Origin of the sequence: Mycobacterium sp. E2989 (assembly GCF_001667595.1) — a bacterium.
In the GTDB taxonomy this organism is placed as follows: Bacteria; Actinomycetota; Actinomycetes; order Mycobacteriales; family Mycobacteriaceae; genus Mycobacterium.
Window position 1 is genome coordinate 1 of the sequence record NZ_LZJX01000026.1, and the last position, 43,808, is coordinate 43,808.

The 43,808-nt window shown below is 68.8% G+C and carries 40 protein-coding genes, 3 pseudogenes and 1 riboswitch; of the genes and pseudogenes, 21 read left to right on the forward strand and 22 right to left on the reverse strand.

The window, feature by feature from the left end:
* Positions 1-83: 83 nt before the first annotated feature.
* Positions 84-224 (forward strand): annotated as a pseudogene (locus tag A5680_RS26195) (CoA transferase); the annotation flags it as partial.
* A 51-nt stretch (positions 225-275) separates the two neighbouring features.
* Here the strand turns inward: A5680_RS26195 and A5680_RS06245 are convergent.
* Positions 276-917 (reverse strand): annotated as a pseudogene (locus A5680_RS06245) (CaiB/BaiF CoA transferase family protein); the annotation flags it as partial.
* 88 nt (positions 918-1,005) lie between these two features.
* On the opposite strand from A5680_RS06245, the gene A5680_RS06250 reads away from it, so the two are divergent.
* Positions 1,006-1,815 carry an enoyl-CoA hydratase gene (locus tag A5680_RS06250; RefSeq protein WP_055398870.1) on the forward strand — a complete coding sequence of 270 codons (810 nt, stop codon included), beginning with the start codon at positions 1,006-1,008 and terminating at the stop codon, positions 1,813-1,815.
* 85 nt (positions 1,816-1,900) lie between these two features.
* Positions 1,901-3,244: a DUF2867 domain-containing protein gene (locus A5680_RS06255; RefSeq protein WP_067817355.1), complete on the forward strand. Its 1,344-nt coding sequence runs from the start codon at positions 1,901-1,903 to the stop codon at positions 3,242-3,244.
* On the opposite strand, the gene A5680_RS06260 is transcribed toward A5680_RS06255, so the two are convergent.
* The gene (locus A5680_RS06260; RefSeq protein ID WP_055398874.1) at positions 3,241-3,963 is read right to left on the reverse strand and encodes a CPBP family intramembrane glutamic endopeptidase; all 723 of its coding nucleotides are present in this window, start codon (positions 3,961-3,963) and stop codon (positions 3,241-3,243) included. The genes A5680_RS06255 and A5680_RS06260 overlap by 4 nt on opposite strands.
* The gene (locus tag A5680_RS06265) at positions 3,960-5,105 is read right to left on the reverse strand and encodes an NAD(P)H-binding protein (RefSeq protein WP_055398876.1); all 1,146 of its coding nucleotides are present in this window, start codon (positions 5,103-5,105) and stop codon (positions 3,960-3,962) included. The genes A5680_RS06260 and A5680_RS06265 overlap by 4 nt, the downstream gene beginning before the upstream one ends.
* A 179-nt stretch (positions 5,106-5,284) precedes the next feature.
* Between A5680_RS06265 and A5680_RS06270 the strand changes: the two genes are divergently transcribed.
* The gene (locus A5680_RS06270) at positions 5,285-5,785 is read left to right on the forward strand and encodes an isoprenylcysteine carboxyl methyltransferase family protein (RefSeq protein ID WP_055398878.1); all 501 of its coding nucleotides are present in this window, start codon (positions 5,285-5,287) and stop codon (positions 5,783-5,785) included.
* Complete coding sequence (locus A5680_RS06275) at positions 5,782-6,798, forward strand: NAD(P)/FAD-dependent oxidoreductase (protein ID WP_067817358.1); 1,017 nt, start codon at positions 5,782-5,784, stop codon at positions 6,796-6,798. Before A5680_RS06270 ends, A5680_RS06275 begins: the two co-directional genes overlap by 4 nt.
* Before the next feature lie 5 nt (positions 6,799-6,803).
* Here the strand turns inward: A5680_RS06275 and A5680_RS06280 are convergent, their stop codons facing one another.
* Both A5680_RS06280 and A5680_RS06285 read right to left on the reverse strand, forming a co-directional pair.
* On the reverse strand, positions 6,804-7,550 hold the full coding sequence (locus tag A5680_RS06280; protein ID WP_055398957.1) for a crotonase/enoyl-CoA hydratase family protein: 747 nt from the start codon (positions 7,548-7,550) through the stop codon (positions 6,804-6,806).
* Between the two features lie 47 nt (positions 7,551-7,597).
* A complete protein-coding gene (locus A5680_RS06285) occupies positions 7,598-8,746 on the reverse strand; it encodes a thiolase family protein (RefSeq protein ID WP_055398882.1) in 1,149 nt (382 codons plus the stop codon).
* A 196-nt stretch (positions 8,747-8,942) separates the two neighbouring features.
* On the opposite strand from A5680_RS06285, the gene A5680_RS06290 reads away from it, so the two are divergent.
* On the forward strand, positions 8,943-9,233 hold the full coding sequence (locus tag A5680_RS06290; protein ID WP_067817361.1) for a hypothetical protein: 291 nt from the start codon (positions 8,943-8,945) through the stop codon (positions 9,231-9,233).
* A gap of 80 nt (positions 9,234-9,313) precedes the next feature.
* Here A5680_RS06290 and A5680_RS06295 read toward each other — a convergent pair whose 3' ends face one another.
* The 7 genes from A5680_RS06295 to A5680_RS06325 form a co-directional block, all read right to left on the reverse strand.
* Positions 9,314-10,798, reverse strand: a complete 1,485-nt coding sequence (locus A5680_RS06295; protein WP_055398887.1) for an aldehyde dehydrogenase family protein — start codon at positions 10,796-10,798, stop codon at positions 9,314-9,316.
* A 90-nt stretch (positions 10,799-10,888) separates the two neighbouring features.
* On the reverse strand, positions 10,889-12,103 hold the full coding sequence (locus tag A5680_RS06300; protein ID WP_055398889.1) for a cytochrome P450: 1,215 nt from the start codon (positions 12,101-12,103) through the stop codon (positions 10,889-10,891).
* A gap of 10 nt (positions 12,104-12,113) precedes the next feature.
* Positions 12,114-13,106 (reverse strand): SDR family oxidoreductase, encoded by a 993-nt coding sequence (locus A5680_RS06305; protein WP_055398891.1) that lies wholly within the window; start codon positions 13,104-13,106, stop codon positions 12,114-12,116.
* Positions 13,099-14,235: a spirocyclase AveC family protein gene (locus tag A5680_RS06310; RefSeq protein WP_067817364.1), complete on the reverse strand. Its 1,137-nt coding sequence runs from the start codon at positions 14,233-14,235 to the stop codon at positions 13,099-13,101. Before A5680_RS06310 ends, A5680_RS06305 begins: the two co-directional genes overlap by 8 nt.
* On the reverse strand, positions 14,235-15,353 hold the full coding sequence (locus tag A5680_RS06315; protein WP_055398895.1) for an ABC transporter substrate-binding protein: 1,119 nt from the start codon (positions 15,351-15,353) through the stop codon (positions 14,235-14,237). Before A5680_RS06315 ends, A5680_RS06310 begins: the two co-directional genes overlap by 1 nt.
* A gap of 90 nt (positions 15,354-15,443) precedes the next feature.
* Positions 15,444-16,286, reverse strand: a complete 843-nt coding sequence (locus A5680_RS06320) for a CbbQ/NirQ/NorQ/GpvN family protein (RefSeq protein ID WP_067817367.1) — start codon at positions 16,284-16,286, stop codon at positions 15,444-15,446.
* A 98-nt stretch (positions 16,287-16,384) separates the two neighbouring features.
* Positions 16,385-18,034 carry a nitric oxide reductase activation protein NorD gene (locus A5680_RS06325; protein ID WP_082970279.1) on the reverse strand — a complete coding sequence of 550 codons (1,650 nt, stop codon included), beginning with the start codon at positions 18,032-18,034 and terminating at the stop codon, positions 16,385-16,387.
* Positions 18,035-18,166: 132 nt separating this feature from the next.
* On the opposite strand from A5680_RS06325, the pseudogene A5680_RS25615 reads away from it, so the two are divergent.
* The 8 genes and pseudogenes from A5680_RS25615 to metE all read left to right on the forward strand — a co-directional run.
* Positions 18,167-18,283: pseudogene (locus A5680_RS25615) on the forward strand (short-chain dehydrogenase); the annotation flags it as partial.
* Between the two features lie 86 nt (positions 18,284-18,369).
* Positions 18,370-19,515: an acyl-CoA dehydrogenase family protein gene (locus tag A5680_RS06335; RefSeq protein WP_055398904.1), complete on the forward strand. Its 1,146-nt coding sequence runs from the start codon at positions 18,370-18,372 to the stop codon at positions 19,513-19,515.
* Positions 19,512-20,612, forward strand: a complete 1,101-nt coding sequence (locus A5680_RS06340) for an acyl-CoA dehydrogenase family protein (RefSeq protein ID WP_067817371.1) — start codon at positions 19,512-19,514, stop codon at positions 20,610-20,612. Before A5680_RS06335 ends, A5680_RS06340 begins: the two co-directional genes overlap by 4 nt.
* Positions 20,612-21,259, forward strand: coding sequence for a nitroreductase family protein (locus A5680_RS06345; RefSeq protein ID WP_055398909.1), 648 nt, complete (start codon positions 20,612-20,614; stop codon positions 21,257-21,259). Before A5680_RS06340 ends, A5680_RS06345 begins: the two co-directional genes overlap by 1 nt.
* A 138-nt stretch (positions 21,260-21,397) precedes the next feature.
* On the forward strand, positions 21,398-22,678 hold the full coding sequence (locus A5680_RS06350; protein ID WP_055398911.1) for a TetR/AcrR family transcriptional regulator: 1,281 nt from the start codon (positions 21,398-21,400) through the stop codon (positions 22,676-22,678).
* A 77-nt stretch (positions 22,679-22,755) separates the two neighbouring features.
* Positions 22,756-23,598 carry an SDR family oxidoreductase gene (locus tag A5680_RS06355; protein ID WP_055398959.1) on the forward strand — a complete coding sequence of 281 codons (843 nt, stop codon included), beginning with the start codon at positions 22,756-22,758 and terminating at the stop codon, positions 23,596-23,598.
* Between the two features lie 38 nt (positions 23,599-23,636).
* Positions 23,637-24,278, forward strand: coding sequence for an SDR family oxidoreductase (locus A5680_RS06360; protein WP_055398913.1), 642 nt, complete (start codon positions 23,637-23,639; stop codon positions 24,276-24,278).
* Between the two features lie 51 nt (positions 24,279-24,329).
* Positions 24,330-24,523, forward strand: a riboswitch (cobalamin riboswitch).
* Between the two features lie 137 nt (positions 24,524-24,660).
* Positions 24,661-26,931, forward strand: a complete 2,271-nt coding sequence (metE, locus tag A5680_RS06365; protein WP_055398961.1) for a 5-methyltetrahydropteroyltriglutamate--homocysteine S-methyltransferase — start codon at positions 24,661-24,663, stop codon at positions 26,929-26,931.
* 39 nt (positions 26,932-26,970) lie between these two features.
* Here metE and A5680_RS06370 read toward each other — a convergent pair whose 3' ends face one another.
* Positions 26,971-28,719 carry a DUF3556 domain-containing protein gene (locus tag A5680_RS06370; RefSeq protein ID WP_067817374.1) on the reverse strand — a complete coding sequence of 583 codons (1,749 nt, stop codon included), beginning with the start codon at positions 28,717-28,719 and terminating at the stop codon, positions 26,971-26,973.
* 125 nt (positions 28,720-28,844) lie between these two features.
* Here A5680_RS06370 and A5680_RS06375 point away from each other — a divergent pair, with 125 nt between their 5' ends.
* Entirely contained in the window at positions 28,845-29,063 is a 219-nt protein-coding gene (locus tag A5680_RS06375) for a hypothetical protein (RefSeq protein WP_055398917.1), read from the forward strand.
* 116 nt (positions 29,064-29,179) lie between these two features.
* Here the strand turns inward: A5680_RS06375 and prpD are convergent, their stop codons facing one another.
* The gene (prpD, locus tag A5680_RS06380) at positions 29,180-30,679 is read right to left on the reverse strand and encodes a 2-methylcitrate dehydratase PrpD (RefSeq protein ID WP_082970280.1); all 1,500 of its coding nucleotides are present in this window, start codon (positions 30,677-30,679) and stop codon (positions 29,180-29,182) included.
* 117 nt (positions 30,680-30,796) lie between these two features.
* Here prpD and A5680_RS06385 point away from each other — a divergent pair, with 117 nt between their 5' ends.
* Positions 30,797-32,161, forward strand: coding sequence for a flavin monoamine oxidase family protein (locus tag A5680_RS06385; RefSeq protein WP_369827616.1), 1,365 nt, complete (start codon positions 30,797-30,799; stop codon positions 32,159-32,161).
* A 7-nt stretch (positions 32,162-32,168) separates the two neighbouring features.
* On the opposite strand, the gene A5680_RS06390 is transcribed toward A5680_RS06385, so the two are convergent.
* Positions 32,169-32,678: a DoxX family protein gene (locus A5680_RS06390; RefSeq protein ID WP_055398923.1), complete on the reverse strand. Its 510-nt coding sequence runs from the start codon at positions 32,676-32,678 to the stop codon at positions 32,169-32,171.
* 191 nt (positions 32,679-32,869) lie between these two features.
* On the opposite strand from A5680_RS06390, the gene A5680_RS06395 reads away from it, so the two are divergent.
* Together A5680_RS06395 and A5680_RS06400 are read left to right on the forward strand one after the other, a co-directional pair.
* On the forward strand, positions 32,870-34,441 hold the full coding sequence (locus A5680_RS06395; protein ID WP_067817382.1) for a pyruvate, phosphate dikinase: 1,572 nt from the start codon (positions 32,870-32,872) through the stop codon (positions 34,439-34,441).
* On the forward strand, positions 34,438-35,052 hold the full coding sequence (locus A5680_RS06400) for a winged helix DNA-binding protein (RefSeq protein ID WP_067817385.1): 615 nt from the start codon (positions 34,438-34,440) through the stop codon (positions 35,050-35,052). The genes A5680_RS06395 and A5680_RS06400 overlap by 4 nt, the downstream gene beginning before the upstream one ends.
* A 2-nt stretch (positions 35,053-35,054) precedes the next feature.
* On the opposite strand, the gene A5680_RS06405 is transcribed toward A5680_RS06400, so the two are convergent.
* The 3 genes from A5680_RS06405 to A5680_RS06415 all read right to left on the reverse strand — a co-directional run bounded on the left by A5680_RS06405 (position 35,055) and on the right by A5680_RS06415 (position 37,787).
* Positions 35,055-36,296, reverse strand: a complete 1,242-nt coding sequence (locus A5680_RS06405; protein ID WP_067817388.1) for a WS/DGAT domain-containing protein — start codon at positions 36,294-36,296, stop codon at positions 35,055-35,057.
* Entirely contained in the window at positions 36,297-37,202 is a 906-nt protein-coding gene (locus tag A5680_RS06410; protein WP_067817392.1) for an alpha/beta fold hydrolase, read from the reverse strand. It lies immediately after the preceding gene.
* 111 nt (positions 37,203-37,313) lie between these two features.
* Complete coding sequence (locus A5680_RS06415) at positions 37,314-37,787, reverse strand: VOC family protein (RefSeq protein ID WP_067817395.1); 474 nt, start codon at positions 37,785-37,787, stop codon at positions 37,314-37,316.
* 111 nt (positions 37,788-37,898) lie between these two features.
* Between A5680_RS06415 and A5680_RS06420 the strand changes: the two genes are divergently transcribed.
* On the forward strand, positions 37,899-38,762 hold the full coding sequence (locus tag A5680_RS06420; RefSeq protein ID WP_055405588.1) for an alpha/beta fold hydrolase: 864 nt from the start codon (positions 37,899-37,901) through the stop codon (positions 38,760-38,762).
* On the opposite strand, the gene gnd is transcribed toward A5680_RS06420, so the two are convergent.
* Together gnd and A5680_RS06430 are read right to left on the reverse strand one after the other, a co-directional pair.
* Positions 38,759-39,781 (reverse strand): phosphogluconate dehydrogenase (NAD(+)-dependent, decarboxylating), encoded by a 1,023-nt coding sequence (gnd, locus tag A5680_RS06425; RefSeq protein WP_067817397.1) that lies wholly within the window; start codon positions 39,779-39,781, stop codon positions 38,759-38,761. The two genes, A5680_RS06420 and gnd, sit on opposite strands and share 4 nt — an antisense overlap.
* A 15-nt stretch (positions 39,782-39,796) precedes the next feature.
* Positions 39,797-41,203: a glucose-6-phosphate dehydrogenase gene (locus A5680_RS06430; protein WP_067817400.1), complete on the reverse strand. Its 1,407-nt coding sequence runs from the start codon at positions 41,201-41,203 to the stop codon at positions 39,797-39,799.
* A 126-nt stretch (positions 41,204-41,329) separates the two neighbouring features.
* On the opposite strand from A5680_RS06430, the gene A5680_RS06435 reads away from it, so the two are divergent.
* A complete protein-coding gene (locus A5680_RS06435) occupies positions 41,330-42,154 on the forward strand; it encodes an adenylate/guanylate cyclase domain-containing protein (RefSeq protein WP_067817403.1) in 825 nt (274 codons plus the stop codon).
* Here the strand turns inward: A5680_RS06435 and A5680_RS06440 are convergent.
* Entirely contained in the window at positions 42,106-42,315 is a 210-nt protein-coding gene (locus A5680_RS06440) for a hypothetical protein (protein WP_055405643.1), read from the reverse strand. The genes A5680_RS06435 and A5680_RS06440 overlap by 49 nt on opposite strands.
* 70 nt (positions 42,316-42,385) lie before the next feature.
* Here A5680_RS06440 and A5680_RS06445 point away from each other — a divergent pair, with 70 nt between their 5' ends.
* On the forward strand, positions 42,386-43,078 hold the full coding sequence (locus tag A5680_RS06445) for a guanylate cyclase (RefSeq protein WP_067817407.1): 693 nt from the start codon (positions 42,386-42,388) through the stop codon (positions 43,076-43,078).
* Here A5680_RS06445 and A5680_RS06450 read toward each other — a convergent pair.
* Positions 43,075-43,398 carry a putative quinol monooxygenase gene (locus A5680_RS06450; RefSeq protein WP_067817412.1) on the reverse strand — a complete coding sequence of 108 codons (324 nt, stop codon included), beginning with the start codon at positions 43,396-43,398 and terminating at the stop codon, positions 43,075-43,077. The two genes, A5680_RS06445 and A5680_RS06450, sit on opposite strands and share 4 nt — an antisense overlap.
* Between the last annotated feature and the right edge of the window lie 410 nt (positions 43,399-43,808).

A 43,808-nucleotide genomic window follows, 5' to 3' on the forward strand; every position in this document is an offset into this window, starting at 1 on the left:
TGGTCGACGGCTCCAGCGTGCTGATCCAGATGATGTGGGCCATGCGGGGGCTGGGCATGTGGACCGACGTGCGCGGCACCAACATGCTCGACGGCGGCGCCCCCTATTACGACACCTACGAGTGCGCCGACGGGCGTTACGTTGCCGTCGGCGCCATCGAGCCGCAGTTCTACGCGGCCATGCTGGCCGGCCTGGGCTTGGAGGCGGCGAACCTGCCGCCGCAGAACGACGTCACCCGCTGGCCCGAGTTGCGCGGGGCGCTGACGGCGGCCTTCGCCGCGCACGTCGGTCCACATGCCCAGCCCCCGCATGGCCCACATCATCTGGATCAGCACGCTGGAGCCGTCGACCATGGCGGCGTCGATCACCTGACCCTTGCCGGAGTTCTGCCGCTCCCACAGCGCGGACAGGATCCCGACGAGCAGGAACATCGAGCCGCCGCCGAAGTCACCGACGAGGTTCAACGGCGGAACCGGGCGCTCGTTCGCCCGGCCGATGGCGTGCAGGATCCCGTTGAGCGAGATGTAGTTGATGTCGTGGCCCGCCTGCTGGCTGCGGGGTCCGGTCTGCCCCCAGCCGGTCATCCGGGCATAGATCAGCCGCTCGTTGACTTCGGCGCACTGCTCCGGGCCGAGGCCGAGGCGCTCGGTGACGCCGGGCCGGAAGCCCTCGATCAACACGTCGGCTTTGGCGACGAGCCTGAGCACGGTGGCCCGCCCCTCGTCGGACTTGAGGTCGACCGTCACCACGCGCCGGTTGCGCAGCATGGCGTCCTTGGCGGCCCCGCCCGGTCCCGTGGATGGCCGATCGATGCGCACCACGTCGGCTCCCAGGTCCCCCAGGATCATCGCCGCGTGCGGGCCCGGCCCGATGCCGGCCAACTCGACGACCCGAAGTCCCTTCAGCGGTCCAGCCACGATTGCACCGACCTTTCGTCTGCCCTGACGCCCGTTGTAGTTGGCATCTTCGCAGCCGCCCCGGATCGGCCTCACTTAGGGTGAGCCCATGCCGCAATCCGCAATCGACACCCTCGCTCCCGTCGCGGGCCTTTCCGTCACGCTGTCCGACGGCGTGCTGTCGGTGACCATCGACCGGCCCGACAGCCTCAATTCGCTGACCGTGCCGGTGATTACCGGCATCGCCGACGCGATGGAACGCGCCGCCACCGATCCCGAGGTGAAGCTGGTGCGCCTCGGCGGCGCGGGCCGCGGCTTCTGTTCCGGCGCGGGCATCGGCGCCGACGACGTCTCCGGCGCCGGCATCCCGCCGGACGAGATCGTCCTCGAGATCAACCGGCTGATCCGCGCGATCGCGTCGGTGCCGCACCCGGTGGTGGCCGTGGTTCAGGGCCCGGCGGCCGGCGTCGGTGTTTCCCTGGCGCTAGCGTGCGACGTCGTATTGGCCTCGGAGAGCGCGTTTTTCATGCTCGCCTTCACCAAGATCGGCCTGATGCCCGACGGTGGCGCGTCCGCGCTGGTCGCCGCCGCGGTCGGCCGCATCCGGGCGATGCGCATGGCACTGCTGCCCGAACGCCTGCCGGCCGCCGAAGCGCTGTCCTGGGGGCTGGTGAGCGCGGTCTACCCGGCCGACGAATTCGACGCCGAGGTGGACAAGGTGATCGCGAGGCTGCTGACCGGCCCCGCCGTGGCGTTCGGCAAGACCAAGCTGGCCATCAACGCGGCCACGCTCCCCCAGCTCGATCCTGCCTTGCAACGCGAATACGAGGGGCAGGCCGTGCTGCTTCGATCGCCCGATTTCATCGAGGGCGCAACCGCTTTCCAGCAGCGGCGCGCGCCGGAGTTCACCGACCGCTGAGGCCGGCACGCTTGAGGGTGGCCCAGGCCGGTAATCCTCCCCGTCGTCGGGTCCGAATAATTGGCAGACGACGAACGGAGAATCCATGGCTGGACAGCTTCGCTGTCTCGTGACCGGGGCGACCGGCTACATCGGCGCCCGGCTCGCGCCGCGACTCCTGGACGAAGGCCACGGGGTCCGCGCCCTGGCCCGCGACCCGGCCAAGTTGGCAGACGTGCCGTGGCGGGACCGGGCCGAGGTCGCGCGCGGCGACCTCGCCGATGTCGATTCGCTGATCGCCGCGTTCGACGGCATCGACGTCGTCTACTACCTCGTCCACTCGATGGGCACCGCCAAGAATTTCGCCGACGAGGAGACGCGCGCCGTCCGTAACGTCGTGACCGCGGCGCGGCGCACCGGGGTGCGGCGCATCGTCTATCTCAGCGGGCTGCATCCCGAGGGCCGGCGGCTCTCGCCCCACCTCGAATCGCGGACGGCCGTCGGCGACGCGCTCATCGCCTCGGGCATCGAAACCGTCGTGCTGCAGGCGGGCGTCGTGGTCGGTTCGGGCTCGGCGTCGTTCGAGATGATCCGGCACCTCACCGACCGGCTGCCGGTGATGACTACCCCGAAGTGGGTGCACAACAAGATCCAGCCGATCGCGGTGCGCGACGTGCTCTACTACCTGGTCGCCGCGGCCACGGCGGCGGTGCCGTCCTCCCGCACCTGGGACGTCGGCGGACCCGACGTCCTGGAGTACGGCGACATGATGCGCATCTACGCCGACGCGGCGGGGCTGGGCAAGCGCTACCTGATCGTGCTGCCGTTTCTGACACCCACGATCGCCAGCCTCTGGGTGGGAACGGTGACGCCGATCCCGCCCGGGCTGGCGCGGCCGCTGATCGAATCGCTGGAATGCGACGCGGTCATGCGCGACCACGACGTCGACGGCATCATCGAACTACCGCCCGGCGGCCTGACCGGCTACCGCCGGGCCGTCGAACTGGCGCTGGACCGCGCCGCGCACGGCGTCCCGGAACCCTCGTGGTCGTCGTTGCAGTCCGAACCGGCGGAGGCGCTGCCGTCGGACCCGGACTGGGCGGGCGAGATCGTCTACACCGACGCGCGCACCGTCGACACCACCGCCGAACCCGGCGCCCTCTGGAAGTCGGCGGAGGGCGCCGTGACTTCGCTCCCGGGCGGCTGGCGGGTCGAGGAACGCGCGCCGGGAACCCTGCTGCGGCTGCGCTCGACCAGGCGCGCGCCCGGACGGCAATGGCTCGAGATCACGGTCACGCCGCGGGACGGCGGCGGCAGCCGCTACACCCAGCGGTCGATCTTCCTGCCGAGGGGCCTGCCGGGCCGGGCGTACTGGCTGGCCGCGCGGCCGGCCCACGCCACCGCGATGCGCGCGCTGGCCCGCGAGGTCGTCGGTTCGGACGGCGTCTAGACGCCGAACATCGGGGGCAGCACCAGGACCATGATCAGCCCCCACACCAAGTGGGTGAGCACCGGCGCCAGGACGCCGCCGGTCGCCCGGCGCTCGAACGCGCACACCGTTCCCAGGATGACCGCGGCGAAACCGAGCATCGGGTTGCCACTGGCCAGCGTCGCGACGGTGTACAGGATGGTCGAGATCACGACCGGGTGGTAGCGGCCCAGGGCCGTATAGAGCGCGCCGCGGAAGAACACTTCCTCCGCCACGCCGTTGACGAGCGTGATCGCCACGATCACCGGATACCAGCCGTGGTGGGCGTATTCCAGCACCCGGGTGATCAGCTCGGCCACCGGCGTGATCTCCCGGGCGATCAACCCGCCGACTATGAAGATCGCGCCGAGCAGCAGGCCGATAGCCGTCCCGGTGATGACCGGCCGCTGGTTGCGGCCGCGCCAGCAGATGCCGCCCAGGTGCAGCGGGCCGGAGGCGAACCCGCCGACGACCCACACCCCGGCCAACGCCAGGGTCAGCCAGTAGAAGCTCGAATCGCCCGGATGGCGGCGCAGCGAGAAGCCGAGCACCGCGGCACCCACGACCACCGTGACGGCCACGATGACCCGTCGGCGCCGCACCACCGCGGGCGACTCATGATGGGGCACAGCGACTTTGGTGAGGGCGCGCCACCACTCGGACAGCGCGCCGGTGTCGGACGGGGCGGTGGACTGGCTCATGCGGGGTGCACCTTCGGAGTCAGGGCTATCAACAGGTCGAGACCGGTTCGAAGCGCTCCGGCCACCGGGCCGGGGACCAGGCCCACCAGCCGCAGTGCCGGGCGCACGACGGGTGGGGTGAGCCGGCGCGCGACGTGGCGGATGCGGCGCGCGTCGCCCCCGGCCCACACGGGATCGGTGTTGGCCAGGTGATGGGGATCGGCCAGGGCGTTGACCGGGGACGGGCGATTCGTCTGATCGGCCAAGGCTAGGGCAATGGCTTCCTCAACGCCGAGCAACCCACCGGGCGGGTCGGGCACTCGATCGCGCAGATCGCTCTCGGACGCCACCATCGGATGGTCCAGCGATTCGACCAGATCCCCGGCGAGCCCGGGCGGCACCGGCAGCGCGACGCCGGTGATCAGCGACGCCAGCCCAGTGTCGACCCTGCCGACCGGCAACCCGGCATGCCACCGCCCGGAGATCCGCGCGTACGTCTTCAGCAGCTCGCGGTAAGAGGTGGTGTCCGGCCCGCAGATGTCGTACGCCCCCGCCGGCAGCAGGTCGGGGTCGGCCGCGGCGACGAGGTAGTGCAGCACGTCGCGGATTGAGATCGGGTCGATCGGGTTGTCCATCCAGCGCGGGATCGGCATGACCGGGAATCGGTCTCCCACGTAGCGCATCATCTCGAACGACGTAGAACCGGCGCCGATGATCATCGCGGCGCCCAGCCACACCAGCTCCGGGCCGTCCGGGACCGTCAGCGCCTCGGCCACCTCGGCGCGGCTGGTCAGGTGCTCGGACAGGACCTCGTCGGCGGGCACGAATCCGCCCAGGTAGACGATGCGCCGCACACCGGTTTCGCGGGCCGCGGCGGCTACGTTGGCGGCCGCGGCCTTGTCGGCGTCGCGAAAGCCGGGCTGACCGATGGCGTGCACCAGGTAATAGACCACCTCGACGGGGCCCGCGTCCGCGAAGGCCGCTCGGGTCGACGCGGGGTCGGCGGCGTCCAGCGTCACGGGCGTGACCTCGTCGAACCAGCCGAACCGCCTCAGGCGCTCCGGGTTTCGGGTGGCGGCCACGACGTCGTGCCCGGCCGCCAGCAGCGCCGTGACCAGCCGCGATCCGACATAGCCGGTGGCGCCGGTGACGAGGATCCGCATGTCTCCAACCTAGCCCGGCGGCGATGCACGCAAACCTGGCGGCCGCCGATCGCCGTCGTGACGCCACGGCGCTTTTCGGGCCGGATAGTCGCCATGCCGTTACGCTCGCGGGGTTGAACCCCCGCGGCGCCGGCATCGTGGACCCGGTACGGGAGTCCCGGTCAAGAGATAGTGGAGACATGTATTACCTGCTGGTCCTGGCGGTCGGCATCGAACGCGTGGCGGAACTGGTGGTGTCCAAGCGCAACGCGCAGTGGTCTTTTGCCCAGGGCGCCAAGGAGTTTGGTCGGACGCACTATCCGGTGATGGTGGTCATCCACACCGCGCTGCTGGTCGGCTGCGTTCTCGAGCCGTGGGCCCTGCACCGGCCGTTCCTGCCATGGCTGGGGTGGCCGATGCTGGCGGTGGTGGCGCTGAGCCAGGGCCTGCGCTGGTGGTGCATCGCCACGCTGGGTCGACGGTGGAACACCCGGGTGATCGTGTTGCCGCAGGCCCCGCTGGTGCGCGAGGGGCCCTACCGGTGGTTGCACCATCCGAACTATGTTGCAGTGGTGGCTGAGGGGTTGGCGCTGCCGTTGGTGCACACGGCGTGGCTGACCGCGGCCCTTTTCACCCTGGCCAACGCGGTGCTGCTGAGGGTGCGGCTGCGGGTCGAGAACTCGGCTCTGGGCTACACGTGAGCGACTACGACACCGACCTGTTGATCGTCGGCGGCGGGCCGGGGGGCCTGGCCACGGCGTTACACGCTCGCCGACACGGACTTTCGGTGATCGTCGCCGACCCGCGGGAGGGTCCCATCGACAAGGCGTGCGGCGAGGGCCTGATGCCCGGTGGGCTCGCCGAGCTGACGTCACTCGGGGTCGACCCGGCCGGCATGCCGTTTCACGGCATCGCCTACGTCGACGAACGCCGCCGCGCGCAGGCGCGGTTCCGCAGCGGGCCCGGCCGGGGCGTGCGCCGCACCACGCTGCACGCTGCGCTGGCCGCGCGCGCTAAAGAGCAAGACGCCGAATGGATTCGGGCACGGGTGACCGGTGTGCAACAGGACGCTCACGGGGTGACGGCCGCGGGAGTGCGCGCGAAATGGTTGGTGGCCGCCGACGGGCTGCACTCACCGCTGAGGCGGGCCGTCGGAATCACGGCGACGGCCGGAAAGCCGCGACGCTATGGCGTGCGCTGGCATTTCCGCGTGCCGGCGTGGTCGGAATTCGTCGAGGTGCACTGGTCGCGCTGGGGCGAGGCGTACGTGACACCGATCGAGCCGGATCTGGTGGGGGTCGCGATCCTGTCGGGGGGCCGGCCCGACCTGGCCTGGTTCCCCGAGCTCGCCGGGCAGCTGGCGGGCGCCGCGCGCGGCGAAGCGCGCGGCTGCGGCCCGTTGCGGCAGGTGGTCTCGCGCCGGGTCGCGGGGCGGGTGCTGCTGGTCGGCGACGCGGCCGGCTACGAGGACGCGTTGACCGGCGAGGGCATCAGCCTGGCCGTCAAGCAGGCGGCCGCGGCCGTCGCCGCCATCGTCGAGGAGAACCCGTCGTCGTATGAGGCTGCGTGGCAACGGATTACCCGCAACTACCGCCTGCTCACCCGGGCCCTGGTGCTGGCCAGCGTCCCACCGGCGACGCGCCGCGCCATCGTGCCGGCGTGCACCCTGCTGCCCGGCGTGTTTCGGCGCGGGGTGAACGTCCTGGCGAGCTAGCTGTACTAGCGCGCCTTCCAGACCGGCTCGCGCTTCTCGGCGAACGCCAGCGGACCCTCTTTGGCGTCTTCCGACCGGATCAGCACGCGCATCTCATCCATGGTGCGCCGCCAGCCCGCCTCCTCGTCGGTGACGACGCCGTTGTCGACCCCGGTGGCGATGCGCTTGCTGGCCTGCACCGACAGCGGCGCGTTGACCGTCACCCGCGCGGCCAGCGCCAGGGCGGCCTCGAGCACCGAGCCCTCCTTGACGACCTGGTTGATCAGGCCCCATTCGAAGGCGTCCTCGGCGGTGATCGGCTCGCCGGTCAGTAACAGCTCCATTCCCACCTTGCGCGGCAGTTGCTGCACGATCCGGAATACCCCGCCGGCGGCCGCGACCAGTCCGCGCTTGACCTCCGGCAGGCCGAACTTGGCCCGCTCGTCGGCCACCACCAGGTCGCTGGCCAGCGCCAGTTCGGTGCCCCCGCCCAGCGCCGTGCCGTTGACCGCCGCGATGGTGGGCTTGTCGATGAAGTGGTGCACGTAACCGGCGAAGCCCCACTCGCCATGGTCGGGGTGGTAGAGGTTCTCCCGGCGGGAGATCGCCTTGAGGTCGGCGCCGGCGCAAAACGACTTGTCGCCGGCGCCGGTGATCACCACGGCCCGCACCTCCGGGTCGTGCTGCGCCTCGTCGAGCGCGTCGCCCACGCCGATGCTGACGGCACCATTGACCGCGTTGCGGGCCTCGGGCCGGTTGATGGTGATCACCATGACGTTGCCGCGGCGCTCGACCAACACTGCCGGCGCCTCGGCGTCGGTCACAACAGCTCCACGATGGTGGCGTTGGCCTGGCCACCACCCTCGCACATCGTCTGCAGACCGTAGCGAATTCCCTTGTCCCGCATGTGATGCAGCAGCGTGGTCATGATCCGCGCGCCGGAACCGCCCAGCGGGTGACCCAGTGCGATGGCCCCACCGTTCGGGTTCAGCTTCTTCTCGTCGGCGCCAATGTCTTTCAGCCAGGCCAGCGGGACCGGGGCGAACGCCTCGTTGACCTCGTAGGCGCCGATGTCGCCGATGGACAGGCCGGAGCGCTTCAGCACCTTCTGGGTGGCCGGGATGGGCGCGGTCAGCATGATCACCGGGTCGGCGCCGGCCAGGGTCGCGGTGTGCACCTTCGCAATCGGCTTGAGGCCCAGCTCTTTCGCCTTCTCGGCCGACATGAACAGGATCGCGGCCGAACCGTCGGAGATCTGCGACGAGTTCCCGGCGTGAATCACCCCGTCCTCCTTGAACGCCGGCTTCAGCGACGCCATCTTTTCCATCGGGGTGCCGCGGCGGATACCCTCATCCTTGAGCACCACATTGCCCTCAGAGTCCTTGATGCCCACTATCTGGTCGTCGAAAGCGCCCGAATCCTGTGCGGCCGCGGCCTTTTCGTGCGAGCCCAGCGAGAACTCGTCGAGCGCGGTGCGGTCGAAACCCCACTGCTCGGCGATCATCTCCGCGCCGATGCCCTGGTTGGGGATCCGCCCCTGGTAGCGGTCCAGGAAGGTCTGCGGGTAGGGCCGCCCGCCGTTGGCCAGCGACGAACCCATCGGGGTGCGCGACATCGACTCCACCCCGCCGGCCACCACGACGTCGTAGTGCCCGGCCACCACGCCGGCCGCCGCGAAGTGAATGGACTGCTGGCTCGAGCCGCACTGGCGGTCGACGGTCACCCCCGGGACGCTCTCCGGCCAGCCGGCCGCCAGCAGGGCGGTGCGGCCGATGTCGAGGGCCTGCTCACCGGCCTGCATGACGCAGCCCCAGATGACGTCGTCCACGAGCTCGGGATCGACGCCCGCCCTTTCCACCAACCCGTTGAGCACCTGCGCGGACAGGTCGGCCGGGTGCACCCCGGAAAGGCCGCCGTTGCGCTTGCCGATCGGTGAGCGCACTGCCTCGACGATGACGGCTTCAGCCATGGTTGTGTCTCCTTTGACGCTAGAACCTCGGGTATCGGTGAAAGTGAGCCTTGCGTCGATTGTCAACCAACGCGTTGGGAGGTCGCGGGCGGGGGTGGTTTTGGGCGATCAGATGGCCTTCCGATTGCCAGCTCTTCGGCACCCCGTCATGTGCGGTTCAACTTTCCGCGAGCCTCGGCGACGTAGGGTGCCCCGGGTGAGCACCCCTTCACCCGGCCCAGGCTGGTGGCTGGCTTCGGACGGCAATTGGTATCCCCAGCAATGGGAGAGCACGTTCGTCTCCTACACGAACGAATCCCTGCAGGCGGTGCTGGACGAGGCGAACCGCCTCACGCAGGCCTACGGCCAACAGGGTTGGGAGATCGTGGGGTCGTCGGTGCAACGCACCCAGGTTGCCCGCGGCTTCAAGGACTACGACAAGGGCGGGGACCACTACTTCGAGTGGAGCATCGTCTGCACCCTGAAACGGCCGGTCGCGCCGCGCTGATCGCACAAGCACCGAGATTGCCGCCGCGGTCGCGATCGAGCCAAAACCGCGACCGTGACGGCAATCTCGTGCAGCGAGCCTCAGCCGGCGGGGTATCCGACCGATTTGATCTCGGTGTACTGGTCGAAACCGGCTACACCGTTCTGGCGTCCCACGCCGCTGTACTTGTAGCCACCGAACGGGGTATCGGCGCCGTACGGCGCGCCGCCGTTGACGCCCATGAAGCCGGCCCGGATCCGCCGGGCCACAGCCAGCGAGTGCTCCAGCGAGCCCGACATCACGTTGCCCGCCAGTCCGTACTTGCTGTCGTTGGCGATCCGGATCGCGTCCTCCTCGTCGTCGAACGGGATGACGGCCAGCACCGGCCCGAAGATCTCCTCCTGGGCGATTGTCATGGAGTTGTCCACGTCGACGAAAAGCGTTGGCCGCACGAAGTATCCCTTGTCGAAACCGGTGGGCGCGTCGGGTCCGCCGACGAGCGCCGTCGCGCCCTCCTCGACGCCCTTGCGGATGTAGCCCATCACGCGATCGCGTTGTACCTCCGAAATCACCGGGCCGCACAGCGTTCCCGCGTCCTGCGGGTCGCCGCACGTGACGTTCTCGTAGATGCTCTTCAGAATCTCCACGCCCTCGTCGTAGCGGGACCGCGGCAACAGCATCCGGGTGGGATTCGCGCAGCCCTGGCCGGCGTGCATGCACGGTGCGATGCCGATGGCGCACGCCATGCCGAAGTCGGCGTCCTCGAGCACGATGGTGGCCGACTTGCCGCCCAGCTCCAGGAACAGCCGCTTCATGGTGGCCGCGCCCTTTTCCATGATCCGCTGCCCGACCACGGTCGACCCGGTGAACGAGATCAGGTCGACCTTCGGCGACAACGTAAGCTCTTCGCCCACAAAGTGATCCGATGCGGTGACGACGCTCACGACGCCCGCGGGGATGTCGGTCTTCTCCGCGATCAGCCGGCCCAGGCGGGTGGCGTTGAACGGGGTGTTCGGGGCCGGCTTGAGCACCACGGTGTTACCGGTCGCCAGCGCCTGGCCGAGCTTGTTGATGGTGACCTCGAACGGGAAGTTCCACGGCACGATCGCGCCGACCACCCCGACCGGCTCGCGCCACACCTTGCGGCTGGTGAGCGTGCCGGTGAGGCTGATGACCTTGTCACCCAGGTCGGTCTCCCAGGCGTACTCGTCGATCAACCGGGCGGGGTAGCGCAGCCCGTCTTCCAGTGGGGCGTCCAGCTGCGGCCCGAACGTGATGGCCCGCGGCGAACCGACCTCGAGGATGAGCTCCTCGCGCAGCTCTTCCTTCTCCGATTCGATCGCCTCGTGCAGCTGCAGCAGGCAGCGCTTGCGCAGCTCGCGGTTCGTCGACCAATCGGTCTCGTCGAACGCGCGCCGGGCGGCGTCGATCGCCCGGTGCATGTCCTCCTTGGAGGCGTCGGCGACCTCCCCGAGCGGCTCCTCGGTGGCCGGGTTGATGTTGGTGAAGGTGCCGGACTGCCCGTCGACGAGCTTGCCGTCGATCATCATCTTCGGCTCGAAGCGGACCTTTACAGCCTCAGTCATATCTGTCACTCTCTTCTGGATCGTGGAGGGGCTACAGAGAGCCTTACCGGAAACTAGCCGATTGGCAAGCTGCTACCGCTGCCGGGCTGGCTATTGGGGGTCGAACAGCACCGGCACCGAGGTCGGCGAGCGGAAAACCTGGCCCCGAATGTGCGGGTCGTCGGCGTCGGGGTCCAGCCGCAGGTTGGGCAGCCGGTCGAGCAACAGGTTGATGGCGGTGCGCATCTCCAACCGCGCCAGGTGCATGCCGAGGCATACGTGCACGCCGTGCCCCCAGCCCAGGTGCGCCCGGGGCGAGCGGAAGATGTCGAACGCGTCCGGGTCCGGGTAGCGGTCTTCCTGCCGGTTGGCGGAGCCCAGCATCGGCATCACCGTCGACCCGGCCGGGATCGGCACCCCGCCGAGTTCGGTGTCGCGGGTCGCGACCCGGGTGATGGTCAGCAGCGGCGGTTCCCAGCGCACCCCCTCCTCGATGGCCTGCGGCAACAGCGACCGGTCCGCGCGGATGGCGTCCAGTTGCGCGGGATCCGACAGCAGCGCCAGCAGCAGGCTGCCCAACGACCGGTACGTGGTCTCCACCCCGGCGGGCAGCAGTAAGCGCAGGAAGGAGTAGATCTCCTCGTCGTCGAGCTTCTCCCCGTCGATCTCCGCCTGGGCCAGGGCGCTGATCAGGTCGTCCTTCGGTTCGGCGCGGCGGGCCGCCAGGATCGGCGCGAAGTAGTCACACAGCGCGGCCGACGCGGCAAGGCCGCGTTCGGGATTCAGGATCCAGCTCAGCAACGAGATGGACCACCGCTGAAACTGCGGGTAGTCCTCCTCCGGCAGGCCCAGCAGGCCCGCGATGATCTGGCTCGGGTAGTCGAAAGTGAACTCCCTGACCAGGTCGGCCTTGCCGTTCGCCGCGAACTTGTCGATCAGGCTGTTGCCCACCCGGCCGACCAACTCGTCTTCCCACCGCGCCAAGGCCTTCTGCGAGAAGGCCTTTGACACCAGCGACCGCAACCGGCCGTGCACCGGCTCGTCCATGCCCAGCATGACGCGCTCCCCCAGCACCGGGCCGAACGCGGCGATGACCGCCGCCGACGAGAACGTCTCGTTGTCGCGCAGCATCTGCTGGGCTTCCTCGTGGCGGTACACGATGAAGACCGGTTTGGATTCCTCGTGCGGCATGCCGGAGGTGTCCAGCCGCTGAATGGGTTCCTCGCGGCGCAGCCGCGCCAGTTCCGTGTACGGGTCGCGCACGTCGCCGGAGACGGCGTCGTCGAAGGCGCCGAAGTCTTCCAGGTCGTCGAATAGCTGTTCCATGCCTACCCCTCTAGTCCCCTTGAGTTTCCTTGCGGCGCTTGGCCGCCAGCGCGGTCAGGCGTTGCAACGCCGGCTGAGGCAGCACGCGCGCCGCGAATACCATCGCCCGCTGGGCCGCCGTCAGCGGCCACGCCCCGTCCCGCATCGACCCCTGCCTGGGTATGCCGAGCACGACCCGCGACATGTGGTGCATGCCGGCGGCCGGAAGAATCCTGTTGGCGGCCAGCAGCATCGACGCATCCGGCCCAATGCCACGGCGGCGGAACGGGGCCCGGTCGTCGAGCGCCTTGAGCAGGCCGTCGGTGAACTTCTCGGGTGGCCTGGCGAGTTTCATCGCGGCCCGGCCCCGGCTGTTCATCGTGTTGTGCAGCCGGGCGTACGGGCCGCCGAAATCGCGGTTGTCGGTGGTGCCCGCGTCGGTGATGATCTCGGTGTCATACGTGCCGGCGACCAAGACGGTGACGCCCAGTCCGAACGGCGCGATCTCGCACGCCATGGCCTCACCCCAACGCTCCAGCGCTCCCTTGGCCGCCGAGTACGGGGCGGTGGCCGGCTGCCCGCGCACGCCGGCCGCGCTGGACACCAGCACGATGCGCCCCTCGCCGGCAGCCCGCATCGACGGCAGCAACGCCTGGGTGAGCGCGACGGGCCCCAGGACGCTGGTGGCGAACATGTTCTGCCACAGCGCCATATCGGTCTCCTCGACCATCCCTGCGGCCGAGATCCCGGCGTTGTGAACCAGCGCATACGGCGCGCCGACGGTTTCTTCGACGGCCTTGGCGGCCACGGATATCGACGCGGGGTCGAGCAGGTCCAGCTGCACGCCGATCAGCCGGTCGTCCTCCTCGCCCGCCCCTGTGGCCGCCCGAAGCGCCGGCATGCCGCAGTCGGGCGTGCGCATGGCGGCGACCACGCGCCACCCCTCGCGGTACAACCGCACCGCCGAGGCGAAGCCCAGCCCGCGGGACGCGCCGGTGACGACGACGCCGCGCGGCTCAGCCATGCGCGCTCGGGGTTGCGCAGGCACCGACACCCGGCGGCGGTGGATCGACGTGCGGACGCCCGTTGGGCTCCCCGCTCGCCCAGGTAGACCAGATGCCGACCGAGAACGGGCCCTGCGCGCCGGCCTTCTCGTAATAGCCCTGCGGGTCATACACTTTCGCCTCGGGGTAGGGCCACGGGCACGCGACGGAGGTCGCCGCATGGCTGACCTTGATGACCCAGAACCACGCACCATAGGCGAAGTAGGACACGTTGATGATGGCGAACATCACCAGGAAGGTGCCGAGCACCGGACGCGTCGGGAAGATCCTGGCCTTGGCGGCCAGCTTCTCGGCCACCGACTTACCGGTGTCGTCGCGGTAGCACAGGATCGCCGCGGGCACCATCACGAAGGTCACCGAAAACGACTCCCAGATCAACGGGAATTGGAACGTCGTGCCGGTGAACACCGAGCCCCACGGGATCACCTGGGAGTAGATGTACATGCCCATGTGCACGAGCTGAATCTCCAGCCACGCGTCGAAGACGAAGCCGATCGCACAGGTCAGCAGGCCCAGGCTGACCAACGGGTGGCGCGACACGAAGGCCGTCGGCCCGTACTTGGCCTGTAGCTTGCGCAGAATCCACACGGCCGGGAAGTAGGGCCCGAAATAGAACATCACGTAACCGAAGACGACGAACGGCTCGACGGTCGGCGACAGCGAGACCAGCGGCCAGGACTCCGGCCAATGGATCAGGTCGGGGTTGTACACCGCGAACGGAGACCAGTTCATGATCGGGTCCTGCCACACGATCAGCGTGGTGCACAGGAACATCAGCATCACCGGGCTGCCCGGATTGCGGCGCCATCCCCTGATGAACACCGCCAGCAGCACGAGCAGCATGACGCATGTGGCGATGTGTAGGAAGGTGATGTAGTCCAGGCCGAAGATGAACTTGACGGGGCGGGGCCGGCCCTGCACGTTCGGGTTGGCGACCCGCGGGTCGAGGGCGACGCGACAATTCGCGATGAAGAAGAGCGCGAAGGCCGCCAGCGCAGCGCCGGCGATCCAGCCGCCCCAGCCGCGCTTCGCAGGGCGCGCTGCCGACTTCTCTTCCGCGACAAGCGGTATGGACTGTTCCGTCGACATCAGCCGTCCTCTCCGAAGCGATCGACCAGATGCGAGTTGGTGCCATCGGCGTCCAGGGTGCGGGCCACCAGGTAGCCGGCTCCCATCCATGCGCGACGAGTCCATTTCCCGAACGAGACGCGGGTGCCGGGCGCGCCCGAGGCGGCGGGCATCATCTTCACCCGCTCCAGCGCCTCCTTGACGCCACGGGGGCTGAGCGGGTGGGCGTCGGCGAACGCGCGGACGAGGGTGGCGGCGACGTCGCGGTTGACCACCGACACGCAATATTCGGGACGGCTGCCGTCGTACTTCTTCGCATACCGGTCGAGGAATTCCTGACCGAGCCGGTTCGCCTCGTCGTACTGGTCCACCCCGACCCAACCCATGAACGCGTTCCACATGATCGGGTTCACCCAGGCGTTCTGAAAGGCGGTGGTGGTGAACCGCGGTGGGTCCCAGTTCACGGCTTCCAGCGCGGGGTTGATGAAGACGATGCCGAAACCGAAGCCCAGATGCACGATCGCCTGGGACTTGGCTTCGTGCAGGGTGCTGACGGCATCGTTGATGTCTTGCGCGGTCTGGGCGATCGCCGCCTCCGCGACGATGCGAATCCCCTTGCGCCGGCACGCGCTTCGCAGGTTCTTCAGGTAGCTTTCGCCGATCAGGTTCTGCTCCACGAGGACTCCGATTTCGGAGAAGCCCCGTTTGGCGACGAGGTCGGCGATGAAGATCGGCTCATCGGTCATCGAGCCCTGCGGGAAGGCGAAGGTCCATTCACCCAGCCAGTCATCGGTGCCGGTGACACTGATCGCCGGCACCTTGAACCGCTCCTCGATCGCCTCGCGGGTGGGCACGCAGTTGTCGGTGATGTGCGGCCCGAACACCACCAGGCAGCCCTCGTCGACGAGCTCGCCGAACGCGTCGATGACCGCCTTGACCGAGCCCTTGGGCAGGCCCTCCACCTCGCGGTAGATCATTTGCACGGGGCGATCGATCAGGCCCTGTTCGACGGCTTCTTCGAAGATCAGGTCGAAGCACCGGGTGAAGCTCGCCATCAGTTCTTCGGGGAATCCCGGCGGCAGCGTGAAGTCCATCAGGTAGCCGACCTTGATCGGCTGAGCGCTGCTCTCGTAGGACATCTGACCTCCCGGGTGGCAACATCACGCGCGTCGAACCAGCACAAACCTAATATTTGTTCAGACCCTAGCGGGGGCCTTATGCAGCGTCAATCATTCGCCCGCCGTGCCCAGATAGATGTCGATCATCTCGGCCAGCGCCTTGCCGACCGTCACGTCGTCGGTGAGCGGTCCCGCGATCGCGGCCCGGGCGGCGCAGGGCAAACTCAGCCCTTCCGCGACGAGCCTGCCCGCGGCGATCAGCACCCGCGTCGACGCGACCTCGCGCAGGCCGCCCGTCTCCAGCCGGCGGATGGCCTGCCCGAAGCGCACCAGCTCCGCGGCGGTGGCACCGTCCACGCCCGCCTCGTGCGCGACGATCACCTCCTCGACATCGGCTGCGGGAAAGTCGAATTCGATGGCGACCATCCGCTGACGGGTGGAATCCTTCAGATCCTTCAGCACGCTCTGATAACCGGGGTTGTAGGAGACCACCAGGCCGAACCCGGGCGCCGCGTCCAGCGTGACACCGAGCCGCTCGATCGGCAGCTGCCGCCGGTGGTCGGCCAGCGGATGCAGCACCACGGTGGTGTCCTGCCTGGCTTCCACCACCTCGTCGAGATAGCAGATCGACCCCTCGCGCACCGCCCGCGTCAGCGGGCCGTCCACCCACACCGTCTCGTCGCCCTGCAGCAGATACCGGCCGACTAGGTCCGCGGTGGTGAGGTCGTCATGACAGGCGACGGTGATCAGCGGCCGGCCGAGATCGTGGGCCATCGCCTCGACAAAGCGGGTCTTGCCGCACCCCGTCGGCCCCTTCAGCAGCAGGGCCAGTCCCTGGCGGTACGCCGCCTTGAAAACGGCTTCCTCGCCACCGATCGCCTTGTAGTAGGGCCGTGCCCCCTCGACGTCGGGCCTCGCGCCGTTCCGTTGAGCAAGCCCGGACTCGTCGGCCATCGCTTCAGTCATGGTGAATGGAGCCTATCGCGGAACAGATGTTTGTTTCAAGCCGCCTGACTGGCCCGTATGGGCGCGACGACGAAATCACGCGGCGCTCACGACACCCTGCGGCGGACCTCGGCCGAACGCAACGCGGACCGGAACAGCGGGCCGATCACACCGGCGAGTTGATCGGGGCGCGCGATCGTCGCGTGCGCGGCGCTACCGAAGACCCGGCGCAACGACTGCACGTCGGTTCCCGCGCCGATGGTCAGGCACACACAGCCGGTGCCGCGGCGGCGGGCCTCGGTCAGGGCGCGCCGCGCGTCGGCGGCGCCGTAGGCCCGCTCATATCCGTGGTCGTATGCGAGCCCGTCGGAAAGCATCACCAGCAACCGCCGTGCGGTGCCCCCGCGCGCCTCCAGCACCGCGGAGCCGTGCCGGATGGCCGCCCCGAGGCGGGAGTACGCGCCGGGTTCAAGGCTGTTGAGCCGCTTCATGACTCGCGCATCGAGGTGATCATCGAACCGCTTGACCGGCACCATGCTCACCGCCCCACGGCCCTGCGAGTAATAGGCGTAGAGCGCGACCCGGTCGCCGAGATCGTGCAGCGCGACGGTGAGGTTGGCGACCGCCACGCGCTGCTGCTCGTGCACGGTGCGCCCGACCGTGCCGGGCTCCGCCGCCGACCCCGACACGTCGAGAAGCAGCAGCACGGACAGGTCCCGGCGGCGCCGCAGGCTGTCCAGGTACACGGCCTCGTCGGGCACCGACCCGGCCAGCACCTCGACGCGGGCTTCGACCGCCGCGTCGATGTCGATGTCGTCGCCCTGCGGCTGCCGGTGCCGGCGGTGCAGGCCCATCCCGAGCCGCGACAACGGGCGGCGCACGCCGATGGCGGCCTCGATCGCATGGGTCGCCGACGCTTTGACCTCGGGCTCGACCTCGCGCACGGTGCACCACGCGGGCCGGTACTTCCGGCGCGCGGCGTCCCATTCCGGATACGCGACGCCGTTCGCGGCACCGAGTGCCGGCCGATCGTCGCCGTCGTCGCGGGCCGTGGCCGCCAGCGACGTCACCGCGTACAACCCGCGCCTGCCGGAGTTCGTCCGATGCGTCGGGGTGTCGGCGCCGGGCGGCCCGCCGCCGCTGCCCGTCTTGCGGGCCGACGAAAGCATCTTCTTGAGCCACTTGCCGATGAAACCGCCGCCGCCGACCGGGCTGGTGAACACGTCCGGGTCGTCGGAATCGTCGACCTCGCCGTCGTCGAGTTCCTCCAACTCCCGCGCGGCACGGTCTCGCGGGACGTGTCCGGCGTTTTCGCCCTCTTGCCGTTCGGCCGCCCGGGCGGACGCGGCCAGCACCTTCGCCGCGCGGATGACGCCGAAATCCGGGGCCGGGTCGTCGATCGCGTCGCGGCTCTCGGCGATCCGCAGCGACGCGGCGGGCGAATCGCTGCGACTCGCCGTGTCCCGGTCGCCCAGTGACACCAACACGTTCGGCAGCAGGCCGGCGTTCGCGACGAGTGCGCGGTGCCCCTCCACCGCCAGGTAACGCCGGGCCAGTCGGGGATGGCGGAGCAGCGGCCGGATGACCTCCGGGTCCAGGCTGCCGGCCGCGATCATCGAGGCGTGCACGGCCACCGCCTCGAGCTGACCGCGCGGGTCCGCGCCGACGTGAATCGTCTGCCCGTCGGTCCACGACGGCTCACCCGGCCGCGACACGGCCACCGCGACGGCGCGCCCCGCGAGCGCCGAGGCGAGCATGCCGAGGCCGGGAGCGCCGGGAACTTCGGTGGACACCCTCAAACTCCGAACGGTTGGACGACGTTGACCAAATATCTGTTCCACCGTAAAGTCCGCTGCGATCGCAGTCAATCGGGCAAGGAGCACATCGTGAGGTTCCTGGTGCCCTCGTCGATCGTGGACGAGGTGTTGGAGGTGTGTGCCCGGCGCGGCGTCAGCGCGATGCCGGGCAACGCCGAGGTCAGCTTCCCCGAACCACGAGGCAGCTGAGGTGCCCGCCGACGCCGACGTTGACCGGCTATCCGCTCAACCGTAAAGTCCGGCTAGGTCGCAAATTCACCAGAAAACAAGGAAAAGTGGACTTTTCATACCCGGCGGAAGTGGAGCAGTTCCGCACCGAGTTGCGCGACTGGCTGGCCGCGAACCTGACCGACGAGCTGGTGGCCGCCCGTCGTCCCGCCGGGCGCGACGACGCCGCAATCGAAATGCTGCGCGCCTGGAGCGCGACGATGGCCGAAGCGGGCTGGGCCGCCGTCTCGTGGCCCCGCGAGTACGGTGGCCGCGGCGCGACGGTGCTCGAGCAGCTGGTCTACACCGAGGAAACCACCCGCGCGCGGGCGCCCATGCCGCTCAACGTGATTGGGCTGAACAACATCGCGCCGGCCATCATGCAATATGGGACCGAATCCCAGAAGCGCACGCTACTGCCCCGCATGATGCGCGCCGACGACATCTGGTGCCAAGGGATGTCGGAACCCGAAGCCGGGTCGGACCTCGCGGCGCTGCGTACCCGCGCGGTGCGCGACGGTGACGACTTCGTCGTCAGCGGCCAGAAGATCTGGACCTCGCTCGGACACCGGGCGGACTGGTGCCAGCTGTATGTGCGCACCGATCCCGACGCGCCCAAGCACAAGGGCATCTCGTGTCTGATCGTCGACATGTCCCTGCCCGGCATCGAAGCCCGCCCGCTGGTGACGCTCAACGGCGAAGCCGATTTCGCCGAGGTCTTCTTCCACGACGTGCGGGTGCCGGCGGACGCGTTGCTCGGGCCGTTGAACGCCGGCTGGCAGGTGGCCACCACCACGCTCAGCCACGAACGGGCCGGGGCCGCAAGGCTATACGCCGAGATGCAGGTGCGGCTCGAGGAACTGGTGGACGACATCGCCGCGCACACCGACGCGCTCGACGACGCCGTGACGCTGCGCCGCCTCGGCGAAATCGCCCTCCGCATCAAGTATCTCGAGGTGCTGTGCCAGCGGTCGATCTCGGCCACGCTGCACGGCGGTGACGCCTTCGGCTCGGCCAGCCTCGCCAAGACGGTGTGGGGCGAGATCGGGCAGGACATGGCCGCCCTGGCCTTCGACGTGCTGGGCACCCGCGGTGCCGGCGCTCCGTGGGCGAACTACCGCCTGACGTCGCGCTCGCTCACCATCGCCGGCGGCACCAGTCAGATCAACAAGAACATCACCGCCCAGCGGGTACTCGGGTTGCCGCGCGCATGAACCTCGAACTCACCGACGAGCAGGCGGCGCTGCGCGACACCACCCGGCGCTTTCTCGCCGAAAAGGCGCCGATATCGCAGCACGTGCGCCCGCTGCTGGACGACCCGACCGGCATCGACGAGGCGGTGTGGCGTGGGCTTGCCGAGCTCGGAACGACCGGCCTCCTGGTCCCGGAGGACCACGGCGGCGCCGGCATGTCGATGGTCGAGGCCGGCATCGTGGCCGAAGAGCTGGGCGCGGCGCTGCATCCGGGACCGTGGTTGTCGACCGCCGTCGCCGCGCCCCGGGCGTTGACCCGGCTCGGCGCGACCGGCGCCGGGGCCGGGCTGCTGACCGGGATCGCCGACGGCACCACCGTCGCCACCGCCTGCCTCCTGGCCGATGCTCCCGTTGCCGCGGCCCGAGGGGAAGCGGGGGGCGTCGTGTTGCGCGGCGAGATCGCCGCGGTGCCCGACGCCGCCGCCGCGGGCGTCTTGTTGGTGGTCGCCGAGGATGACGGCGGGCTTGGGCTGTTCGCCGTGCGAACGGACTCCTCGGGCGTTGCGGTCACGGCCGAACACGGTATCGACCAGACCCGCAAGCGGTTTCGCGTCAAACTCGACGCGGCGCCGGCGGAGCGACTGGCCGCGGCGTCGGCGGAGGACGTCGCGGCGGTGGTCGACGACGTGCTGGTCGCCGCCGCCGCTGACGCCCTCGGTGCGGCGCGCGCCGTCATGAACATCGCGGTCGAATACGCCAAAACCAGAACGCAATTCGGGCAGCCGATCGGCTCGTTCCAGGCGGTTCAGCATCTGTGCGTCGACATGTTCGAGACTGTCGAACTCGCCCGCAGCGGCGTGATCCACGCGCTGTGGGCCGCCGACAACGCCGATCCGGCCGAGCGGCATCTATCCGCGGTACGCACGAAGGCATTCGCCGGGCGGCTGGCCACCGTGGGCGACACGGCCATTCAGGTTTTCGGCGGGATCGGTTACATCTGGGAGCACGACGCGCACCTGTATCTCAAGCGCCTGCTGAGCTGGAGCGCGTTCCTCGGTGGGTCCGACCGGTACCTGACGGAACTCGGTGCGCGCCTTGCGAAGAGGGACCGGCCGTGATGGATATCGACTACCTGCTCACCGCCACCCGCTCGGCGCGCAAGACGCTCGATCTGGATGCCCCGGTCGACCGCGAAGACATTCGGGAATGCCTGCGCATCGGGCTGCAGGCGGCCAACGGCTCCAATCAGCAGTCGTGGCGCTGGCTGGTGATCACCGACCCGGCGTTGCGCGAGGAGATCGCTCGGCTGTACCGCGCGGCCTACCTGCTGCGTGTGGGCGGCCAACTGATCGCCGATTTCGTGCCGGCCGGGACGCCGGAGGGCCGAATCATGTCGTCGACGGAGTGGCTGGTCGAGCACATGGCAAAGGTGCCGCTGCTGGTGATTCCGTGTTACGAGCCGTATCTGCCGCGCATCGAGGGCGACGAATCGTTTCATCAGGCCACGCTCTACGGCTCGATCTTCCCGGCGGTGTGGAACTTTCAGCTGGCGCTGCACACCCGGGGATACGGCACTTGCATCACGACGCTGCACCTGCATCGCGAGCAGGAGGTGCGGGAGTTGCTGGGCATCCCCGAAACCTACGTGCAGGGCTGCCTGCTTCCGGTGGGCCGGCTGCGCGCGGGGCACACGTTCCGGCCGGCCCGGCGCAGGCCGGTCGCCGAGGTGGTCGTGCGCGACGGTTGGGACGGGCCGGGGCTCTAGAATGGGGGCCATTACCGCTGTTAGCAGCGTGTTCGCCGCGCCGGGTCTGATAACCTCTAACAAAGATTTGGTTCGGCGAGAGGGACGAATGCGTATGGTTGTCGAACCGCAGTCGTCCGGAAGCGCGTAGCGCTGACCATGCCCAGAGCGGAGTCCTTGCGAGCCGGCGCCACAGCCGATTTGGGCACGCGCCGGACCGAAATCCTGACCACCGCGGCCTCTTTGATCGCACAGTCGGGGTTGCGAACCTCGTTGCAGGAGATCGCCGACGCGGCGGGAATTCTTCCCGGCAGCCTCTATCACCACTTCGAGTCCAAAGAGGCGATCCTGATCGAGTTGATCCACCGCTATCAGGAGGATCTGGACCGGATCGGGCTTGCCGCGCAAGCGAAGTTGGACAAGGCCGACCCCCGCCCGGTCCCCGAGCAGATCGTCGAACTGGGCTCGGCGATCGCGAACTGCGCCGTGCAGCACCGCGCCGCGCTGCAGATGTCGTTCTACGAGGGGCCGAGCACCGACCCGGAGTTGATGAAGCTGACCCAGCAGCGCCCCGTGGCGATCCAGGAGGCGATGCTGCAAACCCTGCGCGCGGGACGGTGGAGCGGCTACATCAAGCCCGACATCGATCTGCCCACGCTGGCCGACCGGATCTGCCAGACCATGCTGCAGGTGGGCCTTGACGTCATGCGTCACAAGTCCCCCGCCGACCAGGTGGCGGCCCTACTTTGTCGAATCATGTTGCAAGGGTTGGCAACCCGGCCGCCCACCGACTCGGCGCTGGATAGGTCGAATGCCTTGGCGGCCGCTCGGGACGTCATCGAGACCTGGTCGGACGACAGCGACGCCGACCCCAGCGACAAGGCGGCGCACGTCCGGGCGGTGGCGCGGACGGAGTTCGGCCGCAAGGGTTACGAGGCCACCACCATCAGGGACATCGCCTCCGCGGCCGGCCTCGGCACGGGAACCGTCTACCGCGTGATCGGGTCAAAGGACGAACTCCTGGCGTCGATCATGGAATCGTTCGGCCGGAAGGTCGAGGCGGGCTGGGTCGCCGTGCTGCGTTCGAACGCCACGCCGGTCGAGAAGCTGGACGCCTTGAGCTGGGTCAACGTCAATGCGCTCGATCGGTTCTCCGACGAGTTCCGCATTCAGCTCGCCTGGATGCGGCAGTCGCCCCCGGACACCCCCAACCCGGGGTGGCTGTATGCGACGCGACTTCGGCAGATGAAAACGCTTCTTTCCGAAGGCATCCGATCCGGGGAGATCACCGCCGACGCCGCATCCACCGCGATGCTCGCCCGCTGCGTCATCGGCCTGCAGTGGATACCGGAGAACATCCTCGCCGACGTCGGCAAACGCGCCGCGCTCGTGCACGTCCGCGACACCGTTTTGCGTGGCGTCGCGGTTCGTGCGGGGTAGGTGTTGAACCAAAAAACTGTTACCCATACAGTTGGGCAATTAGAACCGCGTTGGCAGTGAACGAGAAGGGGATTTCCATGACTGTTGTCGATCGGTTGCGCTACGACGGCAAGCGGGCTCTCGTCGTTGGCGGCGCCACCGGCATGGGCGCGGCGGCGGCCAAGTCCGCGGCCGAGCTCGGCGCCGAGGTGATCGTGATGGACTACGCGCCGGTGAACTACGACGTCGCCAAGGCCATCCAGGTGGACCTGCGCGATCCCGCGTCGATCGACGCGGCGGTCGAGCAGCTGGACGGGCCGGTCCACGCCCTGTTCTCGGCCGCCGGCATCGCCGACGGGACAACCGACCTGATGGCCATCAACTTCCTCGGCCACCGCCACCTCATCGACCGCCTCCTCGAGCGCAACCAGCTTCCCTCCGGCTCGGCGATCTGCTTCATCTCCTCGGTCGCCGGCATGGGCTGGGAAAACGACCTGGAGCTGCTGACCGAATTTCTCGCCACGCCGGATTTCGCCTCGGCGCAGGAGTGGGTCAAGGCACACGAAGCGGAAGGCATCATCCACTACGGCTTTTCCAAGAAGGTCGTCAACGCCTACGTCGCGACCCAGGGCTACCCGCTGCTGAAGAGGGGCATCCGCATCAACGCGATCTGCCCCGGCCCCACCGACACCCCGCTGGCCCAGGCCAACGCCGACCTCTGGCTCACCTTCGCGCAGGACTACCGCGAGGAGACCGGCTCGAAGGTGCATACCCCCGAGCAGATGGGTGACGTGATGGCGTTCCTCAACAGCGCCGCCGCCTTCGGCATCAGCGGCATCACGCTGCTGGTGGACTACGGGCACACGATGGCCTCGCTCACCAACGCCTACCCGCCGGGCAAGCCGATCATCGACATCATCATGGGGCGGGTGAAGCTCTAGAGACGGGTGCCCGTTTCGGCGCCGGTACCGTCGGGGGCATGGCACGAGTCATCGTCATCGGCGGGCACGGCAAGGTCGCACTGCAGCTGGCCCGCATCCTGACCGAACGCGGCGACGAGGTCAGTTCGGTCTTCCGCAACCCCGAACATTCGGACGACGTCGCGGCCACCGGCGCAAAGCCGGTGGTCGCCGACATCGAGCGCCTGGACACCGACGCGCTCACCGAGCTGCTGACCGGTCACGACGCGGTCGTCTTCTCCGCCGGCGCAGGCGGCGGCAACCCGGCGCGCACGTACGCCGTCGACCGCGACGCGGCCATCCGGGTGATCGATGCCGCCGAGCGGGCGGGCATCCTGCGATTCGTGATGGTGTCGTATTTTGGGGCGGGTCCCGATCACGGTGTCGCGCAGGACAGTTCGTTCTTCCCGTACGCCGAGGCGAAGGCGGCCGCGGACGAACACCTGCGCGCCAGCCGTTTGCACTGGACGATCCTGGGACCGGGCCGGCTCACCCTCGACCCGCCGACGGGCCGAATCGCCCTCGGTGAGGGCAAAGGCGAGGTATCCCGTGCGGACGTTGCGCAGGTGGCCGCGGTCGCCCTGGAAAACAACGCGACGATCGGCCGGACCATCGACTTCAACAACGGCGACGTCCCGATCGCGGCGGCGTTGAAGGGCTGACTAAACTGCATCTCGCAGCTGGTCTGCCGTCGCCGCACCACGCGACTTCGGCATCGAGCGAGGCGGGTTGGTAACGCTTCGCGAGAGGGAACCCGGTGAGAGCCCGGGACTGTCCCGCAGCGGTATGCAGGAACGACCGCCGTCAAAAGCACTGGTCGCAAGACCGGGAAGCGACGGCCATTAGGAACACCAATCGGGGTGTGCGCCTGCGAGTCCGAAGACCTGCCAGCTGTGCCGGGCGCGCCGCGCCCGGCGGCTCATCGCCTCGTGGAATGGGCGTTCGGCCGCGACGGTTGAGATGCGTGTACCTTGCGCACCGCAGCCGGATCGGCTTGCGTCCGCATGGCGGTGACCACCCCGTCGATTGAAGGACGAAAATACCGTGATCTCCCAACCATTCACCGCCACGGTCGTCGGCTCGCCCCGCATCGGCCCGAAGCGCGAACTCAAACGCGCCACCGAGGGGTACTGGGCCGGACGCACCAGCCGGTCCGAGCTGGAATCGGTCGCCGCGACGTTGCGCCGCGACATGTGGGCCGGCCTCGCCGCCGCCGGCCTGGACTCGGTGCCGGTGAACACCTTCTCCTATTACGACCAGACGCTGGACACCGCCGTCATGCTCGGCGCCCTGCCGCCCCGGGCCGCACGGGTCCCCGACGATCTGGATCGCTACTTCGCCGCAGCCCGCGGCAATCCCGACGTCGCGCCGCTGGAGATGACCAAGTGGTTCGACACCAACTACCACTACCTGGTCCCCGAGATCGAGCCCTCGACCACCTTCTCGCTCAACCCGGACAAGGTGCTCGCCGAACTGAAAGAGGCTCTCGCGCAGGGGATCCCCGCCCGCCCCGTCGTCATCGGACCGATCACCTTCCTGCTGTTGAGCAAGGCGGTCAACGGCGGCGGCGCACCGATCGAGCGACTGCAGGAACTCGTGCCCATCTACTCGGAGCTGTTGGGGCTGCTCGCCGCCAACGGCGCGCAGTGGGTGCAGTTCGACGAGCCGGCGCTGGTGACCGACATCTCCCCCGACGCCCCGGCCTTGGCGGAGGCCGCGTACAACGCGCTGGGCAAGGTGACCGACCGGCCGGCCATCTACGTCGCCACCTACTTCGGTGATCCCGGCGCATCGCTGGCCGGTCTGGCCCGCACCCCGGTCGAGGCGATCGGCGTCGACCTCGTTTACGGCGCCGACACCGCGGTGGCGGGCATACCGGAGCTGTCCGGCAAGACCCTGGTGGCCGGCGTCGTCGACGGGCGCAACGTGTGGCGCACCGACCTGGAGGCCGCGCTGAACAAACTGACCACCCTCCTGGGTTCGGCTGGCACGGTTGCGGTTTCGACGTCGTGCTCCACGATGCACGTGCCGTATTCGCTCGAACCCGAGGCCGACCTGGACGACGCGCTGCGCAGCTGGCTGGCGTTCGGTAAGGAGAAGGTCGCCGAGGTGGTGACGCTCGCGCGCGCCCTGCGCGAAGGGCGCGGCGCGGTCGCCGACGAGATCGCCGCGTCCAACACCGCGGTGGCCTCCCGCAAGAGCGACCCGCGGCTGCACAACGACCGGCTGCGGGAACGCATCGAGGAGATCGTCGCCACCGGCACCCACCGCGGCGACCCGGCGTCACGTCGTGCCCGCCAGGACGAGCGGTTGCGCCTGCCGGCGCTGCCGACCACAACCATCGGCTCCTACCCGCAGACCGCCGCGATCCGCAAGGCGCGCGCCGCGCTGCGGTCCGGCGAGATCGACCAGGCGGAGTACGAGAAGCGGATGCGCAAGGAGATCGCCGACGTCATCGCGCTGCAGGAGGAGCTGGGTCTCGACGTGCTGGTGCACGGCGAGCCGGAACGCAACGACATGGTGCAGTACTTCGCCGAGCAGCTACAGGGCTTCTTCGCGACGCAGAGCGGCTGGGTGCAGTCGTACGGCAGCCGCTGCGTGCGTCCGCCGATCCTCTACGGCGACGTCATTCGCACCCACCCGATGACCGTCGACTGGATCTCCTACGCGCAATCGTTGACCGACAAGCCGGTCAAGGGCATGCTGACCGGTCCGGTCACGATCCTGGCGTGGTCGTTCGTCCGCGACGACCAGCCGCTGGCCGACACCGCCAACCAGGTGGCGCTCGCCATCCGCGACGAAACCGTGGACCTGCAATCCGCCGGCATCGCCGTCATCCAGGTCGACGAGCCGGCGCTGCGGGAGCTGCTGCCGCTGCGCCGCGCGGATCAGGAGGACTACTTGCGTTGGGCCGTAGGTTCTTTCCGGCTAGCCACCTCCGGCGTCGATGACTCCACCCAGATCCACACCCACCTGTGCTACTCGGAATTCGGCGAGGTGATCGGGGCCATCGCCGACCTGGACGCCGACGTGACGTCCCTCGAGGCGGCGCGCTCACACATGGAGGTGCTCGACGACCTCAACTCGGTCGGCTTTTCCAACAGCGTCGGTCCGGGCGTCTACGACATCCACTCGCCCAGAGTGCCGAGCACGAAGGAAATGGCGGAGTCGTTGCGCGCGGCGCTGAAAGCCGTTCCGGCGGAACGGCTGTGGGTCAACCCGGACTGCGGCCTGAAGACACGAAATGCCGACGAGGTCACCGCTTCACTGCAGAACATGGTGGCCGCGGCGCGGGAGGTCCGAGCGGGCGCCTGACCGCGAGCGTCACGCCAGCGTGGCCCTCGGGTGCCACCGTCACTCTGGCGTGACGCTCGGCGCCTCGTCCGAAAGCACCTCAACGGGAACGTCGTCAGCCCACGGTTGCCGGGTCACCATGTCGGCGACGCGGACGATGCCGCGCTCGAACTCGCCCGTCGCCGCGTCCACCAGCCGGTAGGCCTGCACCTGTTTGTGGATGGGCTGCGCGTCGAGCAGCACCACCCGCACCTCCCCCGGCTCGAAATGGCAGCGCTCCTGCAGCGCGGTGATGAGCTGCTCGTTGTGCATGTGGCCGTCGCCAAAGTTCCAGCCGATGGCGGTGCTGCAGATGCGTTCGCCGTCGGTGAGGACGTAGTCGTCCTCGTTCTGGCCCGCCATCGCGCGGTGCGCGAGGGTGAACAGCGCGCGGCCGTGAGTGTTGAAGCCGCGGAACGCATATCCCATGAAGAGCGGGATCTGCGCGGCCTCCGGGCTGCCGTAGAACCGCTCGAGCTGGGCCTGCGGCATGCTCGCGATCGCCACGATGCCCCTGGCGATCTTGTCGCTGGCCGATCCTTTGATGCACCACAGCGTGGTGTCCCAGTTGCCGGCGTAGTACCGCATCCCCGGCAGGAACGAGATCTTGCGGGGGAACATGTTGCCCAGCAAGACGATTCCCGCGATGACGACGAACAGTATCGCCACCACCACCGGGTGCCTCAGATCGCGCAGGCCCAGTCGCGCGTGCGCGACGAACAGCGACAGCACGCCGAAGATCATGAAGACGTTCCACTCCAGCGGCACGCCCATCGGTATCGACACCAGGATCCCCAGGTGGAAACAGACCATCACGATGGCCGCGATCGTGATCGGCCAGCCGCTGTGGCAGAAGAACAACGGCAGCGGCACCAGCATCTCGATGGCGGTGCTCAGGTGCGCCAGCCATCGCGACAGCCGGCCGGGCCGCAGGTCGTCCGGGAACTTCTCGAAGAATTGCCGCTTGAGCCAGCGGGGCCGCACCAGCGGATTGTTGGACATCATCGTGGAGATCACGAACGGGAAGTGCTTGTTGAGCTTCGACGTGGCGGCGCCCATCCAGATGACCAGGAACACCACCTTCGACCCGACGATCATGTCGACCCCGCCGAAGAGGAAGGTCACCGCCATCGTCGCGTACACCTCCCCGCGGGCGGCCAGGAAGATCACCTTGTCACGAAGCCCGACCACGGCGAGCAGCAACAGGATGAGCACGATCTTCCACGCCGGCAGCAACCCGATCGTCGTACCGAGCTCGGGTATCGGTCCGGTGCCGTCGGCGAACAGCGCGCTCAGGGTCACCAGCAAAAACAGCGCGTAGAGCGCGACGTCGATCGGCTTGCGCTTGGTGCCCCTCGTCAGCGGGACCCGGTCCGGCCACGGTGGCAGCCGGATGGTGCCGAACCGCATCCAGTACAGGATCGACCCCATCGGCGGGAAGAACCGGTTGTTCAGCGGGCCGAAGCCACAGCCCAGCCCGATCACCTCGAAGAGCATCGTGTACAGCACGACCTTTTCGAACACGATCGGCTCCGACCACCAGGACGCGACGTGGGTGAACCCGCCGAGTCCCTTGGTGGCCGAGGCGAACAGCCAACCGCCGAGGATGTAGAGCAGGATCTTGACGACGTAGAACAGGTGCAGCGCGACCGGCGTGCCGAAGCCCACCTCGGCCCAGTGCTTGGCCATCGGGCGGATCTTCTCGCTACGGGTGCCCTTGTTCCACTCGGCCATGTCGAGCTGCGGCAGCTCAGGCTTGAGAAATCCCATGGTGGTCAGATTAGAACGTGTTCTAGGCGAACCGCACTCAAGCCGGGCAACAATCCTTTGCCTGTGCCCTCGCCGCCGGATAGCGTGAAACCCGGATCGGCGCGGCTCGCTAGGAGGCGTCCATCATGAGCAGGCTTTTCGTTTCCATATCGGCTGCGGTGCTGGTCGCCGCCGCCGCACCGATCGCGGTGGCCCGAGCCGACGCGCCGGCACCCGGCGACGGGTGCGCGACGCTGCACGCCACCACCCAGGACGGCAACGGCAGGACGATGTGGTGCAACCCCACGATGACCGGCGCCCACAACCTGGTGTGGCAGTACGGCGGCCCGGCGCCCAGCCCGTAACGGCTTTCCCGCTCGAGGGTGAACTGAGGGCTTTCAGCGTGAACTGAGGGCGAGAAATCCGCGAAGACTCCGCCCTGGCCGCACGCTCAAAGCCGTGACCGCGCACCCGATTTCGGTCACCCGAAGATGCCCGGCGGGGTCGCCGGCGCCCGCCGCAGAGCCTCTGGGTAAACGCGTGGATTGAGCGCATCCAGCGCGCCGGCCCGCAGGCCGGCCAGGGAATCGACGGCGTCCAGAAACCGTTGCCGCTCGGCGGGTTCCACGACGTCGCCGGCCAGCTGGGTGAACTTCTCGACGTACTGCGGGCGCCAGAACGGCCGCGCGCCCAGCGGATGCGCGTCGGCGACGGCCAACTCGTCGGAGATCACCTCCCCGCCGCGTAGCGTGATTTCGGCGCGCGCCCCGAACGCCTTCTGCGCCGGGTCGCTCGAGTGGTAGCGGCGCGTCCACTCCGGGTCCTCGACCGTGGAGATCTTGCGCCACAGCTCGATCGTGTCGGGCCGGTGCGCCCGTTCCGCGGCGTAGGAGCGTTCGTGATGCCACACCCCGTCCTGCAGGGCGACGGCGAAGATGTACGGCAGCGAATGGTCGAGCGTCTCCCGGGAAGCGTCCGGATCGAACTTCTGCGGATCCCCCGAGCCCGTTCCGATGACGACGTGGGTGTGGTGGCTCGTGCGAAGCACGATGGTCTCGACCTGACCGAGGTCGGGTATGCGCTCGCGCAGCCGCCGGGCCAGGTCGATCGGCGCCTGGCTTTGGTACTCCGCGGAATGCTCCTTGGTGAAGCTGTCTCCGATGGCGCGCTTGGGTTCTCCGGGGGCGGGCAGCGGCACGTGGTATTCGCGCTCGGGTCCGCCCAGCAGCCAGGCGATTACGCCGTCCTCGCCCTCCCAGATCGGGGCGGGCGATCCCTCGCCGCGCATGGCCCGGTCCACCGCCTCGATGCCGACCTTGCCGGCGTGCGCCGGGGCGAACGCCTTCCAGCTGGAGATCAGGCCCTTGCGGGACTGGCGGGTGCTGGTGGTCAGGTGCAGCGCCTGCCCGACCGCCTGGTAGATGGTCTCGGTGTCCAGTTTCAGCATGGTCCCGATGCCGGCGGCCACCGCCGGACCCAGATGCGCGACGTGGTCAATCTTGTGCTCGTGCAAGCAGATTCCGCGGGAGAGGTCGATCTGGATCTCGTAGGCGGTCGCCAGGCCGCGGATCAGGTCGGCGCCGCCGAGGCCCAGCTGCTGGGCGACCGCGACCAGCGGGGGGATGTTGTCGCCGGGGTGGGCGTACTCGGCGGCCAAAAACGTGTCGTGAAAGTCGAGTTCGCGCACCGCGACGCTGTTGGCCCACGCCGCCCACTCCGCCGAATAGGTGCCGTCGACGCCGAATACGTTGGCGCCGCAAGCCGCGGGATGGGCCAGCGCCTGCCGCCGCGCCACCGTCACCGGTCGACGCAACACCGCGGCCGCGCTGACCGCCGCGTTGTCGATGATCCGATTCGCCACCATCTCCGCGGTTTCCGCCTCGACGGCCACGGGATCGGCTGCGACTTCGGCGATCTTGGCCGCCAGGTGTTCGGCGCGGGGGAAGTCGTCCGAGCTGCGCCGCGCCCGAACCGTATGCATCAACACAAGTCCGCACCCTATGACCAACGCGCGCAGAAATCTGCGTTAACCCACCACCACCGGCACCGCCCGCGGTGTAGTTTGCTGCTGGGGCGGAACGAGGTTGAGGAGTCAGCCGTGTCAGAGGTCGATTACTGCGTGGTCGGAGCGGGATTCGCCGGTTTGACGGCCGCCCTGCGGCTGAAACAGGCGGGCCATTCGGTGGCCTTGCTGGAGGCGCGCGATCGGGTGGGGGGCCGCACCTTCACCGAGTACCGCCCGGACGGCACCTGGATCGATCGTGGCGGCGCGTGGATCGGGCCGGGCCAGGACCGCATCTATGCGTTGATGAACGAGTTCGGTGTGCCGGAGTACAAGCAGCACAATGACGGCGACGCGATGATGGTCGTCGGCGGCAAGAAGCACCGCTACGGCGGAACCATTCCGTGGACCATGAGCCCGTGGGCGGTCGCCAACCTCGGGATCGGCCTGGTCGCCATCGAGGAGATGTGCAAAGCCATTCCGCGCGAGGCCCCGTGGGAGGCGAAGAAGGCCAAGGAGTGGGACCGAATCAGCATCGGGGAATGGATCAACAACAAGACGGCGTCCAAGCAGGCCGCCGAGATGCTGGACATGGCCTTCGCCGGCCTCTACACGTCGGCGGCGTCGGAGACGTCGCTGCTGTGGGGGTTGCTCCAGACGGCGTCGGCCGGCGGGCTCACGTTCGCGATCTCGGGCAAGGGGGGCTCCCAGGATGCCCGCCCGGTCGGCGGGATGGGCGCCATCTACGGCCCAATCGCCGCGGAATTGGGTGACGCGCTACATCTTTCGCAGCCGGTCCGGCAAATCGCCCAGGACGCCGACGGCGTGACCGTCACCGCCGCCGACCTGACGGTGCGCGCGCGGCGCGTCATCGTCGCCATTCCGCTCGCGATCGCCACCTCGATCGTTTACGAGCCGATGCTCCCGGTGGACCGCGCGTTGCTGCACCAGCGCATGCCGAGCGGCGCGGTCGTCAAGACGTCCATCATTTACGACGAGCCGTTCTGGCGCGCCGACGGGCTCTCGGGCCAAACGGCCGCGCCGGGATCCCTGGCCAGCCTGACGATCGACGCCTGCACCGACACCGGCAACCCCGGGGTCATGTGCGTCATCACCGAAGGCCCCGCGGCGCGCCGGCTGACAAAGCTCGACGAGGCCGAGCGCAAAGCGGCCATCATCGGCGAGGTGGTCGACCGATTCGGCGATAAGGCCAGATCGCCGTCGGAATATCACGAGCAGAACTGGACCGTCGAGCGCTACTCCGGCGGCGGGATGATCGGCCACGCGCCGCCCGGCGTGCTGACCGAATTCGGCTACACCCTGCGCGAGCCATGCGGACGCATCCACTGGGCCGGAACCGAGAGCTCGGCCATCATGTGCGGGTGGATCGACGGCGCGATCCGCTCTGGCGAGCGCGCCGCGACCGAGGTCCGGGAAGCCGAGACCGCCGCGGTCGCCTGACCCCCAGCTAACCGGCTTGCTTAGCGGGCGGCCGGTAGAAGATGACCAGCTGGCCGATCGCGCCGGCCAGGCCCAACCCCACCGAGATCAGCAGGCCGCGCCAGCCGTCCATCCAGTTGTGCCCGAACACCACATAGTCCAGGCTGATCTTTCCCGCGCCCAGGGTGGCGATGGCGATGGCGCTGACCGCCAGGACCAGGTTGTACTCCCAGCCCTCCTTGACGATGAAGAATCCGTTGGCGCGGTGCACGGTCCAGGCCGCGACCAGCATCAACGACACGAAGCCCGCCGCGGGGATCGGGGTGAGCAGCCCGGCGGCCAGGCCCAGACCGGCGGCCATCTCGGTGGTGGCGGCCACGGTGGCGTGGAACTTGCCCGGCTTCATGCCGATGCTTTCGAACCACCGCGCGGTGCCCGGGATGCGGCCGCCACCGAAGAACTTGTTGTAGCCATGCGCGGCCAACGTCACGCCCAACACCAGCCGCAGGATCAGTAACCCGACGTCGTAGGGAGTCATACCTGCAAACCTAGATCATGGTGCTCCCCCGACAACAGGAGCGCCGAGCGGCCAGTCCACGTCCGTGTGGGACCATTGCGGGCGTTCCGGGCCATCAGCAACAGATCACGAGGGGGTGCACCACGGCTCGTATCGCACGAGGCAGCGGCGCCCGCCGTGACGCGTCCGGGTCCGCTTCCGACGGGCAATCCGTGGTGTTGTTGGACGGCACAGCGAATCACCCCCGAGAGCTGCTGGGCAACAAGGGCCACGGCATCGAGGCGATGCGCCGGCACGGTCTGCCGGTGCCCCCCGCGTTCTGCATCACCACCGAGGTGGGCCTGCGCTACCTCGCCGACCCCCGGGCGACGATGGACGCGATCTGGGACGACGTGCTGCACCGGATGAACTGGCTGGAGGCGCAGACGTCGCGCACGTTCGGGCGGGGCCCGCGTCCGTTGCTGGTCAGCGTCCGCTCCGGGGCGACCCAGTCGATGCCGGGCATGATGGACACGATCCTGGACCTCGGCATGAACGACGACGTGGAGCAGGCGCTGGCCGCGGCCGGGACCGCGGCGTTCGCCCGCGACACCCGCCAGCGGTTCGACCGCATGTACCGGCGCATCGTCGGCCCGGACGAGGTGCCCAACGACCCGTATGCCCAGCTGCGCGCCGGCATCGAGGCGGTGTTCGCCTCATGGAACTCGCCTCGTGCGGTCGCCTACCGCGCCCACCAAGGCGTCGACGATCTCAGCGGCACCGCGGTGGTGGTGCAGGCGATGGTGTTCGGCAATTTCGGCCCGAATTCCGGTGCGGGCGCTTTCATTTCACGCAACCCCATTTCCGGCGACAACGCACCCTTCGGCGAATGGCTGCCGGGCGGGCAGGGTGACGACGTGGTGTCCGGGTCGGTCGACGTCGAGCCGATCACCGCCCTGCGCGACGAACAGCCGGCGGTCTACGACGAGCTGCTGGACGCCGCAGGCAGATTGGAGCGGCTCGGCGCCGACGTGCAAGAGATCGAGTTCACCGTCGAAGAGGGCAGGCTGTGGCTGCTGCAGACCCGGGACGCTGAGCGGTCCGCGCAAGCCGCGGTGCGATTGGCGCTGCAGCTACGGCACGAGGGGCTCATCGACGACGCCGAGACGCTGCGGCGGGTCACCCCGGCGCACGTACGGACGCTGCTGCTACCCGCCCTTCAGCCCGAAATAAGGCTGTCGGCAAGGCTTTTGGCCAGAGGATTGCCGGCCTGCCCGGGCGTGGCGTCGGGCACGGCCTATACCGATGTCGATCAGGCCCTCGATGCCGCCGAGCGGGGCGAGTCGGTCATCCTGGTGCGCGACCACACCAGGCCGGAAGACGTCTCCGGCATGCTGGCCGCGCAGGGCATCGTCACCGAGGTCGGTGGCGCCGCCAGCCACGCGGCCGTCGTGAGCCGCGAACTCGGCCGAGTGGCCGTGGTCGGCTGCGGCCGCGGGGTCGCCGCATCGCTGGCCGGCAAGTCGATCACGGTCGACGGCGGCGAAGGCGAAGTGCGCGAAGGCAATTTGACCTTGTCCGCCTGGTCGGAGAGCGATACCCCGGAATTGCGGGAACTGGCCGACATCGCGCGGCGAATCAGCCCGCTGCGCGCGCACACCTCCGGTGACCACCCGCACCTGGATGACGCCGGGGAGGCCGCGGTCGCGGCCGCGATGGACGGCGGGCATACCGACGTCGTCTCGGCCACCCCGCTGATCGTCATGCTGACCGCGTTGCGCCTGACGGAAAAGCCCGCCTCATGACCGAACTGGCTGTGCTGCAAGCGGTTCGGCTGAAGGGCCGGGTGCGCCCCGAAGACCTGGCCGCGACGTTGAACGAGGACCCCGCCCGGGTGACCGAACTCGTCGAGCGGCTGACCGCCGCGGGCCTGTTGGCCGACGGCGCGGCGGTGCGGATCACCCCAAGCGGGCGCGAGCGGCTCGCGGCGCTGCTCGACGACGAGCGGCGCGGCGCCGACCGGGCCACGCTGGAAGCCGCCTACGACGACTTTCGTCCGGTCAACGCCGATTTCAAGTCTCTCGTGACCGACTGGCAGCTCAAGGGCGGCCCGGGCGGCAGCGCCAACACCCACGACGACGCGGAATACGATGCCGCGGTGCTGGCCCGGCTCGACAAGGTGCACGCGCGGGTGCTGCCGATCGTCGAGGCGGCCACGGCTCAGCTGCCGCGGTTGAGCATCTACTCGGCGAAACTTGCTGCGGCGCTGCGCAAAATCCGCGATGGGGACCCCGCCTGGCTGACCAGGCCGCTCGTGGACTCGTATCACACCGTGTGGTTTGAGCTGCACGAGGAGCTGATCTCCGCGGTCGGCCTGACGCGCGAGGAGGCGGCCCGATCCGGCGACGCGCAGTAGGGCTAGAGCGCCGCGTCCAGCAGCCGCACGTAGGCGTCGATGTCGGGAACGGCCGTCTCGGCCGCGTGCACGCTGATCGCGATCGTGTCGCCGATGCCATGCACGCCGTGTGTCAGGCCCATCGCCGGCGACAGCGCCGGGTAGCCCGCCGTCAGCGCCACCCGGGCGTCACCGAAGGCCAGGTCGGCGGCCCCGCGGTTCACGCTGGACAGCACGGTGTTGCCGGACACCTGCGACGGGCGGGCTTCGAAGTCGAATTGGGCTACGCCCCAACGCAATAGCGACGCGGGCACCGCGGCGAAGGCTTGGTCGGCGTGGCGCGTCGCCGGGTGGGCGAAGCGACGCCGTCCGTTGGCAAGCTCCGCGGCGATCCGTTCCTCGCGGGCCTGTACGTCCAGCGCCGGGTACAGGCCAACAATGACGTTGCCGAAGTGGTTATATGCCCGCGCCACACCGGGTTTGGCCATCGGGACCTCGGCGCCCAGGGTGTCGGCGGCATCGCCCAGCAGCTGGGACAGGGCCGTCGACACCGCGCTCAGCGCACCCACCGTGACGGTGGGACCGCGCAATTGCGAACGGTGTCGCACCAGCGTGCGCACCGATCGGGCCGGCCCGGGCCGCGCGTTCGTCGGCAGCGGGGGCCGCGGGCCGGCGCCGGCGGCCTCCACCCCGGAGCGAATGTCGCGGGTCAATTGGCGATGCGCCCGAGCCGCCCGGGCGGCGCGCCACGGCAGGAAGCCGGACCGCAACCGTCGCACGGCGGGCACGAGATCCGCCCGGCCGAACAGCCAGGCCGCCATGGCCGACGCTCGCGCCCCGTCCGCCAGCGCGTGCGCGACCTGCATGACCGCCACGCTCGCCGGGCCGGTGACGCCCGGGATGCCCAGCACGGGGGTGAAGACGTGCAGCCGCCAGGGCATCCGTTGGACGTCCAGCTGATCAGCGGACAGGGCGACGACGGCCGCCAGGCAACGCACCCACGTCGGGTCGTCGAGGTCGTGGCGCACCACCCGGTCGGCCGTCACGGCCGCCGACACCCACTGCGGGTACCTCAGCCGGCCGCGGTCGCGGACCCGCAGGGCCAGCTCCGGGCAGGCGCGGGCCCGCCCCAAGACCTGCTCGACGGCGGCCGAATAGTCCGCGGGTTCGCCGTCAAACGCGTACAGCAGGAACTCGTCGTTGGGGATCTTGGCCGACATCCAGTAGAACTGCGCGTCGACAGCGGCCATCCGCTGCGCGGCCATTCAGCCGGCTGAGCCGATGAACCCGAGCACCAGGTCGGCGACCTTGTCGGGCTGTTCGAGCTGCAGGAAGTGTCCCGCGTGATCGACGATCGCCACCTCGCTGCCCGGCGGCAGCACCTTCTCCGCCCAGCGGGCGAAAGCCGGTGTCATGCAACCGTCGTCGCGGCCGTGCAGGTACAGGCACGGCCACACGGGCTCCGCGGTCCACAGCTCGTTCAATTTGGCATATCGCGCCGGCGGCCGGGTGTTGCGGATCGTGGCGCGGTACGGCCCCAGCGCCGCGCGCCAGCTCTCCGGCGTCCCGATCGCCGCGTCGACGTGGCGCAGGTCCTCGTCGGCGCGATAGCCCGGCGACCACCGCCGCCACAGCAGCGGCAGCACCCAGGACGCGGAACGCTCGGGCAGCCAAGGCAATTGGAAGTACATGATGTACCAGCTGCGCAGCATTTGACGCGCCAGGTGCCCGGCCAGTCGCCCGCGTTCCGCGGCGCCGCCCCGGCGACGGAACGCCGCCGAGGGCGGCACCGACATGATCACCGCCTTGGTGAACGGGCTGTCGGGCATGGCGGCCAGGCCGGTGGCGGCGATCGCTCCCCAGTCGTGGCCGATCACCACGTCACGGTCGGTGCCCCCCGCTGCCTCGCGCACCCGCAGGGCGTCGTCGATCATCGCCCCGACGTGATAGCTGCCGTCGGCGGCGATCGACGACGGCGCGTACCCGCGCATGAACGGCGCCACCACCCGCCACCCGGCGTCGACGAGCCGCGGGGCGATCTTGCGAAAGCCGTAGGGGGTGTCGGGGAAGCCGTGCAGGCACAGCGCGACGGGGGCATCGCGTGGCCCCCAGGTGAGTGCCTTCAGGTCCCCGGCGGGGCCGGGCACGTCGATCCAGCCTGGTTCACCCATATTGACTCCCTGTTCGGCGCGTCCGCACCGACCAACCTAACGCGTGCCGGTCGACGACGCACCGACCGCATGCCCATGGGAGTCAAAAACACTATGCCGCAGGCGGTTTCGCTACACCTGCGCGGCGGCGCTGTCCAGCTCCGCGATGATGATCTTCCGCATGCCGTACATCGCCTGGGTGGCGGCCGCCGCGCGGGCCCGATCGGGGCCGCCGATCAGCTCGTAGAGCCGGTCGGGGACGATTTGCCAGCTCAGCCCGAAGCGGTCTTTGCACCAACCGCATTGCGATTCCTCGCCGCCATCGGTCAGCCGCTCCCAGTAGTAGTCGACCTCCTCCTGGTCCTTGCAGTGGACGGTGAAGGACACCGCTTCGCTGAACTGGAAGTGCGGGCCGCCGTTGATGCCGATGAACCGGCTGCCGTCCAACACGAAGCTGCCCGACAGGACCGTGCCCGGTTCACCCGGTCCGGCCTCGGTGGTTCGGTTGAACCCCTCGATGTGCGAGTTGGGGAACACCGAGGTGTAGAACTCGGCCGCCTCCTGCAGGTTGTGGTCGAACCATAACGACGGGGTGATCGCTGGCATGGGGTCGTGGCCTCCTTGTCGGCTCGTTCGGTACGTCATGACAGACCCCGGCGGCGGCGAAAACTCACCGCGCCGTCGACCCTGGAAACGGTCTAGGTAACGTCAGGTCGCATGAGCACCGTCACCAGCACCCCCGAGACGGTCGAGTTTTCCGGGGCCGGTGGGATCACCCTGGTCGCCGACGAGTGGAATCGCGGCACCGACGGTGCGGGACGGCCCAGCGTGCTCATGCTGCACGGCGGCGGCCAGAACCGGCATTCCTGGAAGAACACCGGCCAGGTCCTGGCCGATCAGGGCCTGCACGTCGTGGCGCTGGACAGCCGTGGTCATGGGGACAGCGATCGCGCACCCAACGCCGACTACGACGTGGACACGTTGACCGCCGACGTGTTGAAGGTGATCGGCGCGATCGGCCGGCCGGTGATGATCATCGGGGCGAGCATGGGCGGCCTGACCGGCATCCTCGCCGCTCACCGGGCCGGCCCGGCGAGCGTGACCCGCCTGGTCCTCGTCGACGTGGTGCCCCGCTTCGAGAAGGGCGGCAGCGCCCGCATTCGCGACTTCATGATCAGCGGCCTCGACGGTTTCGACTCTCTCGACGAGGCCGCCGACGCCGTCGCCGCCTACCTGCCGTACCGGGAGAAGCCGCGCAGCCCCGAAGGGCTGAAGAAGAACCTGCGCCTACGCGATGGCCGCTGGTACTGGCACTGGGACCCGGCGTTCATGACCAAACCCGGCGACGATCCCGAGCTCCGGACGGAGAAGTTCGAGCAGGCCGCCAAGAGCCTGTCGATTCCCGTCCTGCTCATCCGCGGGAAGCTGTCCGACGTCGTGAGCCCCGAAGGGGTCCGCCATTTCCTCGCCACCGTGCCCCGCGCGGAGTTCGTCGAGCTGTCCAACGCCGGGCACACGGCGGCCGGCGACGACAACGACGCGTTCAGCGACGCCGTGGTGAAGTTCGTCAAACGGCACTAGTTAGCCGGCTTCTCCGCGTGACCGCCGAACTGCTTGCGCATCGCCGACAGCGCCTTGTTGGCGAAGTCATCGAGTGAGCGCGAGGCGAAGCGGGACTGCAACGCGGTCGTCAGCACGGGCGACGGCACGCCCTCGTCGATCGCCGCGATGGCGGTCCAGCGGCCCTCCCCGGAGTCGGAGACCCGTCCCGAGAACTCCTTGAGGTCGGGCGATTCGCGCAGCGCGCTCGCGGTCAGGTCCAGCAGCCAGGAGCCGATGACGCTGCCGCGGCGCCACACCTCGGCGACCTCGGGGATGTCGAAATCGTATTGGTAGTACTCCGGATTCGACAGCGGCGCCGTCTCGGCGTCCCCCTGCTCGATGTGCTTGCCGATGTCGGCGTTGCGCAGGATGTTCAACCCCTCGGCGAGCGAGGCCATCATCCCGTACTCGATGCCGTTGTGCACCATCTTCACGAAGTGCCCGGCGCCGGACGGCCCGCAATGCAGGTAACCCTTTTCCGATCGCGCGACCTCACCGGTGCGCCCGGGGGTGCGCGGCGCCGCGTCCACCCCGGGTGCGACGCTCGCGAAGATCGGTTCGGCGTGCAGGAAAGCGTCGTCGTCGCCGCCGATCATCAGGCAGTAGCCGCGTTCCCGGCCCCACACGCCTCCGCTGGTGCCGCAGTCGAGTAGATGAATTCCCTTGTCCGACAGCGTCTTCGCGTGGGTGATGTCGTCGCGGTAGTACGAGTTGCCACCGTCGATCACGATGTCGTCGGCCTCCAGCGTGGTGGCCAACTCGTCGATGACCCCCGTCGTGATGGTCCCCGCCGGCACCATCACCCAGACGACCCGTGGCGCGGTCAGCTTCTCGGCGAGCTCCTGCAGCGACGACACCCCGGTGGTTCGCTCCTCCCCCGACATCGCCTTGACTGCGTCGGGGTTGTGGTCGTAGACCACGCATTCGTGTCCGTCCTTGGCGACCCGGCGGACGATGTTCGCTCCCATCCGGCCGAGGCCGATCATCCCGAGCTGCATCTCTTCTCGATCTCCTTACTGTGACGACGTCTGCTTCGGCAGCCACGGCTCCTGCCAGCTGCGGTGGCCGTGCAGCAACGACTGCGCGGCCTCGGGTCCCCAGGTGCCCTGGTCGTAGTGGTGGATCCGGCCCGGCTTGTCCAGCACCGGCTGCACGATCCGCCAGGTCTCCTCGATCGCGTCTTCCCGGGCGAACAGCTGCCGATCCCCGGTGAGCGCGGCGTACAGGAGCCGTTCGTAGGGGCGCACGGCTTCCCCGAGATCCTCGGCGAACGAGGAGTCCAGGTGCACGTCGTGCCAGCCGTCGCCGACCTGGGCGGACAACTGCAGCCGCATGCCCGGATCGGGATCGATGCGCAGCACGATCTGGTTGGGCTCGGGCGGCCGGCGGTTCGGCAGGAACGAGAACCCCGGAACGTGGTGGAGGAACATCCGCACCTCGGTGACCTTCTCCGGCAGCGCCTTTCCCGCACGCAGGAAGATCGGCACGCCGGCCCAGCGCCAGTTGTCGATCTCGGTGCGCAGCGCGATATAGGTCTCGGTCTGCGAATCCTTGGCCACCCCGTCGACGTCGGTGTAGCCGCGGTACTGGCCACGCACGCAACGCTCGGGATCCAGCGCGGGCATCGCCCGGAACACCTCGGCCTTCTTGTCGTTCAGGTCGTCGGCGCTGGGACCGACCGGGGGTTCCATCGCGACCAGCGCGAGCACCTGCAGCAAATGGTTCTGCACGACGTCACGCAGGGCGCCCACCGCGTCGTAGAACTTGCCGCGGTCCTCGATGCCGAAGTCCTCGGCCATGGTGATGTGGATTTCGGAAATGCTGTCGCGGTCCCACACCTTGGCCAGGGCGTTGTTCGCGAAGCGCAGGTACTGCAGTTCCTCGACGGGTTGCTTGCCCAGGAAGTGGTCGACGCGCAGGATCTGGTCCTCGTCGAGCACCGCGCGCAGCCGGGCGTTCAGGTCCCGCGCGGAGGCCAGGTCGTGGCCGAACGGCTTTTCCACCGCGACGCGCGCGCACTCCAGCAGGTCGGCCTTGGCCAGGTTTTCGACGATCGGCGCGAACAAGGACGGCGGCATTTCCAGGTAGTACAGCGGGCGGCAGTCCTTGCCGATCTTCTGGGCGAGCTGGCCGTAGAGCTGTTCGTCGGTGACGTCGCCGTGCAGGTAGGACAGCCGGCCGGCCAGACGGTCGAACACCGCGTCGTCGAACTTCTCACCGGAGGCCTTGATGGCGTCGCGGGCCCGCTCGACGAGTTTCTCGAGCGGGATGTCGTCGCTGGCCACCCCGATGATCGGGATGTCCAACAACTCGCGCGCCTCGAGGCGGTACAGGGCGCGATAGGTCATCTTGCGCGCCAAGTCGCCGGTGATGCCGAAGATCACCAGCTTGTTCGAGGAGCTGTCACCGCCGTCAGCCAAGCCCGCACCCTTCGATAGTCGTTGGCTCTTTGAAGACTCACTACCCGCGGCGGTCGGACCTAACACTAGACACCGCGCCCAGGCCCGACAACCTCACGCCATCGCGGCATTTGGCAGGATGCTTGCGTGGGCGACGCGCTGCATATCACGGTCTACGTACTGGCAGGCCTCGCCGTGATCGAGGGAGTCGGCCTCGCCGTGCTGTCCCGCCTGCTGGTGCGCAGCCGCGAGGAGATCGAGGAGTTGCGGCACCGCACCGACGCTCGCACTCAGCTGCTGTCCGGTGGGCGCGAGGCGGTCAAGCGGGTGTGGAACACCGCCAACCTGTTGCGCAAGGAAGGGTTCGGCGCGGCCGTACGCAGCTCGATCGAGGACCTCGCCGACTGGGCCGAGGTGGAGCGGCCCGACCTGGCCCGGGTCACGCCGGACGGCCGGGTGGTGATCCTGTTCTCCGACATCGAGGAATCCACCGCCCTCAACGAGCGCATCGGCGACCGGGCCTGGGTCAAGCTCATTGCGGCGCACGACAAGCTGGTGTCGGACCTGGTGCAGAAGCGGTCCGGTCACGTGGTGAAGAGCCAGGGCGACGGTTTCATGGTCGCCTTCTCCCGCGCCGACCAAGCGGTGCGATGTGGCGTCGACCTACAGCGCGCGCTGCGCAAGGACGCAAAACGCAAGCGGCACGAGGAGATTCGCGTTCGGATCGGCATCCACATGGGTCGCTCGGTACGCCGCGGCGACGACCTGTTCGGCCGCAACGTCGCGATGGCGGCGCGGGTGGCGGGCAAGGCCGCCGGCGGCGAGATCTTGGTGAGTCAACCGGTGCGGGATGCCCTTTCCGACTGCGACGACATCGGCTTCGACGGGGGCCGCGAGGTTGAACTGAAAGGCTTTTCGGGGACCTATTCGCTGTTCGCGGTGGAGGCCCCGCCCGATCCCGATCTGGACTGAAAACCATCCGCTTCGTATTCGGCCAGCCGTTGATGCAGGCGGGACCGGACCTCGTCGGCGGTGTAGGCGCGCCGTTTGCGTTGGTCGCGAACCACCAGCGCGCCGCCGGCGACGACGCCGGCGACGCCGGCCAGCCCAAGCCATTTCCACACACTGCGCATCACCACAGCGTATGCGCCCTGTGATTAACTTTGTGTGCTCTTGCAACCGGACACAGGCATCGACAGGCTCATGACGCTGACCCTCGATGAGGCGCTGAACGAAACTCGCACCGGCGATCTTTGGTTGTTCCGCGGCCGCTCGCGGCCCGACCGCGCGATTCAGACGTTGACCAACGCCCCGGTGAACCACGTCGGCATGACGGTGGCCATCGACGACCTGCCGCCGTTGATCTGGCATGCCGAGTTGGGCGACAAGCTCGTCGACATGTGGACCGGCACCAACCACCGCGGCGTGCAACTCAATGACCTGCAGCAGGCGGTCCTGCAGTGGACCCAGCGATACCAGCAGCGGTGCTGGCTGCGTCAGCTGACGCCGAATCCCACCCGCGACCAGGAGAACAAGCTGCTGCGCGTGATCGCGCGCATGGACGGGACGGCGTTTCCCACCACCGCCCGGCTGACCGGTCGCTGGTTCCGTGGGCGCCTGCCCACCATCAACGACTGGGTGCGGGGAATCCCGGTGGTGGACAGCAAGATTCGAGAGCAGACCCGGCGCCGACGGGAACAGCGCAAGATGAGCCTTTCCACGGCTTATTGCGCGGAGACGGTGGCGATCACCTACGAGGAGATGGGGCTGCTCAACACCGACAAGGGCACGAACTGGTTCGACCCGGGCAAGTTCTGGAGCGGTGATGTGCTTCCGCTCGCGCCTGGCTACCGACTGGGCGACGAAATCGCGGTCACCGTAGGCGAAATCGGCTAGTCGACCGACATCTCACTCAGTTCGGACCACCCCGCCGCGTCGATCGTCTGGTTGATGATCTTGGGCGTGGACTTCAGCGCCTGGGGAAGCTCGCGCATCGCCCGCTTGAAGTGGTCGCTGTTGACGTGGACGCCGCCCGCCTCGTCGTCACGGAACGCCTCTACCAAGACGTACTCGGCGGGGTTGTCCAGGCTGCGCGACCACTCGAACCACAGGTTGCCCTCCTCCGCGCGCGTGGCGGCGGTGAAGGAGGCGACGAGATCGGGCCAGCGGTCCGTCCAGTCCGGTTTGGTCTCGAATTTGACGACGATGAAGATCATGGCCGGCCCCCGTCTCGCTCGTCTGGAAGATGTGCCGCGACGCCACCGAGCAGGCACCAGCATATTCGCAACCGGTCGGGGGACGCCGCCAGCAAAGTGCGCCCCGGGCATCTGAATGGATGCCCGGGGCGCACTATCGGTTTGCTTGCTCGCTCTCGCGAAGCGCCGAAGCACCGCGCAAAGTGGCCTGGCTCACAGTTGCTGTGCATTCGGAGCTATTTCACTTCGCACCACGGTCCGTGCTATTTGCGTGTCCTATACGCGTCTAATAGCCACGCAATAGATTGAGGCCTTCGCGAATTCAATTCGTTAGGGATTCGCAATTCCCGGATCGCCGGGCGGCGGCTGTTGGCCGAGTGCGTGGCCACGCCGCGCGCGGTGCTGCTCGTCTCGCCCAGCGCGCGACTGGC

What these genes read in the sequence shown, in the direction of transcription:
- A5680_RS06250 (WP_055398870.1), top strand. Translation starts at nt 1,006, where the DNA reads ATGCCGCAATCCGCAATCGACACCCTCGCTCCCGTCGCGGGCCTTTCC.
- A5680_RS06255 (WP_067817355.1), top strand. Translation starts at nt 1,901, where the DNA reads ATGGCTGGACAGCTTCGCTGTCTCGTGACCGGGGCGACCGGCTACATC.
- A5680_RS06260 (WP_055398874.1), bottom strand. Translation starts at nt 3,963, where the DNA reads ATGAGCCAGTCCACCGCCCCGTCCGACACCGGCGCGCTGTCCGAGTGG.
- A5680_RS06265 (WP_055398876.1), bottom strand. Translation starts at nt 5,105, where the DNA reads ATGCGGATCCTCGTCACCGGCGCCACCGGCTATGTCGGATCGCGGCTG.
- A5680_RS06270 (WP_055398878.1), top strand. Translation starts at nt 5,285, where the DNA reads ATGTATTACCTGCTGGTCCTGGCGGTCGGCATCGAACGCGTGGCGGAA.
- A5680_RS06280 (WP_055398957.1), bottom strand. Translation starts at nt 7,550, where the DNA reads ATGGTGATCACCATCAACCGGCCCGAGGCCCGCAACGCGGTCAATGGT.
- A5680_RS06285 (WP_055398882.1), bottom strand. Translation starts at nt 8,746, where the DNA reads ATGGCTGAAGCCGTCATCGTCGAGGCAGTGCGCTCACCGATCGGCAAG.
- A5680_RS06295 (WP_055398887.1), bottom strand. Translation starts at nt 10,798, where the DNA reads ATGACTGAGGCTGTAAAGGTCCGCTTCGAGCCGAAGATGATGATCGAC.
- A5680_RS06300 (WP_055398889.1), bottom strand. Translation starts at nt 12,103, where the DNA reads ATGGAACAGCTATTCGACGACCTGGAAGACTTCGGCGCCTTCGACGAC.
- A5680_RS06305 (WP_055398891.1), bottom strand. Translation starts at nt 13,106, where the DNA reads ATGGCTGAGCCGCGCGGCGTCGTCGTCACCGGCGCGTCCCGCGGGCTG.
- A5680_RS06310 (WP_067817364.1), bottom strand. Translation starts at nt 14,235, where the DNA reads ATGTCGACGGAACAGTCCATACCGCTTGTCGCGGAAGAGAAGTCGGCA.
- A5680_RS06315 (WP_055398895.1), bottom strand. Translation starts at nt 15,353, where the DNA reads ATGTCCTACGAGAGCAGCGCTCAGCCGATCAAGGTCGGCTACCTGATG.
- A5680_RS06320 (WP_067817367.1), bottom strand. Translation starts at nt 16,286, where the DNA reads ATGGCCGACGAGTCCGGGCTTGCTCAACGGAACGGCGCGAGGCCCGAC.
- A5680_RS06325 (WP_082970279.1), bottom strand. Translation starts at nt 18,034, where the DNA reads ATGCTCGCCTCGGCGCTCGCGGGGCGCGCCGTCGCGGTGGCCGTGTCG.
- A5680_RS06340 (WP_067817371.1), top strand. Translation starts at nt 19,512, where the DNA reads ATGAACCTCGAACTCACCGACGAGCAGGCGGCGCTGCGCGACACCACC.
- A5680_RS06345 (WP_055398909.1), top strand. Translation starts at nt 20,612, where the DNA reads ATGGATATCGACTACCTGCTCACCGCCACCCGCTCGGCGCGCAAGACG.
- A5680_RS06350 (WP_055398911.1), top strand. Translation starts at nt 21,398, where the DNA reads ATGCCCAGAGCGGAGTCCTTGCGAGCCGGCGCCACAGCCGATTTGGGC.
- A5680_RS06355 (WP_055398959.1), top strand. Translation starts at nt 22,756, where the DNA reads ATGACTGTTGTCGATCGGTTGCGCTACGACGGCAAGCGGGCTCTCGTC.
- A5680_RS06360 (WP_055398913.1), top strand. Translation starts at nt 23,637, where the DNA reads ATGGCACGAGTCATCGTCATCGGCGGGCACGGCAAGGTCGCACTGCAG.
- A5680_RS06370 (WP_067817374.1), bottom strand. Translation starts at nt 28,719, where the DNA reads ATGGGATTTCTCAAGCCTGAGCTGCCGCAGCTCGACATGGCCGAGTGG.
- A5680_RS06375 (WP_055398917.1), top strand. Translation starts at nt 28,845, where the DNA reads ATGAGCAGGCTTTTCGTTTCCATATCGGCTGCGGTGCTGGTCGCCGCC.
- prpD (WP_082970280.1), bottom strand. Translation starts at nt 30,679, where the DNA reads ATGCATACGGTTCGGGCGCGGCGCAGCTCGGACGACTTCCCCCGCGCC.
- A5680_RS06390 (WP_055398923.1), bottom strand. Translation starts at nt 32,678, where the DNA reads ATGACTCCCTACGACGTCGGGTTACTGATCCTGCGGCTGGTGTTGGGC.
- A5680_RS06400 (WP_067817385.1), top strand. Translation starts at nt 34,438, where the DNA reads ATGACCGAACTGGCTGTGCTGCAAGCGGTTCGGCTGAAGGGCCGGGTG.
- A5680_RS06405 (WP_067817388.1), bottom strand. Translation starts at nt 36,296, where the DNA reads ATGGCCGCGCAGCGGATGGCCGCTGTCGACGCGCAGTTCTACTGGATG.
- A5680_RS06410 (WP_067817392.1), bottom strand. Translation starts at nt 37,202, where the DNA reads ATGGGTGAACCAGGCTGGATCGACGTGCCCGGCCCCGCCGGGGACCTG.
- A5680_RS06415 (WP_067817395.1), bottom strand. Translation starts at nt 37,787, where the DNA reads ATGCCAGCGATCACCCCGTCGTTATGGTTCGACCACAACCTGCAGGAG.
- A5680_RS06420 (WP_055405588.1), top strand. Translation starts at nt 37,899, where the DNA reads ATGAGCACCGTCACCAGCACCCCCGAGACGGTCGAGTTTTCCGGGGCC.
- gnd (WP_067817397.1), bottom strand. Translation starts at nt 39,781, where the DNA reads ATGCAGCTCGGGATGATCGGCCTCGGCCGGATGGGAGCGAACATCGTC.
- A5680_RS06440 (WP_055405643.1), bottom strand. Translation starts at nt 42,315, where the DNA reads ATGCGCAGTGTGTGGAAATGGCTTGGGCTGGCCGGCGTCGCCGGCGTC.
- A5680_RS06445 (WP_067817407.1), top strand. Translation starts at nt 42,386, where the DNA reads ATGACGCTGACCCTCGATGAGGCGCTGAACGAAACTCGCACCGGCGAT.
- A5680_RS06450 (WP_067817412.1), bottom strand. Translation starts at nt 43,398, where the DNA reads ATGATCTTCATCGTCGTCAAATTCGAGACCAAACCGGACTGGACGGAC.